The sequence below is a fragment of the Klebsiella sp. 2-CIP_Kleb. genome (assembly GCF_050378715.1).
Classification (GTDB): Bacteria; Pseudomonadota; Gammaproteobacteria; order Enterobacterales; family Enterobacteriaceae; genus Klebsiella; species Klebsiella quasipneumoniae.
This window is the reverse complement of record NZ_JBNRLG010000005.1, coordinates 1-55,917: the sequence shown is the minus strand read 5'-3', so window position 1 is coordinate 55,917 and position 55,917 is coordinate 1. Positions and strand designations below refer to the sequence as shown.

Sequence of the window (55,917 nt, the reverse complement as noted above, 5' to 3'; positions counted from 1 at the left end):
TCCACAGCGAACTGCAGACCCCACAGCAGATCGCCGGGCGCGAGCCGCTGCTGCGCAGCGGGCTGGCCGGCGGGCTATGGGTGCCCGGCGATGGTATCGTCTACGCGCCGAACGTCGCCCGCTGGCTGGTGGCCGATGCCGGAGACCATCTCACCTGCCTGCACGACAGCGCGCAGGCGATTAGCGAACCACAGGTACAGCTCGCCAGCGGCAAACGGCTACAGGCGCGGGCCATCGTGGTGGCCTGCGGCCTTGAAGCCAACGCGCTGTTAGCGGAAAACTGGCTGCGACCGAAAAAAGGCCAACTGGCGATTACCGATCGCTACGGGCCGCGGGTGCATCACCAGCTGGTTGAGCTGGGTTACGGCGCCAGCGCCCACGGCGGCGGCACCTCGGTGGCCTTTAACCTGCAGCCGCGGCCCACCGGCCAGCTGCTGATTGGCTCGTCGCGCCAGTTTGATAACCGCGAGCGCCAGCTGGATCTCCCCTTGCTGGGGCTGATGCTCGATCGCGCCCGCCATTTTGTGCCGGCGCTGGCGACGCTGAATATCATCCGCTGCTGGAGCGGCCTGCGCGCCGCCTCACAGGATGGCAATCCGCTGATTGGCCCGCATCCCACGCGCCGCGGTGTATGGCTGGCGCTGGGCCATGAAGGGCTGGGCGTCACCACCGCCCCGGCGACGGCTGAGCTGCTGGCGGCGCAGATCCTCGGCGAACGCTGCCCGCTGGCGCCTGAGGCCTGGCTCCCGACCCGTCTGTATCATCAGGAGGCGATCGCATGAATAACACGCTCAATATCACCGTCGATGGCGAAGCGCTGACGGTGCCGGAAGGGATCAGCGTGGCGGCGGCGCTGGCGTTGACCGGCGATCCCACCACCCGCCAGGCGGTTAACGGCGACCCCCGCGCGCCGTTTTGCGGCATGGGGATCTGCCAGGAGTGCCGGATCACCGTCGACGGCCGGCGGGTGCTGGCCTGCCAGACCCTGTGCCGGGCCGGCATGCAAATAGAAAGGAGCCGCTATGCACACGCTGCGCTGTGACATTTTAATCCTCGGCGCCGGCCCCGCCGGCATGGCGGCCGCGCTCTCTGCCGCCGCCTGCAATAAGCAGGTCATTATTCTCGACGATAACCCCGCACCCGGCGGGCAAATCTGGCGGGCCGGCCCGCAGACGACGCTGCCCGCCTTGGCCCGGCGCTACCGCGACGCCATCGCCGCGTCTGCCGCCATCCGGATGGTGAACGGCGCGCGGCTGATTGCCCGCCCCTCCGCGCGCAGCGTGCTGTTTGAAACCGCCGACGGCGGGGGCGTGGTTGACTGGCAGAAACTGATCCTCTGCTGCGGTGCGCGCGAGCTGTCGCTGCCCTTTCCCGGCTGGACCTTACCCGGCGTGACCGGCGCGGGCGGCCTGCAGGCGCAGATCAAACAGGGCCTGTCGCTGAAAGGAGAAAAGGTGGTGATTGCCGGCAGCGGCCCGCTGCTGCTGGCGGTGGCGGATACGGTGAATAAGGCCGGAGGCCAGGTAACGAATATTATTGAGCAAGCGGCGCTCCCGGCGCTGCTGCGCTTCGCCAGCGGGCTGTGGCGCTGGCCGCAGAAGCTGCGCCAGTTAGCGACGCTGGCCCCGAAAGGCTATCTTAGCGGCGCCCAGGCGATCCGCGCCCACGGCACAACGCGGCTGGAGGCCGTGACATTGCGCCAGCGCGGCGTCGAGCGGACTATCGCCTGCGATCGGCTGGCCATCGGCTACGGGCTGGTGCCCAATATCGAGACGGGGCTGCTGTTCGGTTGCGCCACGGCGCAGGAGGCGATCCAGGTTAACCGCTGGCAGGAGACCAGCATCGCGGATGTCTACGCCGCCGGGGAGTGCACCGGTTTCGGCGGGAGCGAGCTGGCGCTGGTGGAGGGCGAAATCGCCGGGTATGCCGCCGCCGGTGCCAGCCAGCAGGCCCAGGCGCGATTTGCCCGTCGCGCCCGCTGGCAGCGCTTCGCCGCGGCTATCAACCGCACCTTCCAGCTGGCAGAGTCGTTGAAAAACGCGGCGACGCCGGAGAGCCTGCTGTGCCGTTGCGAAGATGTGCGCTGCGGCGACGTGGCTGCCGCCGACGACTGGCTGCAGGCCAAACTGACCCAGCGCTGCGGAATGGGCGCCTGTCAAGGGCGCACCTGCGCCGCCAGCGCCCGCTGGCTGTATGGCTGGCCGCTGCCGCAGCCGAGAGAGCCGCTGTCCCCCGCCCGCGCGGAAACGCTTATTGCCCTCGCCAGGTTGAGCGCCGAGCCGTAACCGCTACTCTTCTTCATCACCGCGCCCGGCAGGGACGCCAAGCGCAATAAACTCCTCCAGCAGCGTGGTCAACTGACGCATCTTCTCCGCCGTAAACTGCGCTTCTATCTGCCGGTAGGCCTCTTCCACCTGCGCCTGGGCGCTCTCATACAGCGCCAGCCCGGCGGGCGTCAGCGACAGGTAGAGCTTGCGCTGATCGTTGACCGGTTTTAAACGCAACACTAAACCGTCGCGCTCCATGCGCGTCAGAATCCCGGTCAGGCTGGGGCGCAAAATGCAGGCGCGCCAGGCCAGGTCGTGGAAATCCATCGATGGGTTTTCCGCAAGGATACGCACAATACGCCACTGCTGTTCGGTCAGGTTGTGGCGTTTGACGATCGGCCGGAAATGGGCCATCGCCGCTTCCCGCGCCTGCAGCAGCGCAATGGTTAATGAATCATGCATGGTATCCCCTCAACAACGCTCACCAAAACTTATTAACAATTTAATAATTAGCCCTAATCCTGCCATGTACAACCGGTTTCTGCACCTGAAAAGTACAAGCCGTCATTAAAAATAAATGTATCTATATGATAAATAATAAATAAATAAAAAATATGTAAATATTGTGTTAATCCGATCACAAAACATTCACTTCTATTTGCCAAACCGGCGCGCAAAGAATAAAAGATGATCATTAACATATTAATGAAATTCCTTCGAATCGATAATCAGTACCAGAGGAGTGGTGAATGAAAGGTACCATCTTCGCCGTTGCGCTCAATCATCGCAGCCAGCTCGACGCCTGGCGCGAGGCGTTTCAACAGGCCCCCTACAAGACGCCGCCGAAGACCGCGGTCTGGTTTATCAAGCCGCGCAATACCGTGATTGGCGATGGCGAGGCGATCCCCTATCCGCCGGGTGAAACCGTGCAAAGCGGCGCCACCGTGGCGCTGATTGTCGGCAAAACCGCGCGCAAGGTGGCGGAAGAAGAGGCGGCGAACTATATCTCCGGCTACGCGCTGGCTAACGACGTCAGCCTGCCGGAAGAGAGTTTTTATCGCCCGGCGATCAAGGCCAAGTGCCGCGATGGCTTCTGCCCCCTCGGCGCGCTGTCGCCGGTGCGCAACGTCGATAACCTGACCATCATCACCGAAATCAACGGCCGCGAAGCGGACAGCTGGCATACCGGCGATCTGCAGCGTAACGCCGCGCAGCTGCTGAGCGCCTTGAGCGAGTTCGCCACCCTCAATCCCGGCGACGCGATCCTCATCGGTACGCCCCACTCCCGCGTCACGCTGCGCCCCGGCGACCGGGTACGTATCCTCGCCGACGGTTTCCCGACGCTGGAAAACCCGGTTGTCGCAGAAGGAGAGCTGGCATGAAACAGGCACGCATTGAATGGCAGGGACAGGTACGCGACGTGCTGGTCGATGAACGCAACCAGGTGCGCCTGGACGATGGCACGGTATTAAAAGGAGGTGAATTCCGTTGGCTGCCGCCCGCCGACGGCACGCTGTTCGCGCTGGGGCTGAATTACGCCGACCACGCCAGCGAGCTGGAGTTTAAGCCGCCAACCGAGCCGTTGGTGTTCATCAAAGCGCCAAACACCTTTACTGGCCACCAGCAGCAGTCGGTACGCCCGGATAACGTCGAATACATGCACTACGAAGCCGAACTGGTGGTGGTGATCGGTAAAACCGCCCGCCGCGTCAGCGAAGCCGAGGCCATGGACTATGTCGCCGGCTATACCGTGTGCAACGACTACGCGATCCGCGACTATCTGGAAAACTACTATCGGCCGAACCTGCGGGTGAAAAGCCGCGACACCCTGACGCCGATCGGCCCGTGGATCGTCGGCAAAGAGGCGATCCCGGATCCGCATAATCTGGCGCTGCGCACCTGGGTCAACGGCGAGCTGCGCCAGCAGGGCACCACCGCCGATCTGATCTTCAGCATCCCGTTTCTCATCGCTTACTTAAGCGAATTTATGACCCTGCAACCGGGCGACATGATCGCCACCGGCACGCCGAAGGGGCTGTCCGATGTGGTGCCGGGCGACGAGGTGATCGTTGAAGTCGAGGGCGTGGGCCGCCTGGTCAACCATATCATCAGCCAGCAAGCGTATGAGGAGACACTGTCATGAAAAAAATTAACCATTGGATCAACGGTAAAAACGTTGCCGGCGCAGACTATTTTCATACCACCAACCCGGCCACCGGCGAAGTGCTGGCGGAAGTCGCCGCCGGCGGTGAAAGTGAAGTCCATCAGGCGGTAGCGGCGGCGAAAGCGGCCTTCCCGAAGTGGGCTAACCTGCCGATGAAAGAGCGCGCCCGCCTGATGCGCCGCCTGGGGGATCTGATCGATCAGAACGTCCCGGAGATCGCGGCGATGGAAACTGCCGATACCGGCCTGCCGATCCACCAGACCAAAAACGTGCTGATCCCGCGCGCCTCACATAACTTCGAATTTTTCGCCGAAGTGTGCCAGCAGATGAACGGCAAAACCTACCCCGTCGACGACAAGATGCTGAACTACACCCTCGTGCAGCCGGTGGGCGTCTGCGCGCTGGTGTCGCCGTGGAACGTGCCGTTTATGACCGCCACCTGGAAGGTGGCGCCGTGCCTGGCCTTAGGCAATACCGCAGTGCTGAAAATGTCCGAGCTGTCTCCGCTGACCGCCGATCGTCTGGGCGAGCTGGCGCTGGAGGCCGGGATCCCGGCCGGCGTGCTGAACGTGGTGCAGGGCTACGGCGCCACCGCCGGCGACGCGCTGGTGCGCCATCATGATGTGCGCGCCGTCTCCTTCACCGGCGGCACCGCCACCGGGCGCAACATCATGAAAAACGCCGGGCTGAAAAAGTACTCCATGGAGCTGGGCGGCAAATCGCCGGTGCTGATTTTTGAAGATGCCGATATCGAGCGCGCGCTCGACGCCGCGCTGTTCACCATCTTCTCGATCAACGGCGAACGCTGCACCGCCGGCTCGCGCATCTTTATTCAGCAGAGTATTTATCCGGAGTTCGTCAAGCGCTTCGCCGAGCGCGCCAACCGCCTGCGCGTGGGCGATCCGACCGATCCGAATACCCAGGTCGGCGCGCTGATTAGCCAACAGCACTGGGAGAAAGTGTCCGGTTACATTCGCCTCGGCATCGAAGAGGGGGCCACCCTGCTGGCCGGCGGCGCGGATAAGCCGTCCGACCTTCCGGCGCATCTGAAAGCCGGCAACTTCCTGCGCCCGACGGTGCTGGCGGATGTCGACAACCGCATGCGCGTCGCGCAGGAAGAGATTTTTGGCCCGGTCGCCTGCCTGCTGCCGTTCAAAGACGAAGCGGAAGGGCTGCGCCTGGCGAACGATGTGGAATACGGCCTGGCGTCGTATATCTGGACCCAGGACGTCAGCAAAGTGCTGCGTCTGGCGCGCGGTATTGAAGCCGGGATGGTGTTCGTCAACACCCAGAACGTGCGCGACCTGCGTCAGCCGTTCGGCGGCGTGAAGGCCTCCGGCACCGGCCGCGAAGGCGGCGAGTACAGCTTTGAAGTGTTCGCCGAAATGAAAAACGTCTGCATCTCGATGGGCGACCATCCGATCCCGAAATGGGGAGTCTGATATGGGTAAGTTAGCGTTAGCAGCAAAAATCACTCACGTGCCGTCGATGTATCTGTCTGAGCTGCCCGGGAAAAACCACGGCTGCCGCCAGGGCGCGATCGACGGACATAAAGAAATTGGCAAGCGCTGCCGCGAAATGGGCGTCGATACCATCATCGTGTTCGACACCCACTGGCTGGTCAACAGCGCCTACCACATCAACTGCGCCGACCATTTCCAGGGCGTCTACACCAGTAACGAACTGCCGCATTTTATTCGCGACATGACCTACGACTACGACGGCAACCCGGAGCTGGGCCAACTCATCGCCGACGAGGCGGTGAAGCTCGGGGTACGCGCCAAAGCGCACAATATTCCGAGCCTGAAGCTGGAGTACGGCACCCTGGTGCCGATGCGCTACATGAACAGCGATAAGCACTTCAAGGTGGTGTCTATTTCCGCCTTCTGTACCGTTCACGACTTTGCCGACAGCCGCAGGCTGGGCGAAGCGATCCTCAAAGCCATTGAGAAATATGACGGCACCGTGGCGGTGCTGGCCAGCGGCTCGCTGTCGCACCGCTTTATCGACGATCAACGCGCCGAAGAGGGGATGAACAGCTACACCCGCGAGTTCGATCATCAGATGGATGAGCGGGTGGTGAAACTGTGGCGCGAGGGCAAATTTAAAGAGTTCTGCACCATGCTGCCGGAGTACGCCGACTACTGCTACGGCGAAGGCAACATGCACGACACGGTGATGCTGCTCGGCCTGCTGGGCTGGGATAAATATGACGGCAAGGTGGAGTTTATCACCGAGCTGTTCGCCAGCTCCGGTACCGGCCAGGTTAACGCCGTGTTCCCGCTGCCGGCGCAGGCGTAAGGGGGCCCTATGCCGCATTTTATCGCCGAATGTACCGACAACATCCGCGAGCAGGCCGATCTGCCCGGGCTGTTCGCCAAAGTCAACGAGGCGCTGGCCGCCACCGGCATCTTTCCGATCGGCGGGATCCGCAGCCGTGCCCACTGGCTCGATACCTGGCGGATGGCCGACGGCAAGCAGGATTACGCCTTTGTCCATATGACGCTGAAGATCGGCTCCGGGCGCAGCCTGGAGAGCCGTCAGGACGTGGGAGATATGCTGTTCGCGCTGATCAAATCCCACTTTGCCGCGCTGATGGAGAGTCGCTACCTGGCGCTGTCGTTCGCCATGGAAGAGCTCGACCCGACGCTGAACTACAAACAGAACAACGTGCACGCGTTATTTAAATAATGTGCAAATTGCCCGGTGGCGCTGCGCTTACCGGGCCTACAACGGCCATGAATTTGTAGGCCGGATAAGCGAAGCGCCATCCGGCAATACAATGCCACAGGAATCACTATGCTCGATAAACAGACCCGAACCCTGATTGCCCAGCGGCTGAATCAGGCCGAAAAACAGCGTGAACAGATCCGCGCGATCTCGCTGGATTATCCGTCGATCACCATTGAGGACGCTTACGCCGTCCAGCGCGAGTGGGTCGAGATGAAGATCGCCGAAGGCCGCGTACTCAAAGGCCACAAGATCGGTCTGACCTCAAAAGCCATGCAGGCCAGCTCGCAGATCAGCGAGCCGGACTACGGCGCGCTGCTTGACGATATGTTCTTCCACGACGGCAGCAATATCCCCACCGACCGCTTTATCGTTCCGCGTATCGAAGTCGAGCTGGCCTTCGTGCTGGCCAAACCGCTGCGCGGCCCGAACTGCACGCTGTTTGATGTCTACAACGCCACCGACTTCGTTATTCCGGCGCTGGAGCTTATTGACGCCCGCTGCCACAACATCGATCCGGAAACCCAGCGCCCGCGCAAAGTGTTCGACACCATTTCCGATAACGCCGCCAACGCCGGGGTGATCCTCGGCGGCCGCCCGATTAAACCCGACGAGCTGGATCTGCGCTGGATCTCCGCCCTGCTGTACCGCAACGGCGTGATTGAGGAGACCGGCGTCGCCGCCGGGGTGCTCAATCACCCGGCCAACGGCGTGGCCTGGCTGGCCAACAAGCTGGCGCCGTACGATGTTCAGCTCGAAGCCGGGCAGATTATTCTCGGCGGCTCCTTTACCCGTCCGGTACCGGCACGCAAGGGCGATACCTTCCATGTCGACTACGGCAATATGGGCGCCATCAGCTGCCGCTTTGTCTGAGGAGAGCAACATGAACAACGCTTTTAAAGCGGCGCTCAAGGCCGGGCGTCCGCAAATCGGCCTGTGGCTTGGGCTGTGCAGTAGCTACAGCGCCGAACTGCTGGCCGGCGCCGGCTTCGACTGGCTGCTGATCGACAGCGAACACGCGCCCAACAATGTACAAACGGTGCTAACCCAGCTTCAGGCCATCGCGCCCTACCCTAGCCAGCCGGTAGTCCGCCCATCGTGGAACGACCCGGTGCAGATCAAACAGCTATTGGATATCGGCGCGCAAACCCTGCTGGTGCCGATGGTGCAGAACGCCGACGAAGCGCGGCTGGCGGTCAGAGCCACTCGCTACCCGCCCGCCGGCATGCGCGGCGTCGGCAGCGCGCTGGCCCGCGCCTCACGCTGGAACCGCGTGCCGGATTATCTCCACCAGGCCAACGACGCCATGTGCGTCCTGGTACAGATTGAGACCCGCGAAGCGCTGAAAAATCTGCCGCAGATCCTCGATGTCGACGGGGTGGACGGGGTGTTTATCGGCCCGGCGGACCTCAGCGCCGATATGGGTCACGGCGGCAATCCGCAGCACCCGGAAGTACAGGCCGCCATTGAAGATGCCATCCAGCAAATCCGTCAGGCCGGCAAGGCGCCGGGGATCCTGATGGCCAATGAACAGCTGGCGAAGCGCTATCTCGAACTGGGCGCGCTGTTCGTCGCCGTCGGCGTCGATACCACCCTGCTGGCCCGCAGCGCAGAAGCGCTGGCGGCCCGGTTTACCCACACCGCAACGACCACAACCGATAACAATAAATCCGTCTATTGAACGGATAATGTGGAGCGCAACATGACTACCTCTACCCTGCAACACAATGATAATAAAGCCGTTGAAGTAGAAAACCGGGTGATCAAAAAGCTGTTCCGCCGCCTGATCACCTTCCTGTTCGTTCTCTTTGTTTTCTCATTTTTGGACCGCATTAATATCGGCTTCGCCGGCCTGACGATGGGCAAAGACCTCGGTCTGACCTCCACCATGTTCGGCCTGGCGGCGACGCTGTTCTACGTCACCTACGTACTGTGCGGGATCCCCAGCAATATCATGCTGGCGAAAGTTGGCGCGCGCCGTTGGATCGCCGGGATCATGGTGGTCTGGGGGATCGCCTCGACCTGTACCATGTTCGCCACCAGCCCGCATACGCTGTACATCCTGCGCATGCTGGTCGGCATCGCCGAGGCTGGTTTCCTACCAGGGATCCTCGTCTATCTGACCTGGTGGTTCCCGGCCTACCATCGCGCCCGCGCCAACGCCCTGTTTATGATCGCCATGCCGGTGACCATGATGCTCGGCTCGATACTTTCCGGCTATATTCTGGCGCTCGACGGCCTGTGGAACCTGAAGGGCTGGCAGTGGCTGTTTCTGCTGGAAGGCCTGCCATCGGTGGTGCTTGGCGTCGTCACCTGGTTCTTCCTCAACGACACGCCGGATAAAGCCAACTGGCTGGATAACGAAGAGAAACAGGCGCTGAAGGCGATGATCGATCGCGAACGGGAACATGCGGCGATCGTCCCGGCTTCGCCGCGTTCCACGCTGCGCGAAGTCCTGACGCCAGCGGTGCTGATGTATACCCTGGCCTACTTCTGCCTGACCAATACCCTCAGCGCCATTAATATCTGGACGCCGCAGATCCTGCAGAGCTTCAACACCGGCAGTAGCAACATCATGATTGGCCTGCTGGCGGCGATCCCGCAGTTCTGCACCATTTTCGGCATGATCTGGTGGAGTCGCCGCTCCGACCGGCGCAAAGAGCGCAAGATGCATACCATCCTGCCCTACCTGTTCGCCGCGGCGGGTTGGCTGCTGGCTTCGGCAACGCACCACAGCCTGATCCAGCTGATCGGCATTATTATGGCTTCGGTGGGATCCTTTACCGCGATGGCCATTTTCTGGACCACCCCGGATCGGGTGATCAGCCTGCAGTCGCGCGCGGTGGCGCTGGCGGTGATCAACGCCATCGGCAACGTCGGCTCTGCCGTCAGCCCGCTGTTGATCGGCATTTTGCGTGATACCACCGGCAGCTTTAGCTCCGGGCTGTGGTTTGTCGCCGGACTGCTGATCGTCGGCGCGCTGGTGCTCACCCGCATTCCAATGAGCCAGCGTGAGGACGCCGCCGCCGCGCCGGGCTTAGCGGCGCAAAAAGGCCACTAAGGAGCGGGTATGTGTCAGCATTCCATCGCCAACATCGACATCAATAAAGATTACGACGAGAGCCTGGGTACCGAAGAGGTGCACTATCAGTCGTTTGCCCGTATGGCGGCCTTTTTTGGCCGCGACATGCAGGCGCATCGCCACGACCGCTATTTTCAGATGCACTTTCTTGATACCGGGCAGATTGAGCTGCAGCTTGATGACCATCGCTACTCGGTGCAGGCGCCGCTGTTTGTGATAACGCCGCCTTCGGTGCCGCACGCCTTTATTACCGAGTCCGATAGCGATGGTCACGTGTTGACGGTGCACGAAGAACTCATCTGGCCGCTGCTGGAGGTGCTTTATCCCGGCACGCGGGAGACCTTCGGCCTGCCGGGGATCTGCCTGTCGCTGGCGGATAAACCCGACGAGCTGGCGGCGCTGGCGCACTACTGGCAGCTGATTCGCCGGGAATCTACCGCCCAGTTGCCGGGGCGCGAGCATACCCTGGCGCTGCTGGCGCAGGCGGTCTTTACCCTGCTATTGCGTAACGCAAAGCTCGACGATCACGCTGCCAGCGGCATGCGCGGCGAGCTGAAGCTATTCCAGCGCTTTAACCAGATGATCGACAGCCACTACCATCAGCACTGGACGGTACCGGATTACGCCAGGGAGCTGCACCTGACCGAATCGCGGCTGACCGATATCTGTCGCCGCTTTGCCAACCGTTCGCCGAAGCGGCTGATATTCGACCGCCAGCTACGCGAGGCGAAGCGGCTGCTGTTGTTTTCCGATAGCGCGGTTAATGAGATAGCCTGGCAGCTGGGGTTTAAAGATCCCGCTTATTTTGCGCGCTTTTTTAGCCGCCAGGTCGGCTGCTCGCCCAGCAGCTACCGGGCGCAAAAAGTACCGGTATCGTAAGTTCCCGCTGGCGCTGCGCCTGCCGGACGATGGCCCACAGGTCGGGTCAGCGCCGCGCCAGCCGGCAAAAGCTGCAGAGATCACAAAATTCACTCCCGCCTGAAAAGTACCCGTCGTTGTCGCAAACGTCCCTTCACGACAAGCGCAATAACCGCTTCAATTAAACAACAAAAACAAAACATATATTTAACATTATTTTCCGATAAATACTCAAGAGGCCCCTATGAAACCTGAAGATTTCCGCGCCGACGCGAAACGCCCGTTAACTGGCGAAGAATATTTAAAAAGCCTGCAGGATGGCCGCGAAATTTATATCTACGGCGAGCGCGTGAAGGATGTCACCACCCACCCGGCCTTCCGTAACGCCGCGGCTTCTGTCGCCCAACTGTACGATGCGCTGCACAAACCGGAGATGCAGGATTCCCTGTGCTGGGGCACCGATACCGGCAGCGGCGGCTACACCCATAAATTCTTCCGCGTGGCGAAAAGCGCCGACGATCTGCGCCAGCAGCGCGACGCCATCGCCGAATGGTCGCGCTTAAGCTACGGCTGGATGGGCCGCACCCCGGACTATAAAGCCGCCTTCGGCTGCGCGCTGGGCGCCAACCCGGCGTTTTACGGCCAGTTCGAGCAGAACGCCCGCAACTGGTACACCCGCATTCAGGAAACCGGCCTGTACTTTAACCATGCGATCGTCAATCCACCGATTGACCGCCACAAGCCGGCTGATGAAGTGAAGGATGTTTACATCAAGCTGGAAAAAGAGACCGATGCCGGGATCATCGTCAGCGGCGCGAAAGTAGTCGCCACCAACTCGGCGCTGACCCACTACAACATGATCGGCTTCGGCTCCGCACAGGTGATGGGCGAGAACCCGGACTTCGCCCTGATGTTCGTCGCGCCGATGGATGCCGAAGGGGTGAAGCTTATCTCCCGCGCCTCCTATGAGATGGTCGCCGGCGCGACCGGGTCCCCGTACGACTATCCGCTCTCCAGCCGTTTCGACGAGAACGACGCGATTTTGGTCATGGATAAAGTGCTGATCCCCTGGGAGAACGTGCTGATTTACCGCGACTTTGACCGCTGCCGTCGCTGGACCATGGAGGGCGGTTTCGCCCGCATGTATCCGCTGCAGGCCTGCGTGCGCCTGGCGGTGAAACTGGACTTTATCACCGCCCTGCTGAAGCGTTCTCTGGAATGTACCGGTACCCTCGAATTCCGCGGTGTGCAGGCCGACCTTGGCGAAGTTGTGGCGTGGCGCAACATGTTCTGGGCGTTAAGCGATTCCATGTGCTCGGAAGCGACGCCGTGGGTCAACGGCGCATGGCTGCCGGATCACGCCGCGCTGCAGACCTATCGCGTGATGGCCCCGATGGCCTACGCCAAGATCAAAAACATCATCGAGCGCAACGTCACCAGCGGCCTGATTTATCTGCCGTCCAGCGCCCGCGATCTGAACAACCCGCAGATCGACCAGTATCTGGCGAAGTACGTGCGCGGCTCCAACGGTATGGATCACGTTGAACGCATCAAGATCCTCAAACTGATGTGGGACGCCATCGGCAGCGAATTCGGCGGCCGCCACGAGCTGTATGAAATCAACTACTCCGGTAGCCAGGATGAGATTCGCCTGCAGTGTCTGCGCCAGGCGCAGAGCTCCGGCAATATGGACAAGATGATGGCGATGGTCGACCGCTGCCTTTCCGAGTACGACCAGAACGGCTGGACGGTGCCGCATCTGCACAATAACGCTGATATCAACATGTTGGATAAGCTGCTGAAGTAATTCGCAGCGGGAGGTCATAATGCAATTAGATGAACAACGCCTGCGTTTTCGCGATGCCATGGCCAGCCTGTCGGCGGCGGTGAATGTGGTCACTACCGCAGGCGAAGCCGGCCGCTGCGGGATTACCGCCACGGCGGTGTGCTCGGTGACGGATACGCCGCCATCGGTGATGGTGTGTATCAACGCAAACAGCGCGATGAACCCGGTGTTTCAGGGCAACGGCAAGTTGTGCATCAACGTGCTGAACCACGAACAGGAAATCATGGCCCGTCATTTCGCCGGGATGACCGGGGTGACGATGGAAGAGCGGTTTGCCCTCAGCGGCTGGCAGCACGGCGCGCTCGGGCAGCCGGTGCTGAAGGGCTCGCTGGCCAGTCTCGAAGGCGAGATTAGCCAGGTGCAAACCATCGGTACCCACCTGGTATATCTGGTGGAGATCCGCAATATTACCCTGAGCCCGCAAGGCCATGGCCTGATTTACTTTAAACGCCGTTTCCACCCGGTGATGATGGACATGGAAGTCGCGGTGTAATGGCCTCGCCTGCTCCTCCCCGGTTGGGGAGGAGCGTTAACCAACAGAGTCGCAGGCCACAATCTCCTGTGATCACAATCACATAATCCAGCCCTGTTCACTTCGTAGCCAACCGCTTACCCCCTCCAGTAACCGCTTAACCCCCTATACAACCACTCACCGATTTACCCAACTTTACGCGCGCGTAGTTCTGGCAAGATCGAAGCCAGCCTAGCTAATCAATACCTCCATTAACCCTTACTTAAAACCAGACGGCTTCGGCCAATTATTCATCTAATTAACGCCAGGTTTTACTATGGATACCAAAAAACTACTCAAGCACATACCCTGGGTGATTCTCGGAATCATCGGGGCATTTTGCCTCTCAGTCGTCGCCCTGCGCCGCGGTGAGCACGTCAGTGCCCTGTGGATCGTCGTGGCGTCGGTTTCCGTGTACCTCGTCGCCTACCGGTATTACAGCCTGTATATCGCGCAGAAGGTGATGAAGCTTGACCCGACGCGCTCGACGCCGGCGGTCATTAATAACGATGGCCTGAACTATGTGCCGACCAACCGCTACGTGCTGTTTGGCCACCACTTCGCCGCCATTGCCGGCGCCGGCCCGCTGGTGGGCCCGGTGCTTGCCGCGCAGATGGGCTATCTGCCTGGCACCCTCTGGCTGCTGGCCGGCGTGGTGCTGGCGGGGGCAGTACAGGACTTTATGGTGCTGTTTATCTCCTCGCGGCGTAACGGCGCCTCGCTGGGCGAGATGATCAAGCAGGAGATGGGGCCGGTTCCGGGCTCTATCGCCCTGTTTGGCTGCTTTCTGATTATGATCATCATCCTCGCGGTACTGGCGCTGATCGTAGTGAAAGCGCTGGCGGAGAGCCCGTGGGGCGTCTTTACCGTCTGCTCGACGGTGCCTATCGCCCTGTTCATGGGTATCTACATGCGCTTCCTGCGCCCGGGCCGCGTGGGTGAAGTGTCGGTTATCGGTATCGTGCTGCTGGTGGCCTCCATCTGGTTCGGCGGCATTATTGCTCACGACCCCTACTGGGGCCCGGCGCTGACCTTTAAAGACACCACCATCACCTTTACCCTGATTGGCTACGCGTTTATCTCCGCCCTGCTGCCGGTATGGCTGATTCTGGCGCCGCGTGACTATCTGGCTACTTTCCTGAAAATCGGCGTTATCGTCGGCCTGGCGCTGGGGATCGTTATCCTCAACCCGGACCTGAAAATGCCGGCAGTGACCCAGTACATTGATGGCACCGGCCCGCTGTGGAAAGGCGCCCTGTTCCCGTTCCTGTTTATCACTATCGCCTGCGGCGCGGTCTCCGGCTTCCACGCGCTGATCGCCTCCGGCACCACGCCGAAGCTGCTGGCCAACGAAACCGATGCCCGCTTTATCGGCTATGGCGCGATGCTAATGGAATCTTTCGTGGCCATCATGGCGCTGGTCGCGGCCTCGATTATCGAACCGGGTCTCTACTTCGCGATGAACACCCCGCCGGCGGGCCTGGGCATCGTCATGCCGAACCTGCACGAAATGGGCGGTGAAAACGCGGCGATGATCGCCGCGCAGCTGAAAGAAGTGACCGTCCACGCGGCGGCGACCGTCAGCTCCTGGGGCTTCGTGATTTCACCTGAGCAGATCCTGCAGACGGCGAAAGATATCGGCGAACCTTCGGTACTGAACCGCGCCGGCGGCGCGCCGACGCTGGCCGTCGGTATCGCCCACGTGTTCCATAAAATCATCCCGATGGCGGATATGGGCTTCTGGTACCACTTTGGTATCCTGTTTGAAGCGCTGTTTATCCTCACCGCGCTGGATGCCGGTACCCGCGCAGGCCGCTTTATGCTGCAGGATCTGCTGGGTAACTTCGTGCCGTTCCTGAAAAAAACCGACTCGCTGGTCGCCGGGATTATCGGTACCGCCGGCTGCGTCGGGCTGTGGGGCTACCTGCTGTATCAGGGCGTGGTCGACCCGCTGGGCGGCGTGAAGAGCTTGTGGCCGCTGTTCGGTATCTCTAACCAGATGCTGGCCGCCGTGGCGCTGGTGCTTGGCACCGTGGTGCTGGTCAAAATGCAGCGCACCAAATATATTTGGGTCACCGTGATCCCGGCTGCGTGGCTGCTGCTGTGCACCACCTGGGCGCTGGGCCTGAAGCTGTTCAGCACCAACCCGCAGATGGAAGGCTTCTTCTTTATGGCTCAGCAGTATAAAGAGAAGATCGCCGCCGGCGGCGAGCTGACCGCGCAGCAGATTGCCAACATGAATCATATCGTGGTCAACAACTACACCAACGCCGGGCTGAGTATTCTGTTCCTGGTGGTGGTGTACAGCATCATCTTCTACGGCATCAAAACCTGGCTCAACGTGCGCAACAATAAGGTGCGCACCGACAAAGAGACCCCGTACGTGCCGGTACCGGAAGGCGGTGTGAAGACCTCGTCACATCATTAACCCTGATGCCGGATAGCGCTACGTTTATCCGGCCTACAAACAAGCGTATTAACGTAGGCCGGATAAGGCGCGAGTCGCCATCCGGCTTTATTCGTTATCTGGAACTTACAATGTTTGGTAACTTAGGTCAGGCAAAAAAATATCTCGGTCAGGCGGCAAAAATGCTGATTGGCATTCCGGATTACGACAACTACGTCACCCATATGCAAACCAACCATCCGGATCAGCCGTACATGACTTATGAAGAATTCTTCCGCGAACGCCAGCAGGCCCGCTACGGCGGCGACGGCAAAGGCGGCGTACGCTGCTGTTAATGGAGGCAATAATGGCACCGATTGCAGTCACCCTACTCACCGGTTTTCTCGGCGCAGGAAAAACCACCCTCCTGCGCCATATCCTGAATGAGCAGCACGGTTTCAAAATCGCCGTGATTGAAAATGAATTTGGCGAAGTCTCCGTTGACGATCAGCTGATCGGCGACCGCGCCACGCAGATCAAAACCCTGACCAACGGCTGCATCTGCTGTACGCGCTCCAACGAACTGGAAGACGCCCTGCTCGATCTCCTCGACAGCCGCGATCGCGGCGAAATCGAGTTTGACCGGCTGGTGATTGAGTGCACCGGCATGGCCGACCCGGGGCCGATTATCCAAACCTTTTTCTCCCATGAGGTGCTTTGCGAGCGCTATCTGCTGGATGGCGTGATCGCCCTGGTGGATGCGGTCCATGCCGACCAGCAGATGGATCAGTTCACCATCGCCCAGTCGCAGGTGGGCTACGCGGACCGCATTTTGCTGACCAAAACTGATGTAGCCGGCGATACCGAAAAGCTGCGCGAACGCCTGGCGCGCATCAATGCCCGGGCGCCGATTTATACCGTCATTCATGGCGATATCGATCTAAGCCAGCTGTTTAACACCAGCGGCTTTATGCTGGAAGAGAAGGTCGTTAACAGCACACCGCGTTTCCACTTTATGGCCGAGAAGCAAAACGACGTGTCATCAATCGTGGTTGAGATGGATTACCCGGTGGATATCAGCGAGGTATCACGGGTAATGGAAAACCTGCTGCTCTCCTTCGCCGATCAATTGATGCGCTATAAAGGGATGCTGTGGATCGACGGCGAGCCGAATCGGCTGCTGTTCCAGGGCGTGCAGCGCCTCTACAGTGCCGACTGGGATCGCCCGTGGGGCGATGAAACGCCGCACAGCACGCTGGTGTTTATCGGCATTCAGTTGCCGGAAGAGGAAATTCGCGCGGCGTTTGCCGGGTTACGACGCTAACCTGCCCGCCTGCGCGCTAAGGCGCAGGCCCCCTTCTCTCACCGCACATCGTCAAAGACAGGAACAAAACGTCGTCATCGCGTCGAAAAATGTAAATCAACGTTTTTATAAGTAACAGTAGAAACACTTTTGGAAATAATAAGAAACTAAATGAATAGGATCCTTAATAATTAATGCCCGCCCTGTTCAGTTTCTGTTTAGCTCACCCATTAAACCTCTGCTAAACAGACCAAATTTCATGATTGACCTCGCCGTAACCCAACGTCTTTACAACATTATCAAAACACACCGCTGACAAAACCAGCATAAAAAACCGACGTAAGTCACATTTGCAGAGGTAAACATCGATTGTTAAGGTGCCCTCAGACAAATTTAATGACGAGGAGCAAACCATGAAAAAGCTTAACATCCTTATTGTTGCTGCCCTGACCGCGGTCTCTGGTTCCGCCATGGCAATGGGGTTTACCGTTGAACAAGGTAAGAATTTTACCAACCTGAATATGGAAATGGGTAAATCCTCTTCCGGCCTGTATGCCGAAAGCCACTGGCTGAAGAATACCGATGACGGTAGCCAGACCGGCGGCGTTGGCGCGGGTTACAATCTGGAAGTGGGCCCGGTGATGCTCAACGCTGGCGCGAAAGCTATCTATCTGGGACCGAAAAAAGGCGATAACGGCGTCGCGTTTCCGGTCGGCGGCGGGGTGAACGTGGCCCTGACCGACAGCATCCACGTATTTGGCGAAGGGTATGTCGCGCCCGACGGCCTGAACAACAGCGTGAAAAACTATGTTGAAGCGAACGGTGGCGTGAGCTGGTCCCCGGTTGGTCCATTGACCCTGAAGGTGGGTTACCGTCACGTGAGCGTTGACGGCAAAGAGGGCCGCCCAAACCACACCCTGATTGACGGCGCCTACGTAGGCGGCGGGGTTACCTTCTGATGAAATCACGTCTCGCCGCGCTCTCTGCGCTGAGCCTGGCGTTGCTGCTGACCGGCTGCACTCAGTATACCTGGGTGAAGCCGGGTTTAAGCGATGCCGAGATGCATAAAAAGCTCACCGAATGTGAAGCGCAGGCCCTGGTCGATCTCCCGCCGGATAACGTGGTGACCGGGTCCAGTTCAGAAAAAACGGACAAAAAGCAAAAGAAACAGGATGTTGAAACAAGTTATACAGTAGAAGACGCGAATGAATATCAGCGGGAGACCTTAGTCGACAGCTGTATGTTCAAAAGCGGCTGGGATAAAGTCGAAGTGCAATAAATCTATTATAAAAAAACCTGCCGGATGGCAGGTTTTTTTATGGCCGGCCTAGCGGCGCACCACCACCAGCTTCTGGTTCACGAACTCTTTGATACCGAGATCGGAGAGCTCCCGGCCATAACCGGAACGCTTCACGCCGCCAAACGGCAGTTCTGGCGCGGTATCGGTCAGCCAGTTGATATAGACCATCCCGGTTTCAATGGCGGATGCCATCCGTTTCGCGCGTTCGATGTCCTGACTGAACACCGCGCCGCCCAGGCCATAGTGAGAATCATTGGCAAGCGCAATCGCCTCCTCATCGTTTTTCACCACGTAGATTTGCGCCACCGGGCCAAAGAACTCTTCGAAGTACGCCGGGTTGTCACGGGTGATACCGGTCAGGATAGTGGGTTCAAAGAAGTTGCCTTCCCGCGCCACCACTTTGCCGCCCAGATGCAGCGTGGCGCCGTTTTTGACCGCCTCGTCCACCTGCTTGCTCAAGGTTTCCAGCGCATCTTTAGAGGAGAGCGGCCCCAGCGTGGTGCTTTCATCCAGCGGATCGCCTATTTTTACCTGGCGAAACGCCTCGCTAAATTTCGTCAGAAACGACTCAGCGATGTTCTCATGCAGGATAAACCGCTTGGCGGCAGTACACACCTGGCCGGCGTTATTCAGCCGCGCCTGGACGCCGATTTTCACCGCGCGCTCGAGCTCAGCATCATCGAGCACCACAAACACATCGTTGCCGCCCAGTTCCAGGGTCGATTTCTTAATATGCTTCGCCGCCTGCGCCGCCACCACGCTGCCGGCTTTTTCCGACCCGGTCAGCGCCGCCCCCTGCACACGGTCGTCGGCGATAATCTTCGCCACCTGATCCTGAGAGATAAACAGATTGGTCCACGCCCCTTCCGGTGCGCCGGCCTCGCGCACCAGATGAGCAAAGGTCTCCGCACAGTGCGGCACGATGCTGGCGTGTTTGGCGATAACCGGGTTCCCGGCCGCCAGGTTTGGCGCCAGGACGCGCATCAGCTGGTAATAGGGGAAGTTCCACGGCTCCACCGCCAGTAAGACGCCGATGGGGTGGTGCTCAACCCAGGCTTCACCCAATTCGGAGGGATACTTCACCGGCGCCAGCATCGATTTGGCGTTATCGGCGTAATAGCGGGCGATTTGCGCGCACAGTTTCACTTCGCCGCGGCTCTGCTTAATGAGTTTCCCCATCTCCTGGCTGGCGATTTTCGCCAGATCTTCCACCCGGCTGTCGATCAGATCCGCCAGCTTATGCAGCACCGCCAGGCGCGGTTCGATATCGCCTTTTGCCCAGGCTGAATGGTAGAGCGCATCCGCCTGCTGCAGCGCCGCCTCCACGTCCGCATCGCTGTGCGCCGGGTACGTTTTAATAAGCTGATTGTTCGCAGGATTCACCGTCTGATAGGCCATATCGCATGTCTCCTTGTTATCGCTATTAAGGCAGTCAAAAATGCCGCTAAGGATATTAAGGGTAGTCGAGATGGCTGGTGATGCGGGTAAAGTTAGGTATATCCGGAATATTCCATAACGATGGCTAACCGGGGCGACCGTCAGGCCGCCCCGGCGTTATCAATGCGCCAGCGCGGCGACCTCATCGGCGGTCAGGCCGGTGATTTTCACCACCGTCTCGCGGGCAATGCCGTCGGCCAGCATCCTCTGGGCAATGCGCAGCGCTTCAGCATGCTGTCCCTCCTGCCGGCCTTCCCGTTTGCCTTTTCTGCGGCCCACTTCCTGTATTCGTTCGGCGATGGTCATCAATCTCTCCCTGTGCTGAGGAACCCGTTGTGCCACTTTGTGGATAAACCGGCCAAAGCGGCGCGCGTTGCCAGTGTGCAGCAGATAATTAAACAGCGTTTTTATCTGCCTGTCATTAGCGTCACCGCTAAGTAAAATCGTCGTCAGTTGCTCAACAATCCCCATTAAATCGCGCTGGCGAATATGCTTCTGTATCAGCTCAAGTAATGCCACGCGCCGGTGACGAACGATCTCATCGTCGGGGATCACCGTGATATCCACCAGCGGAAAGGGCGAGGCATAAAGCTCCCACGCCAGCGGTGGATCGGCAAAGCAGTCCAGCCAGTTGAGCGACCACGGGTATGGCGTGGTCGCTCCGTGATAGAACAGCATCGGCACCACCAGCGGCAGTCTGGTATGACCGCTATCCAGATGGCGCTGCATCGCGGCGATGGCGTAGCGCATCAGGCGGAAGGCCATCTGCGCATCCGGCGAGCTCTGATGTTCGATAACCACATAAATGTAGCCCTCGCCAGACGCGGTTTTGAGTGACCACAGCACATCGGAGTACCAGGCCCGCAGGCTCTCCTCGATAAAGCTTGCCGACTCCAGCTGTAAGGTATCGAGGTCGCAGCGCTGACGCAGCGCAGGCGGTAGATGGATCGCCAGGAAATCACGCGCGATGTCGGCCTGAGTGAGAAACTGTTTAAACACCGCATCATGCGGCGTCGAGGTGGTGCCCTTTGCCATCGGCTCATCCCTGCCTGCTTATCCTGCAGGGACTCTACCTCCCATGAATGACTCTGGCACCCCGGAAACCGGAGTTTTACATTCCGCGACGAAAACATATTTCCCCGGACTGCAAGCGCGACATCCTTTTTCGACGCGGTACGCAAATCCCGGCGGGCGACAGCCTCGGCGCAGCATGCTATAAACGATTTATCCCCTCAGCAAAGGTCGATGCGGTGAACCATACCCGAGATATTCCCCAAACCTTCTGGCGAGACGATCGCCTGCCGTGGCTGGAGCTGCGCAGCACCTGGCGCAGCCGTCAGGCCTATAAGCGCCACAGCCACCCGCAGCTCTCGGTGGGGGCGATTATCGACGGTGAAACGCGCTGCCTGTGCAATGGACAGGAATATCTCCTGCAGCCCGGGGATCTGATCGTGATCCCGCCGCACGCGCCGCATAGCTGTAATCCGCTGCGTGACCAGCCGCGCAGCTATCATATGCTGTACCTGGAGGCGGCATGGTGCCATGCGCAGCGTCCGGATATTCCCCCTACCGTCAGCATGGCTTCGCCGCAGCCGCTGCTGCGCGACAGCCCTCTCTTTGCCTGCTTCCAGCAGATTGTCGCCCTGATGAGCCGCGGCTGCATTGAGCAACTGCCAGCCCGGGTGGCGCAGCTCCTGCATGCGCTGCCGCTGTGCGCCGCCGCGCCGCAGGCGCCACATCACGCCAGCGCCCTGCTGTTTCAGCGCCTGGCGACAGATCTGCCGGCGCCGCCATCGCTGGATAAGCTGGCCCACGATAGCGCGCTACGTAAAGAGACCGTTATCCGCGCCGTGAAACAGGATACCGGCCTGACGCCCGCCAGTTTGATCAATATGGCGCGCATCGAATATGCGAAAACGCGCTTACGCGCCGGGGACCCTATCGCCGACGTCAGCTATCAAGCCGGCTTTGCCGATCAGAGCCATTTCCATAAAACCTTCGTCAGCTATACCGCCGCCACGCCGCGGCAGTATGCGCACAGCAGATCAATTTCCGACAATAAGTAATTTTCCATCTGGCGTAGGGTGGCCTCAGCACCATTATCGAGGCCACTATGCATACCTTATCGACTCTCTTCCCCGCCGCCTTCCCGGCGTTAGCCCTGTCCCACTTTGTCGCCCTGCTCAGCCCGGGCCCCGATTTTTTTCTGCTGGTCGGTTACGCTGTACGCTACCGGATCCGCGGCAGCCTCGGACTGTGTCTCGGCATCGCCGCCGGCAATGCGTTGTATATTGTTCTGGCCATCGTTGGCTGGGGACTTCTGCGCCAGGCGCCGCTGCTGTTTTTACTCATCGAGCTGTTGGGCGCGGGCTACTTACTGTGGATTGGCAGCCTGCTGATTCGCAGCCGTCCCGCGGCGCTGGCGGTGGAGAGCGTTCGCACATCGCGTCCGGGGTTCGGCAAGCAGCTACTGCTGGGGCTGGGGTCATCGCTGCTCAACCCGAAGAATGCGCTGTTTTATCTGGCGCTGATGACCTCCCTGCTGGGGCCGGCGGTCACCCTGCTGCAGCAAACGGTGAGCGGGCTGTGGATGGTCAGCGTGGTGTTCTTCTGGGATTTACTGCTGGTGAGCGCGATTGCGCTGCCGCAGGTACAGCGCCGCCTGAGCGCCATCGTCTGGCGGGTCGAGCGGGCGGCGGGGGCGATCCTGATGATGTTCGGTCTGTGGATTATCTGGCGATTTTTGCACGACCTCGCCGTCAGGTTATATGCTTAAGTTTATGGAAAAACTCGCTGAACTGAAACGCGCCAAACTGCTGGCGCTGTCGCTGCTGCTGATCGCCGCCGCGCTATTTATCACCACCCTGCTGCTGCCGCCGACGCCGTGGGTCAGCGCGCTGAAGGCCATTTCCGAAGCGGCGATGGTCGGAGCGCTGGCCGACTGGTTTGCGGTGGTGGCCCTGTTTCGCCGTATTCCGCTGCCCTTTGTCGCCCGCCATACCGCGATTATCCCGCGCAACAAAGATCGCATCGCCGACAACCTCGGCCGCTTCGTTGAGGAGAAATTCCTCGATACCCCGTCGCTGGTGGCGCTGATCCGCCGCTATCAACCAGCGCTGATGCTCGGCAACTGGTTCAGCCAGCCTGAGAACGCCCGGCGGGTTGGCCAACACCTGCTGCAGGTGATGAGCGGTTTTCTCGAACTGACCGATGACGCCCGCATTCAGCGCCTGCTGCGGCGCGCGGTGCATAAGGCGATCGATAAGGTCGACCTGACGCAGACCAGCGCCATGATGCTGGAGGGGCTGACCCGCGACAACCGCCATCAAAAGCTGCTGGATTCGCTGATAAATCAGCTGATCGCCCTGCTGCAGCGCGACAGCTCCCGCGCTTTTATCGCCCGCGGCATCGTACACTGGCTGGAGACCGAACATCCGCTGAAGGCCAGGCTGTTACCCACCGAGTGGCTCGGCGAGCACAGCGCCGAGATGGTCACCGACGCCGTGAATACCCTATTGGACGAAGTCACCCACGATCGCACCCACCAGATCCGCCAGACCTTTGACCGCGCGACGCAAAAGCTAATCGATAACCTGAAATCCGACCCGGAACTGGCGCAGAAGGCCGATAACATCAAAGCCTGGTTGAAAAATGATGAGACCTTCAACCGCTATCTTGGCGAAGTGTGGGGCGACCTGCGCGGCTGGGTAAAAAACGATATCAGCAGCGACGACTCGCGTATCAAGCAGCGCATCGCCGAGGCCGGCCAGTGGTTCGGTGAAACCTTACTCCGCGACGACGCGCTGCGCGAATCGCTCAACGAACACCTGGAGCAGGCGGCGCATCGGGTGGCGCCGGAGTTCGCCGCCTTCCTCACTCGACATATCAGCGACACGGTGAAGAGCTGGGACGCCCGCGATATGTCGCGGCAGATCGAGCTCAACATCGGTAAAGATCTGCAGTTCATCCGCATCAACGGCACCCTGGTGGGGGGAACTATCGGCCTGTTGTTGTGGCTGCTCTCGCAGATCCCCTCGCTGCTGCATCTGCATATTGGTTAGCAATGATACTATCTGAACAATAGCGCTGATAAATATTCCACAGGGAGGGCGAGATAATGCACCGGATGACCCACTGGCTAACCCGGCACGCCGCCGCGCTGTTCTTCCCGGCGGCGCTCATTCTGTATGATTTTTCCGCCTATCTCACCACCGACCTGATCCAGCCGGGGATCCTCCACGTGGTGCGGGATTTTAACGCCGATGTGGCGCTGGCCCCAGCCTCGGTAAGCCTGTATATGGCCGGCGGCATGGCGCTGCAGTGGCTGCTGGGGCCGCTCTCTGACCGAATCGGACGGCGTCCGGTACTGCTCACCGGCGCGCTCATTTTCACCCTCGCCTGCCTGGCGACGCTGTTCACCACCTCCATGACCCAGTTCCTGATTGCCCGCTTCGTGCAGGGCACCAGCATCTGCTTTATCGCCACCGTCGGCTACGTCACCGTGCAGGAAGCCTTTGAGGAAAAAAGGTCGATCAGGCTGATGGCGGTGATCACCTCCGTCGTGCTGGTGGCGCCGATCGTCGGCCCGCTTTCCGGCGCGGCGCTGATGCATTTTATCCACTGGAAAGCGCTGTTCGGCATTATCGCCGCCATGGGGCTGGTGGCCTGGCTGGGGCTGCTGTTGACCATGCCGGAGACGGTGCGCCGGGGCGATGTGCCGTTCAGCCCCCTGGGCGTACTGCGCGATTTTCGCAACGTCTTTCGCAACCGCATCTTTTTGCTCGGCGCCGCCACGCTGTCGCTGAGCTATATTCCGCTGATGAGCTGGGTGGCAGTATCGCCGGTGATTTTAATGGACGCCGGCGGGCTGACCACCAGCGAGTTCGCCTGGAGCCAGGTGCCGGTCTTCAGCGCCGTCATCATCGCCAACCTGTCGGTGGCGCGCTGGGTAAAAGATCCCACCCGCCCGCGCTTTGTGCTGAGCGCGGTGCCGGTACAGATGCTCGGCCTGGCCATCCTGATCGTTGGGAATCTGGTATGGCCGCACGTCTGGCTGTGGTCGGTGCTCGGCACCTGCTTCTACGCCTTCGGCATCGGGCTAATTTTCCCGACGCTGTTCCGCTTTACCCTCTTTTCTAACGACCTGCCGAAAGGCACGGTTTCCGCCTCGCTGAATATCGTGATCCTCAGCGTCAGCGCCTTATCGATTGAAGGCGCGCGCTGGCTGTGGTTCCATGGCGGGAGACTGCCCTTCCACCTGTTAGCGGTGGCCGCCGGGCTCGTCGCCGCCTGCTGCCTCGCCGGACTGTTACGCCACCAGCGTCAGTGTGCGCAAGCGGTCATTGAAGCCCGGCAGTCGTGACCCCTTTTACGGAGAAAGCCCCATCATGAGTGAGATTGAACTCAGCCCGGCGCAGCGTGACCTGCTGCGCGACAGGCTCAGCAAGTACTGCGAAGAGACGTTTAACCTCGAGCTGGAGCAGTTTGACGCCGAATTTTTTGTCGACTTTATCGCCCAGGAGCTGGGGCCGCTGTTCTACAACGCCGGTATCGAAGAGGCCATCCGCACCCATCTGGCATGGAGCGAGCGGATCCAGGAAGAGATGGATTTAAAGAAGGTCTATTAACGCCGCGCGCAGACGCAGGAGATCAATAAAAGCATACAAACAACAGGGTTATAATGGCGGCTCTTTCAGCATCTCCCGTGTACGGGGAAGGAAAACCATGTCGCTTATCACCGATCTACCCGCCATTTTTGACCAGTTCTCGGAAGCTCGCCAGAAGGGCTTTCTCACCGTCATGGATCTTAAAGAGCAGAACGTGCCGCTGGTGGGCACCTACTGCACCTTTATGCCTCAGGAGATCGCTATGGCGGCGGGGGCCGTGGTGGTCTCGTTGTGCTCCACCTCCGATGAAACCATCGAGGAAGCGGAAAAAGATCTGCCGCGCAACCTCTGCCCGTTAATCAAAAGCAGCTACGGCTTCGGCAAAACCGATAAATGCCCCTACTTCTATTTCTCTGACCTGGTGGTCGGGGAAACCACCTGCGACGGCAAAAAGAAAATGTACGAGTACATGGCCGAGTTCAAGGCGGTCCACGTGATGCAGCTGCCGAACAGCGCCAGCGACGCGGCCTCCCGCGCGCTGTGGAAAGCGGAGATCCTGCGCCTGCAGCAGGTGATTGAGGCGCGGTTTGGCGCGCCGATTAGCGAGGCGGCGCTGCGTGAAGCCATCGTGCTGAAAAACCGTGAACGCCGGGCGCTGGCCCACTTTTATCGTCTCGGGCGGCTCAATCCGCCGGCGCTCAGCGGCGGCGACATCCTGAAAGTGGTGTACGGCGCCACCTTCCGCTTCGACAAAACCGCGCTGATTGACGAGCTCAACGCCATGGCGGAGCGCATCCGTCAGGAGTGGCAGCAGGGTAAACGACTGGCATCCCGCCCGCGCATTCTGATCACCGGCTGCCCGATCGGCGGCGCGGCGGAGAAAGTGGTTCGCGCCATCGAAGAAAACGGCGGCTGGGTGGTAGGCTATGAAAACTGCACCGGCGCGAAGGCCACCGAGCGCTGCGTGGCGGAAGAGGGCGACGTCTACGACGCCTTAACCGACAAATATCTCGCCATCGGCTGCTCCTGTATTTCCCCTAACCATCAGCGCCTGCAGCTGCTGAGCCAGATGGTGGAGGAGTACCAGGCCGACGGGGTGATCGACGTCATTCTGCAGGCCTGCCATACCTATGCCGTGGAATCGCTGGCCATCAAACGCCATCTGCGCCAGCAGCACGACCTTCCTTATATGGCGATAGAAACCGACTATTCGACAGCGGACCTCGGCCAGCTCAGCACCCGCGTCGCCGCCTTTATCGAAATGCTATAAGGAGCACGCGTGATCTACACGGTTGGTATTGATTCCGGCTCCACTGCCACGAAAGGCATCCTGCTCGCGGACGGGGTGGTTACGCGTCGTTTCCTCTGCCCGACCCCCTTTCGCCCCGCCGACGCCATCCATGAGGCCTGGGAGACGCTGCGCGCTGGCCTCGCGGAAACGCCCTTTTTAACCCTCACCGGCTATGGTCGCCAGCTGGTAGATTTCGCCAATAAACAGGTGACGGAGATTTCCTGTCACGGTCTCGGCGCCCGCCTGCTGGCGCCGGACACCCGCACGGTGATTGATATCGGCGGCCAGGACAGCAAGGTTATCCAGCTGGATGCCGGGGGCAACCTCAGCGACTTTCTGATGAATGACAAATGCGCCGCCGGCACCGGCCGCTTTCTGGAGGTCATTTCACGCACCCTCGGCGCCAGCGTCGAACAGCTGGACGCCATTACCGACGGCGTGGAACCGCATGCCATCACCAGCATGTGTACGGTATTCGCCGAATCGGAAGTCATCAGCCTGCGGTCGGCGGGAGTCGCGCCGGAGGCGATTCTGGCGGGGGTGATTAACGCCATGGCCCGGCGCAGCGCGAACTTTATCGGCCGCTTATCAGCGCAGGGGCCGCTGCTGTTTACCGGCGGCGTCAGCCACTGCGCCGCCTTTGCCCGCATGCTGGAAAGCCATGTCGGCATGGCGGTGACAACCCATCCCGACGCCCAGTTCGCCGGGGCGATCGGCGCGGCGCTGATCGGCCAGCGCCAGCGGAGGCGCGGATGACAACGTTTCTGTTTTTATTTCATTCCACGGTGGGAGTGGTGCGAACGCGCAAAGCCCTGCAGGCGGCGGGAATGACCTTCGAGGTCAAAGATATTCCCCGCCAGCTGCGCAGCGGCTGCGGGCTGTGCATCCTGCTTGAGGGGACGGAAGCCGACGCGCGAGCCTGGATCGTCCCGGAACAGACGGCGGCGTTATATCAGCAGGACGGGGAAGCGTGGCGCTGTCTCGCCACCTTCCCACCGGCAGGTTAATCGCTTACCACAAAGCGCGTCGCCGCAAAGCAGTTCAGCAGACGGTGCATAAGAAAAACCAGGGTCAGCGTGACCACCAGCGAGACCGTCACCGAGGTGATGCGGTACAGATCGCTGAACACCAGATCCTGATAGGGATGCAGGTTTTGGCCAAACATAATGCCGATGGTGGTAATGCTGGCGAAGCCCACCCCGGCGCCCACTTTCTCCATCACGTGCAGGCGGGCGCTAAAGGCCAGCCCGAGGCCAATCAGCGGCATCATCAGGATCATGTGATTGCTGAAGTCATAGATAATCAGCTGCACCACCAGAATATAGAGACAGGCCAGCACCACCCCCGCCACGCGCCAGATCGAGCTGATCACCGCCCCGCGATAGTGCATCGGGAACAGGATCAGGACCCCGGCCATCAGCGCCGACAGCGAGTCGCTGAGATCGCAGATCTGAAACACCACGAAGATGATCGTCGCCACCGTGCCGGAGAGCAGCGACTCGTGGCGGATGCGGGCGGCGTCTTTTTCAATGCGCGGCGGCGGTTTGCGCGGTTCGACGTCCGGGATCAGGTAATGCAGCAGCGCGCTCAGCGCCACCGCCAGCACGCACGCTTCCATGTTGGAGAACATCAGGGTGTGCCAGTTGCTGGTCGGGTAGCTCATAAAGTTGAGCATCGTGCTCTGACACACCACCCCCATCGACCCCAGCAGAAACAGCGGCCCCTGGCTCATAAAGCGAAAACGCATCACGTACAGGGCGAACACCACCAGCGTCATGATCACCGGCCATTGCGACAAATAACCGACAATCAGCACCATTTCAACGCAGTTCACCGCCGCGCTGAACACAAACTGGCGGGCGACGTGGCGGTTGAACACCGGCACCAGCGACATCAGCATCAGCGGATACACCACAAAAAATACGCCGTACTGCACGTCGTAGAAGGTGGAGATGCTGAGCGCAATGGTCCCGGCCACGGCGATACGCACCGTCTGGCGAAAATCATTCGCCGTGTAGACGATATTGCCGTGCGGGGTAAAGACGTGCGCCAGGGTATTAATAGACATAGTGCAACCAGCTCACCAGATGGATCTGCAGGCCGGCGAAGGTACGGGCGAAAGGTCCCTCGCTATTGTACAGCTGCACCGTGGCGCGGGCGCCGGTCGGCAGCGGTTTCGCCAGCGGCTGATCCAGCGCGACGTGAATGCGCATTCGCTGGGCATCACGCACCCAGCGGGTGGACTGTTCCGGCTGCGACAGCTGCCCGTTAACCGCCTCCTGCCCCGCCAGAATCCCGGCATCGCTGCTGGTCACGTGCGCCGGGAAAACTTCCCCCGGCAAGGCGTCAAAAACCACCGCCGCATCGGTGTTTACCGCGGTGTGGCGCAGGCTCTTCTCACGGAAGTCAGCGACGATATCGGTATTGTTGTTGACCAGCGCCAGCACGGCCGTCGCCGCGGTGGCGTAGATCCCCGGGTTAAGCTGCAGGTTGCTAACCATGCCGTCAGTTTCCGCACGCACTTTGGTCCAGGCCAGGTTCAGCTGCGCCTCCTCCAGCGCGTTGCGGTATTTCTGCAGGGTGACGTTGCGCTTATCGTCGCGCTCGCCGCGCTGGATCAGCAGGTTCTGGATCTGCGCGTTCAGCGCCGAGACCGACTGCTCGCTGGTCTGCCAGGTGGTCCGCACCTTGTCGAGATCGGACTGCGAGACGTTCTGCATGGTGCTCAGGCGCTGATAGCGATCGAGCGTGACCTTATCGTTACGGGCGGTGTACTGCGCGGTGCGCAGGTTGGCGCGGGCGGCGGCGATTTGCGCGTCCAGCTGCTGGTTGCTCAGTTTCGCCTGTTCAAGGGCGATCTGTGCCGCTTCAACTTTATTAATGAATGGCGTTGGGTCGAGCTCATACAGCAGGTCGCCCTTTTTCACCTGGCTATTGTTATGCACGTAGACGTGCGAGACATAGCCGGAGACCCGCGACGAAACCGGGGTCACCACGCGCATGACGGTGGAGTCCGGCGTCAGCGGGATCCAGATATCGGCAACGATAAACCAGGCGAATATTCCCAGAAAAGCGGCAATACTCACCCGTACCCAGCGGGCAAATTTTTGTTCAGGCGTCATCATAGTGTGTTAGATCTTGTTATCTTCTTCGCGGATATTCCGCAAACGGCAGGCGATTTGATTTAACGTGGCGCTGAAGGTGGCGAGGTCGGCCTCCGGGATGGTCTGGGTTACGCGCTCCTGATAGGTCTCGATCACGCGGCTCAGTTTTTCCAGAATAGCCCGCCCCTCGGCGGTCAGCGTCAGCAGGCGAATGCGTTTGTCATATGGCGATGTGGAACGCAACAGATAGCCCTGCTTTTCCAGTAATGAGAGGGTGCGCATCAGCGGCGGCAGTTCAATCCCCTGCACCTCCGCCAGTTCGCTGACCGAGACGTTGTCCCCCAACTGATGCAGTTGCATCAGCACCGTCCAGCTGGACTGGGTGAGTCCCGTATCGGTGATAGCGGAGTCAATAATCGCGCGCCACTGGCGCACCACCATGGCCATCCGCATCCCCAGCGGGCGGCGGGCAAACAGTTCGTCTTCAGTCACAGCTTTTCCTCTCATTGTTGAGAAGAAAATAATACTTATCAGGGTAAGTATCAAGAAACGGAAGGTCGCGTCGCATCAATTGATAAATTTCGTGAATGTTTCCCCGGCGTCGCCAGCGCTTACCGGGGCAAAGAAGAAGTGATGCCTGAAAAAAAAGCACTTTTTAATTGATCTGATCCCGACGCAGGCCGATATCTTTCAGCTGTTCGTCGCTCATTTTCTGCAAAGCTCTGCGCGTTTGCTCCTGAAACCACCATTTTTTGACAAACCGCGCCAGCAGTACGAAACCGATAAATGGCTGTCTTGCCCTGTTCTCATGAAATTCCATCCTCTACCTCCTCACCTTGCCAGAGACTTTATCTTCACGGATTTGGGGGGGAGGAATACAGATTCACAAAACACTTTTCTTTAACATACAGATTGGCTAAAACGTACAGCAGACCCCAATTTTTCCGGCTATCTGTACTGGTTATTCCATCTGTATGGCGACAATTAAGGATACAGCATGACCCGCTATCAACATCTTGCGACGCTGCTGGCCGAACGCATTGAACAGGGCCTGTATCGCCACGGCGAAAAGCTGCCGTCGGTGCGCAGCCTGAGCCAGGAGCACGGCGTCAGCATCAGCACCGTCCAGCAGGCCTATCAGCTGCTTGAGCAGCAGCAGATGATTGTGCCGCAGCCGCGATCGGGCTATTTCGTCGCCCCCCGCAAGTCCCAGCCGCCGGTGCCGCCGATGTCGCGTCCGGTGCAGCGTCCGGTGGAGATCACCCAGTGGGATCAGGTGCTGACCATGCTCGACGCTCGCTACGATAAAACGATCATCCCCTTCGGCGGCGGCTCGCCGGACGTGACGCAGCCAAGCCTGAAGCCCATCTGGCGCGAACTGAGCCGGGCGATCCAGCACAACCTCACTGAGGTGTTGAACTATGACGAACTGGCCGGGCGCCGCGAGCTGCGGGAGCAGATCGCCCGCCTGATGCTCGACGGCGGATCGGTGGTGACTGCCGACGATCTGGTGCTCACCAGCGGTTGCCACAGCGCGCTGTCGCTGGCCCTGCTGTCGGTGTGCCAGCCAGGGGACATCATCGCCGTGGAATCCCCCTGCTACTACGGCACCATGCAGATGCTGCGCGGACTGGGATTAAAAACGATTGAGATCCCCACCGATCCGGAAACCGGGATCAGCATCGAGGCCCTGGAGTTGGCGCTGGATCAGTGGCCGATCAAAGGGGTGATCCTGGTGCCGAACTGCAACAACCCGCTGGGATTTATCATGCCGGACGCCCGCAAGCGCGCGGTGCTGAACCTGGCCCAGCGCCACGATATCGTTATTTTCGAGGATGATATCTACGGCGAGCTGGCTACCGAATATCCGCGCCCGCGCACGATTCACTCCTGGGATATCGACGGCCGGGTGATGCTCTGCAGCTCCTTTACCAAAACCATCGCCCCCGGCCTGCGCATCGGTTGGATAGCGCCCGGGCGCTACTACGACAAGCTGCTCCAGATGAAGTACGCCGCCAGCGGCACTAACGTCCCTTCAACCCAGCTGGCGGCCTTTAACTTTATTCGCGAAGGCCATTATCACCGCCACGTGCGGCGGATGCGGCAGATCTATCAGCGCAATATCGAGATCTACACCTGCTGGCTGCGGGAGTTTTTCCCCTGCGGGATCTGCGTCACCAGGCCGAAGGGCGGTTTTATGCTGTGGGTGGAGCTCCCGGAGCAGGTGGATATGGTCTGCGTCGCCAAACAGCTGTGCCGGCTGAAGATCCAGGTCGCGCCGGGGTCGCTGTTTTCCGCGGCGGGCAAGTATCGCAACTGCGTCAGGATCAACTGCGCCCTGCCGCCGACCGAGAAACATAAAGCGGTGATGGTGAAGCTGGGGGAAGCGGTGAAGGTGGCGATGGAGTGAGGTTTAGCCTGCTCTCCCCGGTGGCGCTGCGCTTACCGGGGAGACGGGTTACCTCGCGTCCGCAAATCAGCTTCACTGGTCAAAAAACACCATCCCCTTATACGGCTGTTCGCGGCAGGCGGCCAGGCGCTGGGCGAGACTGCCGACGTGCAGCTCCAGCTTGTGGCCATCGGGATCGAGGAAGTAGTGCGAGGCGCCTTCACTGCGGTTCAGCTTCCACACCGCCACGCCGGCAACCTCAAGGCGAGCGGCGAAGCGGGCGAAATCCGCTTCGCTGATGGTAAACGCATAATGGGTGTAGTCGCTCTCCTCCGGCGGAGTGACACGCCGCTGCGGATCCAGCGACAGGCACAGCCACAGATCGCCGCAGGAGAGATAGGCGCCGCTGTCCCAGCGGGCGTGCAGCGTCATGCCCAACAGCTGCTGATAAAACGCCACGCTCGGCGCCAGCTGGCTGACCGCCAGGGTCAGGTGATTCAGTCCGCTCAGCATGTCTGTTCCTCCAGTGAATTTACAATGAACTGGCGCAGCCATTGATGCGCCGGGTCGCGGTGCCAGCGTTCGTGCCATAGCATCAGCATCTCAAAGCCGGCGACCGCCAGCGGCGGCTCGACGACCACCAGCCCGCTCTGCCCGCGCACCAGCCGCTCCGGCAGCACCGCCACCAGATCGCTATTGCGCAGGGTCTCCAGCATAAACAGGAAATGTGGCACGGAAAGGACAACCCGCCGCGTCAGGCCAAGATTCGCCAGCGCGGTATCGGTCGCCGCGCTGAAGCCGCCTCCGTCCGGGGAGACGATCGCTTGCTCCAGCTGACAGAACGTTTCCAGGCTCAACCCGTGCCGCAGCACCGGATGCCCGGCCCGGCCCGCCAGCACGTAGCGCTCGCGAAACAGCAGGCGCTGATGCAGCCCCGGCGGCGCGCCCTCGCGGGTATGGAAAAAGAGATCCACTTCATCGCTGGACGCCTGCTGCTCCAGCCGCGCCGGCTGGAGTTCGAATACCGCCAGCCGACTGCCGGGAGAGGCCAGGCGTAGCCTGCCCAGCATCGGCATGAGGGTCGCCGAAGCCATATAGTCCGTCGCCGCCACCCGCCAGGTCTCCGCCGCCGCGGCCGGATTAAAAGGCGCCACCGGCGCCACCGCCTGCTCCAGCGCGGCTAACGCAGCGCGCAGCGGCTGGCGAAGCTCATCGGCGCGGGCGGTGGGCTGCATGCCGCGCGGGCCCGGCATCAGCAGCGGGTCGGCAAACATCTCCCGCAGCCTGGCGAGTTGAATACTCACCGACGGCTGCGACAGATTCAGCCGCTGCGCCGCCCGGGTAACGTTATTTTCACTGAGCAGCACGTCGAGCGTGCGCAGCAGATTGAGATCCAGACGATGTAAATTAATCACAACTATACCTGGGATTGAAGTAATTAATTTCTACTATAGCGCCAGCTTTCCTACTCTGCAGCTCTTCCCACTTCAGAGGTGATGTTATGAAAGTACTGCTGATTTACGCCCATCCGGAACCGCGCTCCCTCAATGGCGGACTCAAAAATTTCGCCATCCGTCATCTGCTGCAGGCCGGTCATGAAGTCCAGGTCTCCGATCTCTACGCCATGCGCTGGAAGGCCGGGTATGACGCCGACGACAGCGGCGCGCCGCCGGTCGGCGAGTTCTGGCGTCCTACCCTGGACTCTAAACAGGCCTTTGTCCAGGGTACTCAAAGCGCGGATATCGCCGCCGAGCAGGAAAAGCTGCTGTGGGCCGATACGGTGATTTTTCAGTTTCCGCTGTGGTGGTTCTCGATGCCCGCGATCATGAAAGGCTGGATCGACCGGGTGTACGCCTGGGGGTTTGCCTATGGCGTCGGCGAGCACAGCGACCGCCACTGGGGCGATCGCTATGGGGAAGGCACCTTCGTCGGCAAGCGAGCGATGCTGATCGTCACCGCTGGCGGCTGGGCGGAACACTATTCACCGCGCGGGATCAATGGCCCCATCGACGACATCCTGTTCCCCATTCAGCACGGTATGCTGTTCTATCCCGGCTTCGAGGTGCTTCCGCCGCTGGTGTTCTACCGCACGGACAAAACCGATGCCGCGCAGTTCGCCGACCAGTGCGCCACCCTGGCCGAGCGGCTGGACACGCTGTGGCAAACCGAGCCCATTCCATTCCGCCGGCAGAATCATGGCGACTATCTGATCCCGTCGCTAACGCTGCGCCCGGAGCTGGCGCCGGGGCAAAGCGGCCTGGCGGTGCACCTGGCAACGAAATAAACCTCAACGCGATAGCCCTTCCGGGTTATCGCTTTCATTAATATGATAATTTGTGAGCCTCCACGCATTAACGGCATCGCATCGCGCGAAGCCGCCTCTCATATTGATAGCGATCAAAAATAATCATACCGTCTGGTCGGTATGATTCCGGCCATGAACATGGAAGCCCAGCATCGTAAAAAAGATCCCGTCCGTCTCCACCGTCAGCTGCTTGAATCGGCGGCGATGATTGCCGGCCGGGACGGTATCGCCGCCCTGTCGCTGAACGCTGTCGCCCGCGAGGCTGGGGTCAGCAAAGGCGGCCTCCTGCACCATTTTCCCAATAAGCAGGCGCTGATTTTCGCTCTGTTCGCCAGGCTGCTGGCGATTATGGAAAAGGCGATTAGCGAACTGATGGCCGCCGATAACATCGCTTACGGACGCTTTACCCGGGCCTATTTGCACTATCTGTCCAATCCGCAGTTGACGGACACGCACGAAAGCCGTCAGCTGATGGTGCTGTCGCTGGCGATGCCGGACGAACCGGTGCTGCGAAAATGCTGGCGCGACTGGATGCTGGATCATCTGGCGCAAGGCGATGCGCTGGATAACGGCCCAACCGGTACCCTGGTACGCTACGCCGCCGACGGTATCTGGTTATCTGAGCTGACCGAGGGGCGCACCATGAGCAGCGAACATCGCCAGTCGCTGGTGAACGATCTGACCAAAATGACGCTTCCCGCATGAAGCGAATAGAGTGAGGCCGCGATGCGCTACAACATCAATGCCCGTCTCATTTATGATGCAACAGACGGCACGCTAACCCTGCCCGGCAGCGATGAACCAGATAGCCAGCTATCCATCACCGCCAGCGCGCTGCTCTATTTTTTTCTCCGCCATACCGGCGTGGTCAGTCGCGATGAAGTGTTGAAAAAAGTCTGGGACGATAACGGCTTAACTTCTTCCAATAGCAACCTCAACCAGTATCTGAGCATGCTGCGCAAAACTTTCCGCCACTACGATATCGATAACATTATCGTCACCGTGTCGCGCGGCATGCTGCAGCTGAATCAGGATCTCAGCATCGAACTGCTCGACGCCGGGCCGGCGCTGGCCGATGTCGCCAGCCCGGCCGCGCCGCCTGGCGAACCCGCCGGGGCAGGAAGGGAAACCACACCGCCTGCCGCTTCACCACATGCGCGCGGAATGTGCTGGTATCTGGCCGGCGGCTGCCTGCTGGTCATCGCCCTGCTTCTGGTGGCATTCACGTTTGCCGGAACCCACGTCGCCCGGCCAATTAATCTGACGCTGATGAACCACCGCCAGTGCGAACTGCTCGCCAGCGATGAAATGCTGCGTTCGGTCTCGGCGACGGCCTACAGTAAGAATTTTGATGAGGTGCGTCAGCGGCTGAAGCTCAGCTGCAAGCCGGGGGAGCGTTTTGTTTTCTTCTATGGCGACCGGCTGGAGACCAACGGCCTGGGCCGGGTATTTCTCGCCCACTGCGCGATGCACGAAGACAACCCGTTTAGCTATTGCGATAACTACTTTTACTACTCCTGGAAACCGCAATGAGACTCGCGCCCCGCACCTTTTTCGCCCTCTCTGCCCTCGCGTTTATCGCCGCCGCCGGGTTTAGCGCCTGGCGCCTGCTGCCGGATGCCAACGACGGCGTGATGAGCTGCTCCACCAAAGCGATCATGCGTTTTGAAAACATGGAAAAAGAGAATGTGAACGGCAATATCCATTTTAATTTTGCCGCCAATGGCAACGGGTCGATGGTAGTGGAAGGCTATACCGATTCTGCCGCCGGCTGGCTCTACCTGCAGCGTTACGTCAAATTCAGCTACACCAGCCAGCGCATCTCGGCGACCGAGCGCCACTACCGCATCAAGAAATGGGAATCCAGCGCCTCGTCCATCGATGAATCGCCGGATGTCATCTTCGACTATTTCATGCGCGAGATGTCCGACAGCCACGACGGCCTGTTCCTCAATGCGCAAAAGCTTAACGACAAAGCTATCCTGCTGAGCTCTATCAACTCACCGCTCTACATCTGCACGCTGAAGTCCGGCAGCACGCTTAATTAACCCGTCCCCCCTGTACCACTGCGAGGAAAATGCGCCCTCGCTCACGCTCCATTAATGCCCCTTTTCCCTGGATGCTAAAAGCGCACGTTTTGCATTTAGCTTCGACGCCAAAACATGAGCATACCCACAATTATCACGCGGCTATATTACCAACCGCAGGCAAGTAATTAGCATCTTATTAACATTCATCTCCCGCCGATAAATAGCTTAAAAAAACGCCATATCATCATGAAAATCCTCACGCATGAAACAGGATTAAGAGATAAAAAGAAGCCTAAATAAGGCTAAATAGCAGAGTAAAAACCTAAAATATTCATCTACACGGATTTAAATTTCACTTCTCTCCCCATTCCCTATAGTGAACCCCGAACGCCGCTTCCGCGTGTTGATGCCGTTACGCGGACGGTTTTCCCGAATCACAAAACCTGTTCTGGAGGAGATCACGATGGGTGATGCATTGGGGCTTATCGAAACCAAAGGTCTGGTGGCCTGTATTGAAGCAGCGGACTCGATGTGTAAAGCCGCCAACGTCGAACTGATCGGCTATGAAAACGTCGGCTCCGGCCTGGTCACCGTGATGGTGAAGGGCGACGTCGGCGCAGTAAAAGCGGCGGTGGATTCCGGTGTGGAATCGGCGCAGCGCATCGGCGAAGTGGTGACCTCGCTGGTCATCGCGCGTCCGCATAACGACATCAACAAAATCGTCATTAAACACAAGGCCTGAAGGCCAGGAGAACGCAAATGGGTGATGCATTAGGTCTGATTGAAACCAAAGGTCTGGTGGCCTGCATTGAAGCAGCGGATGCGATGTGTAAAGCCGCCAACGTCGAACTGATCGGCTATGAAAACGTCGGTTCCGGCCTCGTCACCGCGATGGTGAAAGGCGATGTCGGCGCGGTGAAAGCGGCGGTGGATTCCGGCGTCGAATCGGCCCAGCGCATTGGCGAAGTGGTGACCTCGCTGGTCATCGCCCGTCCGCATAACGACATCAACAAAATCGTCTCGCATTACAAAATTGCGGACTAACGGAGAAACCTGATGAAAGAAGCGCTTGGTCTTATCGAAACCAAAGGTCTGGTGGCCTGTATTGAAGCCGCGGACGCGATGTGCAAAGCCGCCAACGTCGAACTGATCGGCTATGAAAACGTCGGCTCCGGCCTCGTCACCGCGATGGTGAAAGGCGACGTCGGCGCGGTCAACGCGGCGGTCGACTCCGGCGTGGAAGCGGCGAAACGCATTGGCGAAGTCGTCAGCTCTCGCGTCATCGCGCGTCCCCATAACGACATCGAAAAAATCGCGGCGCAGCACAAAGCATGACCTGACAGGGCACGCCCCGTCCCCACTCTTTTCGTCTGATGAAGGATAGACTCATGATTGAACTGGATAACGATTTGCAGTCCCGGCAGAACGCCCGGGAACTGGTGCGCAACGCCAAAAAAGCGCAGGCAATGCTGGCCACCTTTTCGCAGCAGCAAATCGACGCCATCGTGAAAAACGTGGCCCAGGAAGCAGCGCACCACGCCGAAGCGCTGGCGAAAATGGCCGCGGAAGAGACCGGTTTTGGCAACTGGCAGGACAAAGTGCTGAAAAACCGCTTCGCCTCGCTGCGCGTCTACGACGCCATCAAAGATATGAAGACCGTTGGCATCATTCATGACGACCCGGTAAAAAAAGTGATGGACGTGGGCGTGCCGCTCGGCGTGATTTGCGCGCTGGTCCCCTCAACTAACCCAACCTCTACGGTTATCTACAAAGCGCTGATCGCCCTCAAGGCCGGTAACGCCATTATCTTCTCCCCGCATCCCGGCGCGCGTCAGTGCAGCTGGAAGGCGATTGAGATCGTCAAACGCGCGGCGGAAGCGGCCGGCGCGCCGGAGGGCTGCGTTGACGGCATCACCCAGCTGACCCTCGAAGCCACCTCAGAGCTGATGCACAGCAAAGACGTTTCGCTGATCCTCGCCACCGGCGGCGAGGGCATGGTGCGCGCGGCCTACGCGTCCGGCACCCCGACCATCAGCGGCGGTCCGGGCAACGGCCCGGCATTTATCGAACGCAGTGCCGATATCCACCACGCGGTGAAAGATATCATCACCAGCAAAACCTTCGATAATGGCGTGATCTGCGCCTCCGAGCAGTCGATCATCGTCGAAGGCTGCATTTATGATGAGGTTCACCGCGAGCTGGAAGCGCAGGGCGCTTACTTCATGAATGAAGATGAAGCGGCGAAAATGGCGGCGCTGCTGCTGCGCCCGAACGGCACCATCAACCCGAAAGTGGTTGGCAAAACCGCACTGTACCTCAGCCAGATGGCCGGCTTCTGCGTCCCGGCCAGCACCAAAGTGCTGATCGCCGAGCAGACCACCGTCTCACCGAAAAACCCCTACTCGCGCGAAAAACTGTGCCCGGTACTCGGTCTGTACGTGGCTGAGGACTGGAAAGCCGCCTGCCACCGCGTGGTAGAGCTGCTGACCAACGAAGGGCTCGGCCATACGCTGGTGATCCACACCCGCAACCAGGACGTCATCCGCCAGTTCAGCCTCGAAAAACCGGTCAACCGCATCCTGATCAACACCCCGGCGGCGCTCGGCGGCATCGGCGCCACCACCAATATCTCCCCGGCGCTGACCCTCGGCTGCGGCGCGGTAGGCGGCGGCTCCAGCTCCGACAACGTCGGCCCGATGAACCTGCTCAATATCCGCAAAGTCGGCTATGGCGTGCGGTCGATTGACGAGCTTCGCGCGCCGGGCAGCCGCCCTGAGCCACAGCCGACCATCGTCACGCCGGCGAGCGATCCGCAGCGCAGCATTCTTGATGACGTGCGTTTCAACGCTCCGGCCAGCGCTGCGCCAGCACACCCGGCAGGCAGCGATGACCGCTTCGCCAGCCCAGGCGCCGCAGCGAATGCGGAAGGCGCAATCAACGAGCAAAACGTGGAACGCGTTATCCGTCAGGTGCTGGAGCGCCTTGCTAAGTAACGCACTGATATAAGGCGATATAACGATGATTCTCGCAAAGGTGACCGGCCATGTTGTCGCCACGCAAAAATGCGATGAGCTGCGCGGCAGCAACCTGCTGTTGATCACCCGCTTAGATGACAAACAGCAGCCGATGAAGGACCAGACCTGGGTCGCCGTCGATAACGTCGGCGCCGGTATGCACGACATCGTGCTGGCGGAAGAGTACTTCGCGCTCAATAAAGACCGCTACAAAGCGATGTCGGTGGTCGCCATTGTTGAGAAGGTGTTTCGGGACGCCGAACAGGAGTGAATAGCCCAATGAGTGAATTTTTACTGAAACCACGGATTTGCTTCGGTCAGGACGCCCTCTCGGTGCTGAACGAAATTTCCGCCCGCAGCGTGCTGCTGGTGACCGATCAAGCGATGGTGAAATTTGGCCTCGCCGAGCGCGTCACCGCCCTGCTGCGCCAGCGCGGGATCGCCTGGCAGGTGTGGGACGACGTGGTGGCGGATCCGGATATCGCCACCGTGGTGCGCGGTATGAAGCTGATGGATAACCACTACCCGGATCTGGTTATCGCGCTCGGCGGCGGTTCGGTTATCGATGCCGCCAAAGCGGTTATTTTCTCCCTGGCGCAAACCCGTCCGCTGGCAGGCCGTCCCCGTCCGTGCTTCGTCGCCATCCCGACCACCAGCGGTACCGGTTCGGAAGTCACCGCCTTTTCGGTGGTGAAAGCCAACGCGGAAAAACTGGTGCTGGTGGATGCGTCATTGCTGCCGGATATCGCCATTCTGGACCCGGCGCTGGTGGCTTCGGTGCCACCGGCAATTACCGCCGACACCGGCATGGACGTGCTGTGTCACGCCCTTGAGGCCTACGTCTCCCGCGCCGCCAGCGACTTTTCCGACGCCCTGGCGGAGAAAGTAGTGCAGCAGGTATTTCGCTATCTGCCAACCTGCTGGCGCAGCGGCGACAACCTGCAGGCGCGCGAAAAGATGCACAACGCCTCCTGCATGGCGGGGATGGCCTTCACCAACGCGTCGCTGGGGATAACCCACAGCCTGGCCCACGCCCTCGGCGGCGTCTTCCGCGTGCCCCATGGCCGCGCCAACGCCCTGCTGATGGCGCACGTCGTCGCCTGGAACGCTGATTATCACGGGCTGTGCGATACCGATGCCGCCCGCAAATATGCCCGACTAGCCCATCTGCTGGATCTGCCTGCGGCCACTACCCGCCAGGGCGTCACCAGCCTGCTGGTCGCCATTCAGGCGCTTAAAGACGAAATGAGCATGCCGGCCGGCATCCGCGATACCGGCGTCCTTGCAGACGAGTTTGAACAACGGCTGGCGGAGATGATCGGCCAGGCGTTACGCGACAGCTGTACTCCGACGAACCCACGCGCGCCGGATGCTCACGCACTGACCGAACTCTATCGCCGGGCATGGACCGGCAACGCCGTTCAGGGCCACTGATAACAAGATTTGGAGAACCTTACCCATGGCACACTACAGCTTAACGCCGCGCGTCAAAGTGCTGGCAGACCGTTTACTCGCCCAGAAAAGCACGCTGTGCACCGAACATGCCACCACGCTGAACGCCCTGGATGGCGATATCGCGGGCGTTCCCGCCGCCGTTAAACCGGCGCGCCGTTTCTATGAACTGATGCGCCAGCTGCCGCTGACCATCAGCCCCGATGAACTCATTGTCGGCAACCAGAGCCGTAAACCGCACGGGGCGATTTTCCATGACGAAAACGCGACCCGTCGCCCATCGGCTTTCCAGTTCCTCAACCTCAATAGCGATCTGGATTCGCCGGACTACAGGCTGGTGGTCGAAAAAGGGGTGCTGGCGATTAAGCACCAGCTGGAAGAGAAAACCCGCGCACTCGGCAGCGCGGTCAGCCGCAGCGGTATGGATGAAGTCAACGGCTGCCGCGCCGCCATCTACGCCTGCGACGCCCTGCTGGCGCTGGCGCAAAATCTGGCCAACAGCGCCGAGCAGCTGGCGGCGGCGGAGACCAATGCTTATCGCAAAGCCGAGCTGCTCGATAGCGCAGCCATTCTCCACCACGTGCCGGCCCATCCAGCGCGTAATTTCAAAGAAGCCTGCCAGGCGTTCTATCTGTTCCAGCTGGCGCTCCAGCTGGATAACGGCAGCTATGCAGTCAACCCGGAAGGGGCGGACAAGGCGCTGCTGCCTTACTTCCAGCGCGATATCAACAGCGGCGCGCTGAATACCCAGCAGGCGTATGAGCTCGTGGAGTGCCTGTGGTTCAAGCTGGCGGAACTGAGCGAAGTCCGCGCCGCCTGCGCCATTGACGGCTATCCGATGCTCGACGCCATGTTGCATGGCGCCGCTTTTGAGCATGCCGAGGTGAACGAACTCTCGGCGATGTTCATCAGCGCCCAGCGTAACCTCAGCGCGCTGAATCTGCCGGTGCGTCTGTTTAGCGGCGCACAACAGGTCAGCCATGCGCCGTTCGCCGCCTGCGCCGACACGCCGGTGATGGAAGGGTTAACCCCGCGTATGCAGCGTCTGCGTAACCACTATCTGACGGTACGCCCGAGCGTCTCTATCTATCGCGCGCTGGCCTTTACCGAAGTGGTGAAAGCTAACCCAGGCATGCCGACCATTTTGCTGCGAGCGAAAGCCTTCCGCCACGCCTGCGAAACCGCGCCGATTCTGATTCAGGACGATGAGCTGATCGTCGGCCATCCGTGCGGCAAGCCGCGCGCGGGCGCCTTCTCGCCGGATATCGCCTGGCGCTGGGTGCGCGACGAGCTCGACACCATGAGCACCCGCCCGCAGGATCCGTTTGAGATCAGCGAAGCGGATAAAAAAACCATTCGCGAAGAGATCGTCCCATTCTGGGAAGGCCGTTCGCTGGATGAGATTTGCGAAGCGCAATACCGTGAGGCTGGCGTCTGGGCCTTCAGCGGCGAGACCTTCGTCAGCGACCTCTCCTATCACCAGATTAACGGCGGCGGCGATACCTGCCCGGGCTACGACGTGCTGCTGTTCACCAAAGGGATGAACGGCATTAAAGCCGATGCCGAGGCGCATCTGGCCAGCCTGAGCATGGAAAACCCGGAAGATATCGACCGCATTTACTACTACAAAGCGGCGATTGAAACCTGCGAAGGGGTGGTCAACTACGCCCGCCGCATCGCCGCCCATGCCCGCGAACTGGCGGCTAAAGAGCAAAACGCCCAGCGCCGCGCCGAGCTACTGACCATCGCCGAAGTGAACGAAAACGTGCCGGCCAATCCGCCGAAGACCTTGCAGGAAGCGCTGCAGAGTATCTGGACCGTCGAATCACTGTTTGAAATCGAAGAGAACCAGACCGGGCTGTCGCTGGGGCGCGTCGACCAGTACTGCTATCCAATGTTCGAAGCCGATATCCGCGAAGGCCGCTTGACCCACGACACCGCACTGGAGCTGCTGCAGGCGTTTATCATCAAATGTGCCGAACTGATGTGGATGTCGAGCGAACTGGGAGCGAAATATTTCGCGGGTTATCAGCCGTTTATCAACCTCACCGTTGGCGGCCAGAAACGTAGCGGCGGCGATGCCTGTAACGATCTGACCTATCTGATTATGGACGCCGTGCGCTTCGTGAAGGTTTACCAGCCGTCGCTGGCCTGCCGTATCCACAACCAGTCGCCGCAGAAATACATGGAAAAAATCGTCGACGTGGTGAAAGCGGGAATGGGCTTCCCGGCCTGCCACTTCGATGACTCCCACATCAAGATGATGCTGCGCAAAGGCTTCGATTTTGAAGACGCCCGCGATTACTGCCTGATGGGCTGCGTTGAACCGCAGAAATCCGGGCGCATCTACCAGTGGACCTCCACCGGCTACACCCAGTGGCCTATCGCTATCGAGTTCGTGCTTAACCGCGGGCGGATGGTGCTGTTCGATAGCTATCAGGGGCTGGACACCGGCGACCTGCGCGACCTGCGCACCTTCGAAGCATTCGACGCGGCGGTAAAACAGCAGATCGCCCATATCGTGCGCCTGTCGGCTATCGGCACCGTCATCAGCCAGCGCGTCCACCGCGATGTGGCGCCGAAGCCGCTGATGTCGCTGCTGGTCGAAGGCTGCATGGAAAGCGGCAAAGATGTCGCCGCCGGCGGCGCGATGGTCAACCACGGTCCGGGGCTGATTTTCTCCGGTCTGGCGACCTACGTCGACTCGATGGCGGCGATCCGCAAGCTGGTGTTCGAAGAGAAGAAATACACCCTTGAGCAGATCCGCGATGCGCTGCTGGCCAACTTTGAAGGTTACGAAGCGCTGCGTCGCGACTGCCTGAACGCGCCGAAATACGGTAACGACGATAACTATGTCGACCAGTACGCGCTGGATATTACCGAATGGACCGAGAAAGAGTGCCGTAAGTACAAGATGCTCTACTCGACCCTCAGCCACGGCACCCTGTCTATCTCCAACAACACGCCCATCGGCGAGCTGACCAACGCCACGCCGAACGGCCGCCTGGCGTGGATGCCGCTCTCCGATGGCATCAGCCCGACCCAGGGCGCGGATAAGCAAGGCCCGACAGCGATTATCAAGTCGGTCAGCAAGATGAACGTGGAAACCATGAACATCGGCATGGTGCACAACTTCAAATTCCTCAAAGGGCTTCTGGATACCCCGGAAGGTCGCCATGGCCTGATTACCTTGCTGCGTACCGCCTCGATTCTTGGCAATGGGCAGATGCAGTTCAGCTATGTCGATAACGAAGTGCTGAAGAAGGCGCAGCAGGAGCCGGAGAAATACCGCGACCTGATCGTCCGCGTCGCCGGCTACAGCGCCTACTTCGTTGAGCTGTGCAAAGAGGTCCAGGACGAGATCATCAGCCGTACGGTGATTGAGAAGTTCTAGTTCTCTTAGAGAGAATTAAATGAGCTGTATTTGAGAAATAACCGGAAGTTCTCCGTCCCGTAACGGGACGGAGCGGGAGGCAAGCGTGATCGCAAAACAAGAATTAACGGGCCGAATTTTCAATATCCAGAAATATTCGATCTATGACGGCGATGGCATTCGCACGCTGGTGTTTTTTAAGGGCTGCAACATTCGCTGCCCGTGGTGCGCCAACCCGGAAGGGCTGAATAGCCAGTTCCAGGTGATGTTCTCGCACGACAAATGCATTAACTGCGGCGACTGCGTCAGCGTCTGTCCGGCGGGTATTCATTATCGGGCGGAAGAGAACGGCGAAATGAAGCACTTCGTCGACCGCCATAAAGACTGCATCGGCTGCCGCAAATGCGAAGAGATTTGCACCCAGAACGCGCTGGACATTATGGGCAAGGACGTCACCGTCAGCGAGCTGATGGAGATCATCATGCAGGACTACGACTTCTACATCTCCTCCGGCGGCGGCGTGACCATCGGCGGCGGCGAGATGAGCCTGCAGACCGATTTTGCCGTCGCCTTATTCAGCGAATGCAAAAAGATGATGATTAACACCGCCGTCGAAACCCAGGGCACCACCCCACTTGCCAACTACCAGAAGCTGGCGCCGGTCACCGACACCTTCTTATTCGACATTAAGCAGATTAACAGCGAACACCACAAGGCGATGCTCGGCATCGGCAACGAAGGGATCCGCCGCAATCTCGAATGGCTGGTGGATTCCGGCGCCAACGTCATTGTGCGTATGCCGCTCATTCGCGGCTACAACGACTCATTCGACGCCATTACCGGCGCCATTGATTACGTACAGAAGCTGGCGAAGCGCGGGAATATCCGCCGTATCGACATGCTGCCGTACCACCAGCTGGGACGCAAAAAGTACGAACGCCTGGATATGCCCTACCCGATTAGCCAGGACCCGTCTTATTCGACGGATGAACTGGACCGGCTGGAAGCCTTCTTCCGGCAATTTGATTTTGATATTCGCTTAGTCCGCCATTAACAGGAGCCGACCATGAAAAGTTTAGGCGTAATTGAAACGCGAGGATGGGTCGCCGCCATTCAGGCCGTCGACGCCGCCTGTAAAGCCGCGGGAGTGACCTGCATTGGCTATCGCAAACCAGGCTCCGGGCTGGTGAGCGTCTGCTTTGAAGGGGAAATCAGCGCCATCCACACCGCTATCGAACGCGGCGTGGCGGTTGCCGGCGCCGAGCACACCGTGAAGTCGCTGGTCATTGCCCGTCCGGAGCGCTGCGTGGTTGAAGCCTTAAGCAACCTCAAAGGCAACCCTCCGCGCGAGGAAAAAACGGACGAACCGGTGGTTATCACCGCCCCGGAACCCATCGTTCCGCCCGCTATCCCGAACGAAGCGGAAGATAAGCACCCTGCGCTGAAGAAAGGGAAGAAGTCATGATCGACACTTTGCTTCGCGAAAAAATCGTCGCCCGCCTGAGCGCAACGGCGCCGGCGATCCCGGTGGGGATCTCCAACCGCCACGTCCATCTCGCGCAACAGGACGTCGAGGCATTGTTCGGTAAAGGCTACAGCCTGACGCCGTTCAAACCGCTGCGCCAGCCGGGGCAGTTTGCCGCCCAGGAGTGCGTGACCGTCGTCGGGCCGAAGGGCTCGCTGACCAACGTTCGCGTCCTCGGCCCGACCCGCCCGCTATCGCAACTGGAAGTGTCGCGCGCCGACTGCTTCACGCTCGGCATTCAAGCGCCAGTTCGTGAGTCCGGGCAACTGGAGAATGCCGGTAGCGCGCTGCTGATTGGCCCCGCCGGTCACGTTGAGCTCCATTCTCAGGTGATCTGCGCCTGGCGGCATATTCATATGTCGCCGCAGGACGCGCGCCAGCTCAACGTCAGCAATGGCCAGAAGGTCAGCGTGCGCAGCAACGGCGAGCGCCAGCTGACTTTCGATGAAGTGGTGGTGCGGGTGCGCGATGACTTCGCGCTGGAATTTCACATCGACACCGAAGAAGCCAATGCCGCCGGGTTAAAAAACGGCGCGCAGGTGACGCTCATCGGCTAACGGAGGCTCGCCATGACCGACGAACAGATTGAAGGTGTAGTTGCGCGGATTTTGCAGCGCCTGCGGCCGCCGGTACTGGTGATGGTGACCGCCGCTGACGGCTACCGCGCAGCTATCCGCCAACGCCTGGCGGGAAGCGGCTATCCGCTGCGCCTCGCGCTGGAGGAGGGTCTCGCCGACGCCGCCGCCTGGCGAGAGGTGGGCGAGATTATCCCGTCATCGGCCTGGCAGGATGCCCTGCCGTCAGCGCCATGGCGGGGGGTACTGCTGCCTTTTCTCGATTATCCGCAAGCCTCGGATCTGCTGAACGGCACCCTGCGCAATCCGGTTTCCCGCTGCGCGCACGAGGCGCTGCTGGCGGGTATTCCGGTTCTGGCCCTGCGCTACCACTGCGATCCGCACAGCGAGCTCAACCAGCTGCGCGGCGCGCAGGCCGGCAGCGCCTATGCCGGGCATCTGCAGGCCACGCTGGCTCGTCTGGAAGCCTGCGGCGTCTTCCTCGGCACCATGAATGAGCTGCTGGCGAAGCTGGACGCACCCACCGCGCCGGCCGCCGCCAGCAGCGAACCGCGCCGTTATCTTACCGTCACAGACGTGGTGAATAATCCGGCGCTGGCGGCGGCCCCGCGCGCTCAGCTGACCGATGCGGCCATTGATTACTTAAAAAACAGAAAGATATGACCTTACCCAACGAAAAACCTGGAGCTTAACGATGTCTTCGAAAACAAAATGCTGGTTATGGATGCTGCTGGTTATCCTCTCCGAAACCTCGGCAACCTCGACGTTAAAAATGTTCGGTAGCAGCGAAGGCGGCAGCAAAATGCTGCTGCTCGGGCTGCTGATTGCGCTTTACTGCACCTGCTATTACTCGCTCTCAAGGGCGGTGAAAGATATCCCGGTCGGCCTGGCGTACGCCACCTGGTCCGGCACCGGCATTCTGGTGGTCTCGACGCTGGGAATGGCATTCTACGGCCAGCACCCGGATACCGCCGCCATCATCGGCATGGCGGTGATCGCCAGCGGCATCATTATCATGAACCTGTTCTCGAAAATGGGTTCCGAAGCGAGCGAAGAGGCGGCGCCAGCCGCCGCCATGGATAAGAACATCGCTAACTAACAGGAAAGGAATACCCCCTATGTTTAATCTCGGATTTTTATGGCTGGCGCTGTCTATCGGCTCCGAAATCACCGGCACCTCGATGATCAAAAAGACCAACGGTTTCAGCAAACTGGCCCCTTCGGTGCTGGTGGTCTGCGCCTACGGCCTCTGCTACTTCGCCCTCACCCGCGCAATGAGTACCATCCCGGTGGGCGTGGCCTACTCGCTGTGGTGCGGCTTCGGTATCGTCGGCGTCACCATCTGCTCAATGATCCTCTATAAGCAGAAACCGGACCTGGCGGCCATTATCGCCATGGCGCTGATTATCTCCGGCGGCGTGATCATGAACGTCTTCTCGACCATGTAACAGCGGTCGTTTTATCCTGTTACCCGGCCTGTGCGGGCAGTCCGTAGGCCCGCGCCAGCGCAGCGCCGCCGGGCACTTTACCAAACGGGGTTTACCCCACTATGGTTTCGTGGCAGGATAAAAAGATGAACAGAAACGCGATCGTGACCTTTCCCCGCCGTTGGTGGCTGCCTGCATAACAGGCGGCACGATATACGTTTCCATTTTCAAAGCCGCCGGAAGGCGGCTTTGGTGTTTTCAGGACGTCTTTCGGCTGAACAGTCTGATAAGGAGTTCCTGATGAACCACCCGCAAACCATTCTCACCGGCGACCGCCCCACCGGCCAGCTACATCTTGGCCATTACGTCGGCTCGCTGCGCCAGCGCGTCGCGCTGCAGCACGACCACCAGCAGTTTATCCTGATCGCCGACCTGCAAGGGCTCACTGACAACGGCAGCAATCCGCAAAAAGTTAGCCACCATATCCTCGAAGTGATGGCCGATTATCTGGCCGTCGGCATTGACCCGAGGCTCACCACTATTTGCCTGCAGTCCGCCCTGCCGGCGCTGGCGGAGCTCAGCGCGCTGTATATGAATATCGTCACCGTCGCCCGCGTGGAACGTAATCCGACGGTCAAGAATGAGATTGCCCAGAAAGGATTCGCCCGTTCGCTGCCGGTGGGCTTTCTTGCCTATCCGATTAGCCAGGCCGCCGATATCACCGCCTTCAAGGCCGAGCTGGTGCCAGTGGGCGACGATCAGCTACCGATGATTGAGCAGACCAACGAGATCGTCCATAAGATGAATAACCTCACCGGCGCGCCAGTGCTGCGTCACTGCAAGGCGCTCCTCAGCGAAGTGAGCCGCCTGCCGGGCGTCGACGGCAACGCCAAAATGTCGAAATCGCTGGGCAATACGCTGACGTTATCGGCCAGTGAAGAGGAGATTCACCGCGCGGTCAGCGCGATGTATACCGACCCGACGCACCTGAGAGTCAGCGATCCGGGGCATGTCGACGGCAACGTGGTGTTCACCTATCTCGACGCTTTCCATAGCGATAAGGCACTGGTGGCTGAGATGAAAGCCCACTATCAGCGCGGCGGGCTGGGCGATCGCCAGTGTAAAAATGAACTGGAGACCTGCCTGCAGACGCTACTGGCGCCGATCCGCGAACGGCGGGCCACTTTTATTCAGGATAAAGGGATGCTGCTGGATCTGCTGCGCCAGGGCAGCGAGCGCGCCCACCAGCTGACGCAGCAGACGCTGCATGAGGTGAAACGTGGTCTGGGGCTGCCGGTGCTGTTCTGAGGTGATGAAATGTTGCCGGTAGTGGATATTTTGTTAACACGTCGACAAGACCCTGACTTTCGTATGGACAAGCCCGCCGCGGATGTTACTATCGCGTTAACGGTAGCTCTCACTATGCGTGTTTCATTAAGGCCAGGATCGCTGATGATGACCACATGAGTAGTACAGCGTTCGGCTGCGCATCGACGCGGTAGAGCGCTGCGTCAGCGGCCCTTCCCCCCTTTATTCGTCCTTCGCAAGGAGGACGCTCCGCCCGCCGGAGGAGACACGCGTATCACTCAGCACAGGGAATCAAGCGAGTCGCGTATGGACAAAATAAAGAAACGTTGGACAGGGTATTTTGTCGGCTTACTGGTGGTACTCGCCGCTGCAGCATGGTGGCTGCTGCGCCCGCCGGGCCTTCCGGAGGGTTTCGCTAGTAGCAACGGACGAATCGAAGCCACCGAGGTGGATATTGCCAGCAAAATCGCCGGACGTATCGACACCATTCTGGTCAAAGAGGGTCAGTTCGTGCACCAGGGAGAGGTGCTGGCGAGAATGGATACCCGTGTACTGAACGAGCAACGTCTTGAAGCCGCCGCGCAAATCAAGGAAGCGGAAAGCGCGGTCCTGGCCGCCAGAGCCTTGCTCGATCAGCGGCAAAGTGAAATGCGCGCCAGCGAAGCGGTTGTGAAGCAGCGTCAGGCGGAGCTCGACTCCACAGCGAAACGTCACGTCCGCTCGAATGCCCTGTCGCAGCGCGGCGCCGTCTCCGCCCAGCAGCTGGATGACGATCGCGCCGCGGCAGAGAGCGCCCGCGCGGCGCTGGAGTCGGCGAAAGCCCAGGTCTCCGCCGCCCGCGCCGCCATCGAGGCCGCCCGCACCAGCATTATTCAGGCGCAAACCCGCGTCGAAGCCGCCCAGGCGACCGAGCGGCGGATCCTTGCCGATATTGACGATAGCGAGCTGAAGGCGCCCCGCGACGGCCGTATTCAGTATCGCATCGCCGAGCCGGGGGAAGTGCTGGCCGCCGGTGGTCGGGTGCTGAACATGGTCGATCTCGCCGACGTCTATATGACTTTCTTTCTGCCCACCGAGCAGGCGGGCCTGCTGGCGCTTGGCAGCGAAGCGCGGCTGATCCTTGATGCCGCCCCTGATCTGGTGATCCCGGCCAATATCAGCTTTGTTGCCAGCGTCGCGCAGTTTACGCCGAAAACGGTGGAGACCCGCGACGAGCGTCTCAAACTGATGTTCCGCGTCAAAGCGCGCATCCCGCCGGAGCTGCTGGCGCAGCACCTGGAGTATGTCAAAACCGGCCTGCCCGGCATGGCTTACGTGCGGCTGGATAACCAACACTCCTGGCCTGAAGACCTGACGGTGAGGTTGCCGCAATGATAATGACGCCACTGGATACCTCGCCCCCCATTGCCCGGCTGGACAACGTTGGCCAGCGCTTCGGCGCCACCGTGGCGCTGCGGGATATCAGCCTGGCGATCCCGGCGCGGCGCATGGTCGGCCTGATTGGCCCGGACGGCGTCGGCAAATCGAGCCTGCTCTCTCTCATCGCCGGGGCGCGGGCCATTGAGCAGGGTAACGTGATGGTGCTCGGCGGCGATATGCGCGACGTTCATCATCGCCGCGAGGTGTGCCCGAAGATTGCCTGGATGCCGCAGGGACTGGGGAAAAACCTCTATCACACCCTCTCGGTGTATGAAAACGTCGACTTCTTCGCCCGCCTGTTTGGCCATGATAAAGCCGAACGCGAATCACGTATCCACGAGCTGCTGCAGAGCACCGGGCTGGCGCCGTTTCGCGATCGCCCGGCGGGTAAGCTCTCCGGCGGGATGAAGCAAAAGCTGGGTTTATGTTGCGCCCTTATCCACGACCCGCAGCTGCTGATCCTCGATGAACCTACCACCGGCGTCGACCCGCTTTCCCGGGCGCAGTTCTGGCAGCTTATCGACAGCATTCGTCAGCGCCAGCCGGAGATGAGCGTGCTGGTGGCCACCGCCTATATGGAAGAGGCTGAGCGCTTTGACTGGCTGGTGGCGATGAACGCCGGCGAGGTGCTGGCGACCGGTACCGCTGCGGAGCTGAAAGTGCAGACCGGCAGCCAGACGCTGGAGCAGGCGTTTATCGCCCTGCTGCCGGAAGCGCAGCGCCAGGCGCATAAGGCGGTGGTGATCCCGCCGCGCGACGACCGCGAGGAAGAGATCGCCATCGAAGCCCGTGGGCTGACCATGCGCTTTGGCGACTTCGTCGCCGTCGACCACGTTAACTTCCGCATCGCGCGCGGTGAAATCTTCGGCTTCCTCGGCTCCAACGGCTGCGGCAAATCCACCACCATGAAGATGCTCACCGGCCTGCTGCCCGCCAGCGAAGGCGAAGCCTGGCTGTTCGGCCAGCCGGTCGATCCGAAGGATATCGCCACCCGCCAGCGGGTGGGCTATATGTCGCAGGCCTTCTCGCTCTATAGCGAACTGACCGTCCGGCAAAACCTCGAACTGCACGCCCGCCTGTTTCATATTCCGGACGGCGAAATCCCCGGTCGGGTGGCGGAAATGAACGAGCGCTTCATGCTCAGCGAGGTGGAAGACGCCCTGCCCGCCGCCCTGCCGTTGGGCATCCGTCAGCGCCTGTCGCTGGCGGTGGCGGTCATCCATCGCCCGGAAATGCTGATCCTCGACGAACCCACCTCCGGGGTCGATCCAGTGGCACGGGATATGTTCTGGCAGCTGATGGTCGACCTCGCGCGTCAGGATCGGGTGACCATTTTTATCTCCACCCACTTTATGAATGAGGCGGAACGCTGCGACCGCATCTCGCTGATGCACGCCGGCAAGGTGCTGGCCAGCGATACGCCGCAGGCGCTGGTCGAACAGCGCGGTGCCGCCAGCCTCGAAGAGGCGTTTATCGCCTGGCTCCAGGAGGCGCAGCCAACCGCCGCAGTTCCTGAGGAACCTGCGCCTGCTGCAGCATCCCATCCAGAACGCGCGGCCCCGCGCCAGGCCTTCAGTCTGCAACGGCTGTTCAGCTACAGCCGCCGCGAAGCGCTGGAGCTGCGCCGCGATCCGGTACGCTCGACGCTGGCGCTGCTGGGAACGGTGATCCTGATGTTTATCATGGGCTATGGGATCAGCATGGACGTCGAGGATCTGCGCTTTGCGGTACTCGATCGCGATCAAACCCTCAGCAGTCAGGGCTGGTCGCAGAATATCGCCGGCTCACGCTACTTCATCGAACAGGCGCCGCTGCGCAGTTATGATGAGCTCGACCGGCGGATGCGCGACGGCGAACTGGCGGTGGCGATAGAGATCCCGCCGAACTTTGGCCGCGATATCGCCCGCGGCACGCCGGTGCAAATCGGCGTCTGGGTGGATGGCGCAATGCCAAACCGCGCGGAGACGGTGCGCGGCTACGTGCAGGCCATGCATCTCGCCTGGCTGCAGGAGATGGCCGGGCAGCAAAGTAGCCCGAATCGTGAGACCTCGCTCATCTCCATCGAGACCCGCTATCGCTATAACCCGGACGTGAAGAGCCTCCCGGCCATCGTCCCGGCGGTGATCCCGCTGCTGCTGATGATGATCCCGGCGATGCTCAGCGCCCTGAGCGTGGTACGTGAGAAGGAGCTCGGGTCGATCATCAACCTGTACGTGACGCCGACCACCCGCAGCGAATTCCTGCTCGGCAAGCAGGTGCCTTACATCATGCTGGGAATGTTTAACTTTTTTCTGCTGTGTGCGCTGTCGGTCTTCGTCTTTGGCGTATCACATAAGGGCAGCTTCCTGACGCTAAGCCTGGCGGCGCTGCTGTACGTCACCATTGCCACCGGACTGGGACTACTGATCTCAACCTTTATGAAGAGCCAAATCGCCGCTATTTTCGGCACCGCCATCATTACGCTAATCCCGGCGACCCAGTTCTCCGGGATGATCGATCCGGTAGCGTCGCTGGAAGGCCCCGGGCGCTGGATTGGGCAAATCTACCCGACCAGCCACTTCCTGACTATCGCCCGCGGCACCTTCTCCAAAGCGCTGAATCTCAGCGATTTGTGGGGCTCCTTTATTCCACTACTGATTGCAGTGCCGCTGGTGCTCGGGCTGAGCGTGGTGCTGCTGAAGAAACAGGAGGGGTGATGCGCGGATTACGCAATATTTATAATCTTGGCGTCAAAGAGCTGCGTAGCCTGCTGGGTGATAAAGCGATGCTGGCGTTGATCGTGTTTGCTTTTACGGTGTCGGTGTACTCCTCAGCCACGGTGATGCCCGGCTCGCTACACCTGGCGCCGATTGCGGTTGCCGATATGGATAAGTCGCAGCTCTCTTCACGCATTATTAACGCATTCTACCGCCCCTGGTTTCTCGAACCGGAGCTGATTACCGCCGATGAGATGGACGCCGGCCTGGATGCCGGGCGCTACACTTTCGCCATCAATATTCCGCCTAACTTCCAGCGCGATGTGCTGGCCGGCCGCCAGCCGGAAGTGCAGGTCAACGTCGACGCCACGCGCATGAGCCAGGCCTTTACCGGCAACGGCTATATCCAGAATATTATTAGCGGCGAAGTAAACAGCTTCATTGCCCGCTATCGGGACAACAGCGTGCTGCCGGTAGAGCTGGCGATAAGAATGCGCTTTAACCCTAACCTGGAACAGGAGCGCTTTGGCGCGGTGATGGCGATCATCAACAACATCACCATGCTGGCCATTGTCCTCACCGGCTCGGCGCTGATCCGCGAGCGCGAGCACGGTACCATCGAGCATCTGCTGGTGATGCCGGTCACGCCGTTTGAGATCATGATGGCCAAGATCTGGTCGATGGGGCTGGTGGTGCTAGTGGTCTCCGGTTTGTCGCTGGTGCTGATGGTACAGGGGATGTTGCAGGTGCCCATTGAGGGGTCGATTCTACTGTTTATGCTGGGGGTGGCGCTCAGCCTGTTCGCCACAACCTCGATCGGCATTTTTATGGGCACCCTCGCCCGCTCGATGCCGCAGCTGGGGCTGCTGATGATCCTGGTGCTGCTGCCGCTGCAGATGCTCTCCGGCGGCTCCACGCCGCGGGAAAGTATGCCGCAGCTGGTTCAGGATATCATGTTGACCATGCCGACCACCCACTTCGTCAGTCTGGCGCAGGCGATTTTGTACCGCGGCGCCAGCTTCAGTATCGTCTGGCCGCAGTTCTTAACCTTGCTGGCTATCGGAGCGGTGTTCTTTACTATCGCCCTGCTGCGTTTTCGCAAAACGATTGGTCAAATGGCATAAGGACTTAAGAAGGGCTGTCGACTCCCGGCGGCCCGCATGGTTTATTTGTGGCGGTTCATAAAGTGGCGCAGACCCCAGGTGAAGGCCATCGCCATGCTGAAGAGAATGAACAGCAACACCACCCAGCTGATGGAGATGCGCAGCAGCGTGCCGGGGGTCATAAACGGCTGCAGATAGACGGTAAAAGACTGGGCGGGTGATTTCCCCAGCAGTTCATACAGGTTATCCGTAAGCCATACGCCGACCCGGCAGAACAGCCAGATTATCGCTGGCCAGCAGAGCAGCACCAGAAAGGTAAAGCGCTCCTGAAGGTAAGTGAAGAGCCGGCGCAACGGCGACCAGTTAAGCAGGATTTTCATTTCTATTCTCATATTGCCAGCCGATAACCAAAGCAGATAACGCAAGGTACGTCGGGCAGCATCCATACAGGCAATCATCCCTCTTTGTATATCAAATTTGCTGTCATATAAACCAGATCAAGTTAACAAAGTGTTAATGATATCGCTCATTAAGCCAAAAAATCGGCGAGAAGCATACCCATTGTCGCCATAAATGGGAGTGATGTATTCAGCGGCGGGAATAATTCCGTAATTTCGCTAACGCGTTAATATATATGAAGAAGATGCAGCGCTATTATTTAGCAGAACACAATATAATAGCGCTGAAATAGAGAGAGGTATTTAATCGTAGCTGCTGATAATTATTTTTCGACTCGTATCATTGGATAAATTCACTGTACGAGTGACCACACCACGCGCGTGATTCGCTATATTTTTCGAGGCAATGAGATAGGTATTTTTTCCGCAGCGCTGCAGAGGTTGTTTATTCACAATATCAGTATTGCAGGTTTCTGACACGACCCGCCCGGAAAGCGTTAGGTTGGCGGTTTCGGCAGCAAACAGAGGTGAGCTTAATCCATAAGCGAAAATCAGAATCCCAATTAGCGGTTTTTTCATTTAATGTTTAACCAGTTAACAGGATGAAAGATAAGCGAGTTGCTTAATATTTTCTCCGTCAGGAGAGCGATGCATTGGTACATCACGCAGGGAAGATAAACCATAGTATTACTAAGGGCAATATAAAGATAACCTATTAATGTGATAATTATTGCTGATAGTAGCGAACCGGCATAGTGGTCTGCCTGGAGACGGTGCTGCGCACCAGGTTTTGTGGCTCAGGATCCGTAGCCCCGGTAAGCGCAGCGCCACCGGAGAGGCATGCCGGCACCCTCCCCGGATGACACAAACGCAAAAAGCCCATCCGGCAGGATGGGCTCTTCACTTGTTTGATGCCTGGCAGTTCCCTACTCTCACATGGGGAGACCCCACACTACCATCGGCGCTACGGCGTTTCACTTCTGAGTTCGGCATGGGGTCAGGTGGGACCACCGCGCTA

The 55,917-nt window shown here is 59.8% G+C and carries 60 protein-coding genes and 1 rRNA gene (1 of these 61 only partly in view); 49 read left to right on the top strand and 12 right to left on the bottom strand.

What is annotated here, in order from left to right; genetic code table 11:
• The 3 genes in view from ACQUTP_RS17155 to ACQUTP_RS17145 are tightly spaced (each overlapping or abutting the next) and all read left to right on the top strand, a layout consistent with a single transcriptional unit that may run on beyond the window.
• Positions 1-782 carry the 3' portion of an NAD(P)/FAD-dependent oxidoreductase gene (locus tag ACQUTP_RS17155; protein WP_285755778.1) on the top strand. It extends 328 nt beyond the left edge of the window, so 782 of the gene's 1,110 nt are visible here — the last part of the coding sequence; its start codon lies beyond the left edge, outside the window; the stop codon is at positions 780-782.
• A complete protein-coding gene (locus tag ACQUTP_RS17150; RefSeq protein ID WP_004204189.1) occupies positions 779-1,042 on the top strand; it encodes a (2Fe-2S)-binding protein in 264 nt (87 codons plus the stop codon). The genes ACQUTP_RS17155 and ACQUTP_RS17150 overlap by 4 nt, the downstream gene beginning before the upstream one ends.
• Entirely contained in the window at positions 1,023-2,285 is a 1,263-nt protein-coding gene (locus tag ACQUTP_RS17145) for an FAD-dependent oxidoreductase (protein ID WP_074440935.1), read from the top strand. The genes ACQUTP_RS17150 and ACQUTP_RS17145 overlap by 20 nt, the downstream gene beginning before the upstream one ends.
• 3 nt (positions 2,286-2,288) lie before the next feature.
• On the opposite strand, the gene hpaR is transcribed toward ACQUTP_RS17145, so the two are convergent.
• Complete coding sequence (gene hpaR, locus ACQUTP_RS17140) at positions 2,289-2,729, bottom strand: homoprotocatechuate degradation operon regulator HpaR (RefSeq protein WP_015704296.1); 441 nt, start codon at positions 2,727-2,729, stop codon at positions 2,289-2,291.
• 287 nt (positions 2,730-3,016) lie between these two features.
• Here hpaR and ACQUTP_RS17135 point away from each other — a divergent pair, with 287 nt between their 5' ends.
• The 16 genes from ACQUTP_RS17135 to ACQUTP_RS17060 all read left to right on the top strand — a co-directional run bounded on the left by ACQUTP_RS17135 (position 3,017) and on the right by ACQUTP_RS17060 (position 18,426).
• Complete coding sequence (locus ACQUTP_RS17135; protein ID WP_235140552.1) at positions 3,017-3,649, top strand: fumarylacetoacetate hydrolase family protein; 633 nt, start codon at positions 3,017-3,019, stop codon at positions 3,647-3,649.
• A complete protein-coding gene (locus tag ACQUTP_RS17130) occupies positions 3,646-4,410 on the top strand; it encodes a fumarylacetoacetate hydrolase family protein (protein ID WP_235140553.1) in 765 nt (254 codons plus the stop codon). Before ACQUTP_RS17135 ends, ACQUTP_RS17130 begins: the two co-directional genes overlap by 4 nt.
• Entirely contained in the window at positions 4,407-5,873 is a 1,467-nt protein-coding gene (gene hpaE, locus ACQUTP_RS17125; protein ID WP_064178547.1) for a 5-carboxymethyl-2-hydroxymuconate semialdehyde dehydrogenase, read from the top strand. The genes ACQUTP_RS17130 and hpaE overlap by 4 nt, the downstream gene beginning before the upstream one ends.
• A gap of 1 nt (position 5,874) precedes the next feature.
• The gene (hpaD, locus tag ACQUTP_RS17120) at positions 5,875-6,732 is read left to right on the top strand and encodes a 3,4-dihydroxyphenylacetate 2,3-dioxygenase (protein WP_002887492.1); all 858 of its coding nucleotides are present in this window, start codon (positions 5,875-5,877) and stop codon (positions 6,730-6,732) included.
• 9 nt (positions 6,733-6,741) lie between these two features.
• A complete protein-coding gene (locus tag ACQUTP_RS17115; protein WP_064178548.1) occupies positions 6,742-7,122 on the top strand; it encodes a 5-carboxymethyl-2-hydroxymuconate Delta-isomerase in 381 nt (126 codons plus the stop codon).
• A 108-nt stretch (positions 7,123-7,230) separates the two neighbouring features.
• On the top strand, positions 7,231-8,034 hold the full coding sequence (gene hpaH / locus ACQUTP_RS17110; RefSeq protein ID WP_285755785.1) for a 2-oxo-hept-4-ene-1,7-dioate hydratase: 804 nt from the start codon (positions 7,231-7,233) through the stop codon (positions 8,032-8,034).
• A 10-nt stretch (positions 8,035-8,044) separates the two neighbouring features.
• Positions 8,045-8,842, top strand: coding sequence for a 4-hydroxy-2-oxoheptanedioate aldolase (hpaI, locus tag ACQUTP_RS17105; RefSeq protein WP_243813490.1), 798 nt, complete (start codon positions 8,045-8,047; stop codon positions 8,840-8,842).
• Positions 8,843-8,863: 21 nt separating this feature from the next.
• A complete protein-coding gene (hpaX, locus tag ACQUTP_RS17100) occupies positions 8,864-10,222 on the top strand; it encodes a 4-hydroxyphenylacetate permease (RefSeq protein ID WP_002887477.1) in 1,359 nt (452 codons plus the stop codon).
• A 9-nt stretch (positions 10,223-10,231) separates the two neighbouring features.
• Positions 10,232-11,122: a 4-hydroxyphenylacetate catabolism regulatory protein HpaA gene (hpaA, locus tag ACQUTP_RS17095; RefSeq protein ID WP_004204176.1), complete on the top strand. Its 891-nt coding sequence runs from the start codon at positions 10,232-10,234 to the stop codon at positions 11,120-11,122.
• Between the two features lie 223 nt (positions 11,123-11,345).
• Positions 11,346-12,908: a 4-hydroxyphenylacetate 3-monooxygenase, oxygenase component gene (gene hpaB, locus ACQUTP_RS17090; protein WP_002887473.1), complete on the top strand. Its 1,563-nt coding sequence runs from the start codon at positions 11,346-11,348 to the stop codon at positions 12,906-12,908.
• 19 nt (positions 12,909-12,927) lie between these two features.
• Positions 12,928-13,440: a 4-hydroxyphenylacetate 3-monooxygenase reductase subunit gene (locus ACQUTP_RS17085; RefSeq protein WP_017899127.1), complete on the top strand. Its 513-nt coding sequence runs from the start codon at positions 12,928-12,930 to the stop codon at positions 13,438-13,440.
• 295 nt (positions 13,441-13,735) lie between these two features.
• Positions 13,736-15,886 (top strand): carbon starvation CstA family protein, encoded by a 2,151-nt coding sequence (locus ACQUTP_RS17080; protein ID WP_004204173.1) that lies wholly within the window; start codon positions 13,736-13,738, stop codon positions 15,884-15,886.
• A gap of 110 nt (positions 15,887-15,996) precedes the next feature.
• On the top strand, positions 15,997-16,200 hold the full coding sequence (locus ACQUTP_RS17075; RefSeq protein ID WP_002887451.1) for a YbdD/YjiX family protein: 204 nt from the start codon (positions 15,997-15,999) through the stop codon (positions 16,198-16,200).
• A gap of 11 nt (positions 16,201-16,211) precedes the next feature.
• The gene (gene yjiA / locus ACQUTP_RS17070) at positions 16,212-17,168 is read left to right on the top strand and encodes a GTPase (RefSeq protein ID WP_017899128.1); all 957 of its coding nucleotides are present in this window, start codon (positions 16,212-16,214) and stop codon (positions 17,166-17,168) included.
• Between the two features lie 392 nt (positions 17,169-17,560).
• Positions 17,561-18,106 (top strand): YfaZ family outer membrane protein, encoded by a 546-nt coding sequence (locus ACQUTP_RS17065; protein WP_004204167.1) that lies wholly within the window; start codon positions 17,561-17,563, stop codon positions 18,104-18,106.
• The gene (locus ACQUTP_RS17060; RefSeq protein ID WP_004204165.1) at positions 18,106-18,426 is read left to right on the top strand and encodes a hypothetical protein; all 321 of its coding nucleotides are present in this window, start codon (positions 18,106-18,108) and stop codon (positions 18,424-18,426) included. The genes ACQUTP_RS17065 and ACQUTP_RS17060 overlap by 1 nt, the downstream gene beginning before the upstream one ends.
• Before the next feature lie 48 nt (positions 18,427-18,474).
• Here ACQUTP_RS17060 and ACQUTP_RS17055 read toward each other — a convergent pair whose 3' ends face one another.
• Positions 18,475-19,845 (bottom strand): NAD-dependent succinate-semialdehyde dehydrogenase, encoded by a 1,371-nt coding sequence (locus ACQUTP_RS17055; RefSeq protein WP_119621067.1) that lies wholly within the window; start codon positions 19,843-19,845, stop codon positions 18,475-18,477.
• Positions 19,846-20,004: 159 nt separating this feature from the next.
• Positions 20,005-20,919, bottom strand: coding sequence for an Rpn family recombination-promoting nuclease/putative transposase (locus ACQUTP_RS17050; RefSeq protein WP_048294120.1), 915 nt, complete (start codon positions 20,917-20,919; stop codon positions 20,005-20,007).
• Positions 20,920-21,134: 215 nt separating this feature from the next.
• On the opposite strand from ACQUTP_RS17050, the gene ACQUTP_RS17045 reads away from it, so the two are divergent.
• From ACQUTP_RS17045 to ACQUTP_RS17010, 8 genes are all read left to right on the top strand, one after another.
• Positions 21,135-21,950 carry an AraC family transcriptional regulator gene (locus tag ACQUTP_RS17045; RefSeq protein WP_100098551.1) on the top strand — a complete coding sequence of 272 codons (816 nt, stop codon included), beginning with the start codon at positions 21,135-21,137 and terminating at the stop codon, positions 21,948-21,950.
• Positions 21,951-21,997: 47 nt separating this feature from the next.
• Positions 21,998-22,660: a LysE family translocator gene (locus ACQUTP_RS17040; RefSeq protein ID WP_049092928.1), complete on the top strand. Its 663-nt coding sequence runs from the start codon at positions 21,998-22,000 to the stop codon at positions 22,658-22,660.
• On the top strand, positions 22,653-23,945 hold the full coding sequence (locus ACQUTP_RS17035; protein WP_023319661.1) for a DUF445 domain-containing protein: 1,293 nt from the start codon (positions 22,653-22,655) through the stop codon (positions 23,943-23,945). The genes ACQUTP_RS17040 and ACQUTP_RS17035 overlap by 8 nt, the downstream gene beginning before the upstream one ends.
• A 53-nt stretch (positions 23,946-23,998) precedes the next feature.
• Positions 23,999-25,246, top strand: coding sequence for a multidrug efflux MFS transporter MdtM (gene mdtM / locus ACQUTP_RS17030; protein WP_049092926.1), 1,248 nt, complete (start codon positions 23,999-24,001; stop codon positions 25,244-25,246).
• A 25-nt stretch (positions 25,247-25,271) separates the two neighbouring features.
• Positions 25,272-25,511, top strand: coding sequence for a DUF2164 domain-containing protein (locus ACQUTP_RS17025; protein ID WP_004204157.1), 240 nt, complete (start codon positions 25,272-25,274; stop codon positions 25,509-25,511).
• Between the two features lie 97 nt (positions 25,512-25,608).
• Positions 25,609-26,760, top strand: a complete 1,152-nt coding sequence (locus ACQUTP_RS17020; RefSeq protein WP_064178554.1) for a double-cubane-cluster-containing anaerobic reductase — start codon at positions 25,609-25,611, stop codon at positions 26,758-26,760.
• Between the two features lie 9 nt (positions 26,761-26,769).
• Positions 26,770-27,537 (top strand): putative 2-hydroxyacyl-CoA dehydratase activator YjiL, encoded by a 768-nt coding sequence (gene yjiL / locus ACQUTP_RS17015; RefSeq protein WP_017899136.1) that lies wholly within the window; start codon positions 26,770-26,772, stop codon positions 27,535-27,537.
• Positions 27,534-27,788, top strand: coding sequence for a DUF3343 domain-containing protein (locus ACQUTP_RS17010; RefSeq protein WP_004204154.1), 255 nt, complete (start codon positions 27,534-27,536; stop codon positions 27,786-27,788). The genes yjiL and ACQUTP_RS17010 overlap by 4 nt, the downstream gene beginning before the upstream one ends.
• Here ACQUTP_RS17010 and ACQUTP_RS17005 read toward each other — a convergent pair.
• The 4 genes from ACQUTP_RS17005 to ACQUTP_RS16990 all read right to left on the bottom strand — a co-directional run bounded on the left by ACQUTP_RS17005 (position 27,785) and on the right by ACQUTP_RS16990 (position 30,705).
• Positions 27,785-28,849 carry a DUF2955 domain-containing protein gene (locus ACQUTP_RS17005; RefSeq protein ID WP_205436616.1) on the bottom strand — a complete coding sequence of 355 codons (1,065 nt, stop codon included), beginning with the start codon at positions 28,847-28,849 and terminating at the stop codon, positions 27,785-27,787. The two genes, ACQUTP_RS17010 and ACQUTP_RS17005, sit on opposite strands and share 4 nt — an antisense overlap.
• Positions 28,839-29,906, bottom strand: a complete 1,068-nt coding sequence (locus ACQUTP_RS17000) for an HlyD family secretion protein (RefSeq protein WP_004204152.1) — start codon at positions 29,904-29,906, stop codon at positions 28,839-28,841. The genes ACQUTP_RS17005 and ACQUTP_RS17000 overlap by 11 nt, the downstream gene beginning before the upstream one ends.
• Positions 29,907-29,912: 6 nt before the next feature.
• Complete coding sequence (locus ACQUTP_RS16995) at positions 29,913-30,377, bottom strand: MarR family winged helix-turn-helix transcriptional regulator (RefSeq protein ID WP_186997981.1); 465 nt, start codon at positions 30,375-30,377, stop codon at positions 29,913-29,915.
• 163 nt (positions 30,378-30,540) lie between these two features.
• The gene (locus ACQUTP_RS16990) at positions 30,541-30,705 is read right to left on the bottom strand and encodes a DUF1127 domain-containing protein (RefSeq protein WP_285755795.1); all 165 of its coding nucleotides are present in this window, start codon (positions 30,703-30,705) and stop codon (positions 30,541-30,543) included.
• Positions 30,706-30,882: 177 nt separating this feature from the next.
• Between ACQUTP_RS16990 and ACQUTP_RS16985 the strand changes: the two genes are divergently transcribed.
• Positions 30,883-32,295: a PLP-dependent aminotransferase family protein gene (locus ACQUTP_RS16985; RefSeq protein ID WP_186997982.1), complete on the top strand. Its 1,413-nt coding sequence runs from the start codon at positions 30,883-30,885 to the stop codon at positions 32,293-32,295.
• Positions 32,296-32,367: 72 nt separating this feature from the next.
• Here the strand turns inward: ACQUTP_RS16985 and fosA are convergent, their stop codons facing one another.
• Both fosA and ACQUTP_RS16975 read right to left on the bottom strand, forming a co-directional pair.
• Complete coding sequence (gene fosA / locus ACQUTP_RS16980; RefSeq protein ID WP_032455485.1) at positions 32,368-32,787, bottom strand: FosA5 family fosfomycin resistance glutathione transferase; 420 nt, start codon at positions 32,785-32,787, stop codon at positions 32,368-32,370.
• Positions 32,781-33,689: a LysR family transcriptional regulator gene (locus ACQUTP_RS16975; RefSeq protein ID WP_285755798.1), complete on the bottom strand. Its 909-nt coding sequence runs from the start codon at positions 33,687-33,689 to the stop codon at positions 32,781-32,783. Before ACQUTP_RS16975 ends, fosA begins: the two co-directional genes overlap by 7 nt.
• Before the next feature lie 86 nt (positions 33,690-33,775).
• Between ACQUTP_RS16975 and ACQUTP_RS16970 the strand changes: the two genes are divergently transcribed.
• The 21 genes from ACQUTP_RS16970 (at position 33,776) to ACQUTP_RS16870 (ending at position 54,522) form a co-directional block, all read left to right on the top strand.
• On the top strand, positions 33,776-34,558 hold the full coding sequence (locus ACQUTP_RS16970) for an NAD(P)H-dependent oxidoreductase (protein WP_065878067.1): 783 nt from the start codon (positions 33,776-33,778) through the stop codon (positions 34,556-34,558).
• Between the two features lie 141 nt (positions 34,559-34,699).
• Entirely contained in the window at positions 34,700-35,284 is a 585-nt protein-coding gene (locus ACQUTP_RS16965; protein ID WP_017899140.1) for a TetR/AcrR family transcriptional regulator, read from the top strand.
• 21 nt (positions 35,285-35,305) lie between these two features.
• Complete coding sequence (locus ACQUTP_RS16960) at positions 35,306-36,112, top strand: winged helix-turn-helix domain-containing protein (protein ID WP_048294114.1); 807 nt, start codon at positions 35,306-35,308, stop codon at positions 36,110-36,112.
• Positions 36,109-36,627, top strand: coding sequence for a FidL-like protein (locus tag ACQUTP_RS16955; protein ID WP_004204137.1), 519 nt, complete (start codon positions 36,109-36,111; stop codon positions 36,625-36,627). The genes ACQUTP_RS16960 and ACQUTP_RS16955 overlap by 4 nt, the downstream gene beginning before the upstream one ends.
• A 445-nt stretch (positions 36,628-37,072) precedes the next feature.
• Entirely contained in the window at positions 37,073-37,351 is a 279-nt protein-coding gene (locus ACQUTP_RS16950) for a BMC domain-containing protein (RefSeq protein ID WP_004182810.1), read from the top strand.
• A gap of 17 nt (positions 37,352-37,368) precedes the next feature.
• A complete protein-coding gene (locus tag ACQUTP_RS16945; protein WP_002442227.1) occupies positions 37,369-37,653 on the top strand; it encodes a BMC domain-containing protein in 285 nt (94 codons plus the stop codon).
• A 12-nt stretch (positions 37,654-37,665) separates the two neighbouring features.
• Positions 37,666-37,944 (top strand): BMC domain-containing protein, encoded by a 279-nt coding sequence (locus tag ACQUTP_RS16940; protein ID WP_004146125.1) that lies wholly within the window; start codon positions 37,666-37,668, stop codon positions 37,942-37,944.
• A 53-nt stretch (positions 37,945-37,997) separates the two neighbouring features.
• Positions 37,998-39,602, top strand: a complete 1,605-nt coding sequence (locus ACQUTP_RS16935; protein ID WP_057213270.1) for an acetaldehyde dehydrogenase (acetylating) — start codon at positions 37,998-38,000, stop codon at positions 39,600-39,602.
• Positions 39,603-39,627: 25 nt separating this feature from the next.
• A complete protein-coding gene (locus ACQUTP_RS16930; protein WP_017899143.1) occupies positions 39,628-39,894 on the top strand; it encodes a EutN/CcmL family microcompartment protein in 267 nt (88 codons plus the stop codon).
• 8 nt (positions 39,895-39,902) lie between these two features.
• Positions 39,903-41,057 (top strand): 1-propanol dehydrogenase PduQ, encoded by a 1,155-nt coding sequence (locus ACQUTP_RS16925; protein ID WP_087832643.1) that lies wholly within the window; start codon positions 39,903-39,905, stop codon positions 41,055-41,057.
• 25 nt (positions 41,058-41,082) lie between these two features.
• Positions 41,083-44,469: a choline trimethylamine-lyase gene (cutC, locus tag ACQUTP_RS16920; RefSeq protein WP_060656738.1), complete on the top strand. Its 3,387-nt coding sequence runs from the start codon at positions 41,083-41,085 to the stop codon at positions 44,467-44,469.
• 85 nt (positions 44,470-44,554) lie between these two features.
• Complete coding sequence (gene cutD, locus ACQUTP_RS16915) at positions 44,555-45,502, top strand: choline TMA-lyase-activating enzyme (protein WP_080848029.1); 948 nt, start codon at positions 44,555-44,557, stop codon at positions 45,500-45,502.
• A gap of 12 nt (positions 45,503-45,514) precedes the next feature.
• On the top strand, positions 45,515-45,913 hold the full coding sequence (locus ACQUTP_RS16910) for a BMC domain-containing protein (RefSeq protein ID WP_004204127.1): 399 nt from the start codon (positions 45,515-45,517) through the stop codon (positions 45,911-45,913).
• Positions 45,910-46,530, top strand: a complete 621-nt coding sequence (locus ACQUTP_RS16905; RefSeq protein ID WP_017899147.1) for a phosphate propanoyltransferase — start codon at positions 45,910-45,912, stop codon at positions 46,528-46,530. The genes ACQUTP_RS16910 and ACQUTP_RS16905 overlap by 4 nt, the downstream gene beginning before the upstream one ends.
• A gap of 12 nt (positions 46,531-46,542) precedes the next feature.
• Positions 46,543-47,211, top strand: a complete 669-nt coding sequence (locus ACQUTP_RS16900) for a hypothetical protein (RefSeq protein WP_004204125.1) — start codon at positions 46,543-46,545, stop codon at positions 47,209-47,211.
• A gap of 31 nt (positions 47,212-47,242) precedes the next feature.
• On the top strand, positions 47,243-47,647 hold the full coding sequence (locus ACQUTP_RS16895) for a DMT family transporter (RefSeq protein ID WP_004204124.1): 405 nt from the start codon (positions 47,243-47,245) through the stop codon (positions 47,645-47,647).
• A gap of 19 nt (positions 47,648-47,666) precedes the next feature.
• Positions 47,667-47,996 (top strand): DMT family transporter, encoded by a 330-nt coding sequence (locus tag ACQUTP_RS16890; protein WP_004204123.1) that lies wholly within the window; start codon positions 47,667-47,669, stop codon positions 47,994-47,996.
• A 279-nt stretch (positions 47,997-48,275) separates the two neighbouring features.
• Positions 48,276-49,283, top strand: coding sequence for a tryptophan--tRNA ligase (gene trpS, locus ACQUTP_RS16885; RefSeq protein WP_049093688.1), 1,008 nt, complete (start codon positions 48,276-48,278; stop codon positions 49,281-49,283).
• Positions 49,284-49,589: 306 nt separating this feature from the next.
• Positions 49,590-50,657, top strand: a complete 1,068-nt coding sequence (locus tag ACQUTP_RS16880; protein ID WP_064189446.1) for an HlyD family secretion protein — start codon at positions 49,590-49,592, stop codon at positions 50,655-50,657.
• Complete coding sequence (rbbA, locus tag ACQUTP_RS16875) at positions 50,654-53,398, top strand: ribosome-associated ATPase/putative transporter RbbA (RefSeq protein ID WP_428902415.1); 2,745 nt, start codon at positions 50,654-50,656, stop codon at positions 53,396-53,398. Before ACQUTP_RS16880 ends, rbbA begins: the two co-directional genes overlap by 4 nt.
• Positions 53,398-54,522 (top strand): ABC transporter permease, encoded by a 1,125-nt coding sequence (locus ACQUTP_RS16870; RefSeq protein WP_023319637.1) that lies wholly within the window; start codon positions 53,398-53,400, stop codon positions 54,520-54,522. Before rbbA ends, ACQUTP_RS16870 begins: the two co-directional genes overlap by 1 nt.
• A gap of 41 nt (positions 54,523-54,563) precedes the next feature.
• Here the strand turns inward: ACQUTP_RS16870 and ACQUTP_RS16865 are convergent, their stop codons facing one another.
• From ACQUTP_RS16865 to rrf, 3 genes are all read right to left on the bottom strand, one after another.
• Positions 54,564-54,881 (bottom strand): hypothetical protein, encoded by a 318-nt coding sequence (locus ACQUTP_RS16865; protein ID WP_004204117.1) that lies wholly within the window; start codon positions 54,879-54,881, stop codon positions 54,564-54,566.
• 321 nt (positions 54,882-55,202) lie between these two features.
• Entirely contained in the window at positions 55,203-55,478 is a 276-nt protein-coding gene (locus tag ACQUTP_RS16860) for a DUF2574 family protein (protein WP_004204116.1), read from the bottom strand.
• A 334-nt stretch (positions 55,479-55,812) separates the two neighbouring features.
• A 5S ribosomal RNA gene (gene rrf, locus ACQUTP_RS16855) occupies positions 55,813-55,917 on the bottom strand; the annotation flags it as partial.

Coding starts and splice junctions, on each gene's coding strand:
- ACQUTP_RS17150 (WP_004204189.1), top strand. CDS start 779: ATGAATAACACGCTCAATATCACCGTCGATGGCGAAGCGCTGACGGTG.
- ACQUTP_RS17145 (WP_074440935.1), top strand. CDS start 1,023: ATGCACACGCTGCGCTGTGACATTTTAATCCTCGGCGCCGGCCCCGCC.
- hpaR (WP_015704296.1), bottom strand. CDS start 2,729: ATGCATGATTCATTAACCATTGCGCTGCTGCAGGCGCGGGAAGCGGCG.
- ACQUTP_RS17135 (WP_235140552.1), top strand. CDS start 3,017: ATGAAAGGTACCATCTTCGCCGTTGCGCTCAATCATCGCAGCCAGCTC.
- ACQUTP_RS17130 (WP_235140553.1), top strand. CDS start 3,646: ATGAAACAGGCACGCATTGAATGGCAGGGACAGGTACGCGACGTGCTG.
- hpaE (WP_064178547.1), top strand. CDS start 4,407: ATGAAAAAAATTAACCATTGGATCAACGGTAAAAACGTTGCCGGCGCA.
- hpaD (WP_002887492.1), top strand. CDS start 5,875: ATGGGTAAGTTAGCGTTAGCAGCAAAAATCACTCACGTGCCGTCGATG.
- ACQUTP_RS17115 (WP_064178548.1), top strand. CDS start 6,742: ATGCCGCATTTTATCGCCGAATGTACCGACAACATCCGCGAGCAGGCC.
- hpaH (WP_285755785.1), top strand. CDS start 7,231: ATGCTCGATAAACAGACCCGAACCCTGATTGCCCAGCGGCTGAATCAG.
- hpaI (WP_243813490.1), top strand. CDS start 8,045: ATGAACAACGCTTTTAAAGCGGCGCTCAAGGCCGGGCGTCCGCAAATC.
- hpaX (WP_002887477.1), top strand. CDS start 8,864: ATGACTACCTCTACCCTGCAACACAATGATAATAAAGCCGTTGAAGTA.
- hpaA (WP_004204176.1), top strand. CDS start 10,232: ATGTGTCAGCATTCCATCGCCAACATCGACATCAATAAAGATTACGAC.
- hpaB (WP_002887473.1), top strand. CDS start 11,346: ATGAAACCTGAAGATTTCCGCGCCGACGCGAAACGCCCGTTAACTGGC.
- ACQUTP_RS17085 (WP_017899127.1), top strand. CDS start 12,928: ATGCAATTAGATGAACAACGCCTGCGTTTTCGCGATGCCATGGCCAGC.
- ACQUTP_RS17080 (WP_004204173.1), top strand. CDS start 13,736: ATGGATACCAAAAAACTACTCAAGCACATACCCTGGGTGATTCTCGGA.
- ACQUTP_RS17075 (WP_002887451.1), top strand. CDS start 15,997: ATGTTTGGTAACTTAGGTCAGGCAAAAAAATATCTCGGTCAGGCGGCA.
- yjiA (WP_017899128.1), top strand. CDS start 16,212: ATGGCACCGATTGCAGTCACCCTACTCACCGGTTTTCTCGGCGCAGGA.
- ACQUTP_RS17065 (WP_004204167.1), top strand. CDS start 17,561: ATGAAAAAGCTTAACATCCTTATTGTTGCTGCCCTGACCGCGGTCTCT.
- ACQUTP_RS17060 (WP_004204165.1), top strand. CDS start 18,106: ATGAAATCACGTCTCGCCGCGCTCTCTGCGCTGAGCCTGGCGTTGCTG.
- ACQUTP_RS17055 (WP_119621067.1), bottom strand. CDS start 19,845: ATGGCCTATCAGACGGTGAATCCTGCGAACAATCAGCTTATTAAAACG.
- ACQUTP_RS17050 (WP_048294120.1), bottom strand. CDS start 20,919: ATGGCAAAGGGCACCACCTCGACGCCGCATGATGCGGTGTTTAAACAG.
- ACQUTP_RS17040 (WP_049092928.1), top strand. CDS start 21,998: ATGCATACCTTATCGACTCTCTTCCCCGCCGCCTTCCCGGCGTTAGCC.
- ACQUTP_RS17035 (WP_023319661.1), top strand. CDS start 22,653: ATGCTTAAGTTTATGGAAAAACTCGCTGAACTGAAACGCGCCAAACTG.
- ACQUTP_RS17025 (WP_004204157.1), top strand. CDS start 25,272: ATGAGTGAGATTGAACTCAGCCCGGCGCAGCGTGACCTGCTGCGCGAC.
- ACQUTP_RS17020 (WP_064178554.1), top strand. CDS start 25,609: ATGTCGCTTATCACCGATCTACCCGCCATTTTTGACCAGTTCTCGGAA.
- ACQUTP_RS17010 (WP_004204154.1), top strand. CDS start 27,534: ATGACAACGTTTCTGTTTTTATTTCATTCCACGGTGGGAGTGGTGCGA.
- ACQUTP_RS17005 (WP_205436616.1), bottom strand. CDS start 28,849: ATGTCTATTAATACCCTGGCGCACGTCTTTACCCCGCACGGCAATATC.
- ACQUTP_RS17000 (WP_004204152.1), bottom strand. CDS start 29,906: ATGATGACGCCTGAACAAAAATTTGCCCGCTGGGTACGGGTGAGTATT.
- ACQUTP_RS16990 (WP_285755795.1), bottom strand. CDS start 30,705: ATGGAATTTCATGAGAACAGGGCAAGACAGCCATTTATCGGTTTCGTA.
- ACQUTP_RS16985 (WP_186997982.1), top strand. CDS start 30,883: ATGACCCGCTATCAACATCTTGCGACGCTGCTGGCCGAACGCATTGAA.
- fosA (WP_032455485.1), bottom strand. CDS start 32,787: ATGCTGAGCGGACTGAATCACCTGACCCTGGCGGTCAGCCAGCTGGCG.
- ACQUTP_RS16970 (WP_065878067.1), top strand. CDS start 33,776: ATGAAAGTACTGCTGATTTACGCCCATCCGGAACCGCGCTCCCTCAAT.
- ACQUTP_RS16965 (WP_017899140.1), top strand. CDS start 34,700: ATGATTCCGGCCATGAACATGGAAGCCCAGCATCGTAAAAAAGATCCC.
- ACQUTP_RS16960 (WP_048294114.1), top strand. CDS start 35,306: ATGCGCTACAACATCAATGCCCGTCTCATTTATGATGCAACAGACGGC.
- ACQUTP_RS16955 (WP_004204137.1), top strand. CDS start 36,109: ATGAGACTCGCGCCCCGCACCTTTTTCGCCCTCTCTGCCCTCGCGTTT.
- ACQUTP_RS16950 (WP_004182810.1), top strand. CDS start 37,073: ATGGGTGATGCATTGGGGCTTATCGAAACCAAAGGTCTGGTGGCCTGT.
- ACQUTP_RS16945 (WP_002442227.1), top strand. CDS start 37,369: ATGGGTGATGCATTAGGTCTGATTGAAACCAAAGGTCTGGTGGCCTGC.
- ACQUTP_RS16940 (WP_004146125.1), top strand. CDS start 37,666: ATGAAAGAAGCGCTTGGTCTTATCGAAACCAAAGGTCTGGTGGCCTGT.
- ACQUTP_RS16935 (WP_057213270.1), top strand. CDS start 37,998: ATGATTGAACTGGATAACGATTTGCAGTCCCGGCAGAACGCCCGGGAA.
- ACQUTP_RS16930 (WP_017899143.1), top strand. CDS start 39,628: ATGATTCTCGCAAAGGTGACCGGCCATGTTGTCGCCACGCAAAAATGC.
- ACQUTP_RS16925 (WP_087832643.1), top strand. CDS start 39,903: ATGAGTGAATTTTTACTGAAACCACGGATTTGCTTCGGTCAGGACGCC.
- cutC (WP_060656738.1), top strand. CDS start 41,083: ATGGCACACTACAGCTTAACGCCGCGCGTCAAAGTGCTGGCAGACCGT.
- ACQUTP_RS16910 (WP_004204127.1), top strand. CDS start 45,515: ATGAAAAGTTTAGGCGTAATTGAAACGCGAGGATGGGTCGCCGCCATT.
- ACQUTP_RS16905 (WP_017899147.1), top strand. CDS start 45,910: ATGATCGACACTTTGCTTCGCGAAAAAATCGTCGCCCGCCTGAGCGCA.
- ACQUTP_RS16900 (WP_004204125.1), top strand. CDS start 46,543: ATGACCGACGAACAGATTGAAGGTGTAGTTGCGCGGATTTTGCAGCGC.
- ACQUTP_RS16895 (WP_004204124.1), top strand. CDS start 47,243: ATGTCTTCGAAAACAAAATGCTGGTTATGGATGCTGCTGGTTATCCTC.
- ACQUTP_RS16890 (WP_004204123.1), top strand. CDS start 47,667: ATGTTTAATCTCGGATTTTTATGGCTGGCGCTGTCTATCGGCTCCGAA.
- trpS (WP_049093688.1), top strand. CDS start 48,276: ATGAACCACCCGCAAACCATTCTCACCGGCGACCGCCCCACCGGCCAG.
- ACQUTP_RS16880 (WP_064189446.1), top strand. CDS start 49,590: ATGGACAAAATAAAGAAACGTTGGACAGGGTATTTTGTCGGCTTACTG.
- rbbA (WP_428902415.1), top strand. CDS start 50,654: ATGATAATGACGCCACTGGATACCTCGCCCCCCATTGCCCGGCTGGAC.
- ACQUTP_RS16870 (WP_023319637.1), top strand. CDS start 53,398: ATGCGCGGATTACGCAATATTTATAATCTTGGCGTCAAAGAGCTGCGT.
- ACQUTP_RS16865 (WP_004204117.1), bottom strand. CDS start 54,881: ATGAAAATCCTGCTTAACTGGTCGCCGTTGCGCCGGCTCTTCACTTAC.
- ACQUTP_RS16860 (WP_004204116.1), bottom strand. CDS start 55,478: ATGAAAAAACCGCTAATTGGGATTCTGATTTTCGCTTATGGATTAAGC.